The following is a 57671-nucleotide window of genomic DNA, read 5'->3' as shown; positions in this document are numbered from 1 at the left end:
TTTTATTGGAGGTTCTATGGGTAGTGTTGTGGGTGAAAAAATAGCGAGAGCTGCAGATTATGCTTTAAAGAACAATATCCCTTTTATGATTATCTCAAAATCGGGTGGAGCCAGAATGATGGAAGCTGCTTTATCGCTTATGCAATTAGCAAAAACCTCTGTTAAATTGGCTCAATTAGCCGATGCAGGAATACCATATATCTCATTATGTACGGATCCAACTACAGGTGGAACAACCGCTTCTTTCGCTATGTTGGGCGATATTAATATTGCCGAACCAGGTGCTTTAATTGGATTTGCTGGACCAAGAATTGTAAGAGATACCACAGGAAAGGAATTACCAGAAGGTTTCCAGACTTCGGAGTTTTTGTTGGAACATGGTTTCTTAGACTTTATAACACTTCGGAAAGAATTAAAAAACAAGGTAAATCAATATATAGATTTGATTTTAAATCAACCTTTAAGAGCATAAAAAAAAGAGCCATCTGGCTCTTTTTTTATTTAGATCATGTTATTTGTGAATCATTAAAAATTACTATATTTGCCGCTCGAAAGAAAGGCTTTCGTATACATAAAAATCATTTACAATAATATTAGCATGTATTTATCAAAAGAAGCAAAAGAAAAATTGTTCGCAAAACACGGTAAAGGAAAAAACGATACCGGTAGTCCAGAAGGACAAATTGCGTTATTTACACAACGAATTAACCACTTAACCGAACACTTAAAAAACAATCGTAAAGATTATAATACCGAGCGTTCGTTAGTGAAATTAGTAGGAAAGCGTCGTGCTTTACTAGATTACTTAACTAAGAAAGATATTTTAAGATATCGTGCCATAGTTAAAGAATTAGGATTAAGAAAATAAAAGACTAAAACCACGTTATGTAACGTGGTTTTTCTTTTTGCGTTAGGGATTGAGGTATTGTTGGAGCTCCTCACAGAGAGCGACTACCGAAAGCCCGACCCGACCTAAAGAAGGGTAACGCCCAAATATATATCTCTAGCGTAAGAGTTTAAAGCACGCATTGAAGAAGCTAGTTATAGTTTTTCATTGGTCACACAACAACTACACAACACAACGACCATTGTTTAACATGATTCAAGCAATTTTTGACTTGAACACAAGAAAAAATTTATGATTCCAAAAGTTTTTAAAGAGGTCATTGACCTAGGTGACGGTAGAGAAATTTCTATTGAAACCGGAAAATTAGCAAAACAAGCGCATGGAAGCGTTGTGGTGCAATCTGGAAAATGTATGTTATTATGTACAGTTGTTTCCAATTACAAACAAGCAGATGTTGACTTTTTACCGTTAACGGTAGACTACAGAGAGAAATTTGCTGCTGCAGGACGTTACCCGGGTGGTTTCTTTAAGAGAGAAGCTAGACCTAGTGACGGGGAGGTTTTAACGATGCGTTTAGTAGACCGCGTTTTACGTCCGTTGTTCCCAAAAGATTATCATTCTGAAACTCAGGTAATGATTCAATTAATGTCTCATGATGATGAAGTTATGCCAGATGCTATGGCAGGTTTAGCAGCTTCGGCAGCTATTCAATTATCTGATTTCCCATTTGAATGCCCAATCTCTGAAGCTAGAGTTGGACGTATTAATGGCGAATTTATAATCAACCCAACACGAGCACAGTTAGAAGAATCTGATATCGATATGATGATTGGTGCTTCTGCTGATTCTGTAATGATGGTTGAAGGTGAGATGGATGAGATTTCTGAAGAAGAAATGACTGAGGCTATTAAGTTTGCACACGAAGCTATTAAGGTACAATGTGCTGCACAAGTAGCTTTAGCTGAAGCTTTCGGTAAAAAAGAAGTACGTGAGTATGAGCCAGAACGCGAAGATGAAGATTTAGCAAAGAAAATCCATGATATGGCATACGACAAAGTGTATGCTGTGGCCAAAGCTGGTTCTGCTAAGCATGAACGCGGCGCTGCATTTGCTGAAATAAAAGAAGAAATTAAGGCCACATTTAGTGAAGAAGAATTAGAAGACTTTGGTGGTTTAGTGTCTAAATACTACTCTAAAGCTGAAAAAGCTGCCGTTAGAGACTTAACCTTAAACGAAGGTTTACGTTTAGACGGGCGACAAACAGATGAAATTAGACCAATTTGGTGTGAGGTAGATTATTTACCGTCTACACATGGTTCGGCAATCTTTACACGTGGGGAAACTCAAGCATTAGCTACAGTTACTTTAGGTACTAGTAGAGAAGCAAACCAAATTGATATGCCATCTTTTGAAGGTGAAGAGCGTTTCTATTTACACTATAACTTCCCTCCTTTTTCAACAGGTGAAGCGCGACCAATTCGTGGTACTTCACGTCGTGAAGTAGGACATGGTAATTTGGCGCAACGTGCTTTAAAAGGTATGGTTCCCGAAGATTGTCCTTATACTGTTCGTGTCGTATCTGAGGTATTAGAATCTAATGGTTCGTCGTCTATGGCAACGGTTTGTTCTGGTACAATGGCGCTTATGGATGCTGGTGTACAATTAAAGAAACCTGTTTCTGGTATTGCTATGGGATTAATCTCTGATACTGATTCTGGAAAGTACGCTGTATTATCTGATATTTTAGGTGATGAAGATCACTTAGGGGATATGGATTTTAAAGTTACAGGTACCGAAGACGGTATTACTGCTTGCCAAATGGACATTAAAGTAAAAGGATTAAGCTACGAGATTTTAGTGAATGCACTAAAACAGGCACGTGAAGGTCGTTTACACATTTTGGGCAAATTAACTGATACGATTGCTGCACCTAATGCAGAAGTAAAAGAGCACGCGCCTACTATGGTTACTAGACGCATTCCAAACGAATTTATTGGCGCTTTAATAGGTCCTGGTGGAAAAGTAATTCAAGAATTACAAAAAGAAACTGAGACGACTATTGTAATTAACGAAGATCCAGTTACCGAAGAAGGTATAGTAGAAGTTTTAGGTGTAGGTAGCAAAGGTATTGATGCTGTTATGGCAAAAATAGATTCACTTATGTTTAAACCTGAAGTTGGTAGTGTTTACGAAGTAAAGGTTATTAAAATGCTAGATTTTGGAGCGGTTGTAGAATACGCAGATGCTCCAGGAAACGAGGTATTATTACACGTTAGTGAATTGGCTTGGGAACGCACAGAAAATGTAAGTGATGTTGTAAACATGGGCGACGTTTTTGATGTGAAATACTTTGGTGTGGACCCAAGAACGCGTAAAGAGAAAGTGTCTCGAAAAGCAATTTTACCCAAACCAGAGGGTTATGTTGCGAGACCACCAAGAGATAATAACCGAGGTGGTGGACGCGATAACAGAGGTAGAGATAATCGCGGACGTGACAACAGAGGTAGAGATAATCGCAGAGACGATAGAAAACCTAGAGAAGATAAGAAAGAAGATTAATTCTTTCCAAGAATTCAATAGTTTTAAAAGCCTGTTTCAAATTATGAAACAGGCTTTTTACTTACAGAAATAAACAGTAAATTGTATAGCTAATTATCACCATATCTATGACTTAATTTACTTTAGTTCCTTCATTATAACCAACCGCTAACCAGTGATAAAATTCTTTAGAAAAGTTAGACAACAATTACTCTCTGAAAATAAATTCAGTAAGTATCTTCTTTATGCAATTGGTGAGATAATACTCGTTATTTTAGGTATATTGATTGCACTTCAAATTAATAATTGGAATGAAAATCGAAAGGATACGGCCAAAGAAATACAATTCTTAAATAATTTTAAAAATGATCTCATAACAAATAAAAAAGAATTAAATCGGATCATTAAAAAAACAGAAAAATTAGCTGCAGCTTCCGATTCAATTTTAAAACTTTATCACGGTGAATTGGAAGATTTTGGAATGGAAAAATTTATCAAACTTGTAATGAGAGGCGGCAGTTTTGTAACCTATAAAACACGAGAAGGAACCATACAAGACTTATTAAGTTCTGGAGCATTAAATAATATTAAAAATGATAATATTCGTTTAGCTATTGGGTCTTGGAAGGATAACCTAAAAGAAATTCGTGAATGGGAAGAGTATAGTATAAACTCAAAACAAGTTTATGATGAATATTTGAGTCACCATATAGATATTTACAATTTTAATAGCGAACAACCACCGATTAACAATAAAATTAAAAAAAATCTTTTTAATGATCGTCTTTTTCTAAATAATGTTTCCGATAGAGTTTTCTATAATAGAAGGCTCAATCATTATTACAAAAATGAATTTCCAAAATTAGATACTTTAATCGCACAAATTAATAAAGAATTGGAGATCAAAATCTAATAATATTTTAGAAAAGATAAAATAATGAAAGGCTAACAACGTATGTAATTCATTGCTTGATTCTTGCTTACTTACGAAAATCCTAGCGGATTTTCTATTCGGTTTGTATTTGCTAAATTAGGTGCTTAAACACGCAACGAGATCATACACAGATACGTTGTCTGCAACCTTAAAAAATATAGAAATGAAAAAATCAGTTATCGGGTTAATATTAGTTATTGCTTGCTCAAGCCTATCATTCTCGCAGGATTCTAAGGCCGAAGATGAAATTAAAACTCTTTCACAGAAGAAGTGGACATGGATGGCGGACAAAAATGTGGACGAACTAGACAGACTTTTTGATGACAGGTCAAAATTCGTTCATATGAGCGGGACTTGGAACAAAGACAGAGAACTCGAAATAATTGAATCTGGCAGCATTTGGTATAAGCAAGCCGATGTTCATGATGTCACAGTAGAAATTTTTGATAGTACTGCCGTGCTCTGGAATAGAATAACATTGGTTGCTCACGTAAGAGGGAACGACGTATCCAATGAATTTACAGTAACTGAAATCTATAAAAAGGCAGAAACTGGTTGGAAATTGTTGGATTTGACATTTAGCAAGGTTAGGGACACCCATGAAATTGAGCATTAGTTGGCCAATTAATGTAATGCTAAAAAAAGAAGCAGACAAAACCTAAACGTAATAAGGACTTTAGGGCTTAATCGAAAGGTCTGTGTATATTTAGGAAGTCGCTAAATCTTATGGATTTAGCTTTGGACAAGAAAAAATAAAACTAAACAATAAGCTTTAGCGGAAACGAAAAATTTCCTAGCTGCCGCACTAAGCTTAGCCTAACTGTTATGCCCAATAATAATGGACTTTAGTAGAAAAGAAAAAAACAAATTATTTCTAAGAATGGATAAACGTTTAAAAAGTGAAAATGATCTCTCAGGTAGTTCAGCAAAATCGATAATTCGACTATTAAATTTTATTATTGATACGTTTGTTTGGTTAATACTTTACTTATCATTCGCCTACATTTTTGATCTTTATTTTTTCAGATTTCGTTCATATTTAATAAATTATATATATAGTATATCTTTAGGTCTGATTCTCTATTTGGCGTATTATTGTATACTGGAATTTTCTTTTCAAAGAACCTTTGGGAAGTTTTTAACGAGAACTAAAGTAATTAGTAAATATGGAGGTGAGATTACGTTCCCAATAATCGTTATAAGAACAATTTCAAGATTAATCCCGATAGATATTCTTTGCTTTTTGTTTTCAAAAAATGGTCTTCATGACAAACTATCAAACACACTAGTAATAAAAACTAATGCCAACAATGTATAACCGCAATTACGGCGGATTCGACTACATCCTAATCCACTCCGAATTACGAGCGTCAGTGCTTAACCGAAAAATAATAACTTAAAACATGTAACTAATGGTTATGCGAAACCGTTGTAATCAATTTAAAAATACTTAATAATGAAACAAATTACATTTCTTATTGCACTGCTTGTGTTAAATTATACTTATTCGTTTGCGCAAGATATAGGATCTAAAACGCTAGAAGAGATTCGTTTAAAACAAGTTGAAAACATCAAAAATCCTGAATTATGGGATATGGAGCGAATGAAAGGCGATATTGAGCCAATAAGTGAACGTGAACCTATTAGGTTTGGCGCTTTCCCCGTCCCTCATTACAATAGTCTGTTTGGCTTTAACTACAGAGGAGGTGGGGAAATTAATAATCGAATGGCTCGATCTTTACCGGATTATAGGATTACCATGAAAGATAAGGAAATTGTGTTTTGCAGTTTTCATATAGGCAATAGTCCATTTTATAAAGAAGAACAACGAAATACCGCTTTTTTTACTGTTATTACAGTCATAGACACTGTTGATACTAATAATTTCGCTTTAGGTACATCCAGAATCATTTCAAGAAATCACCCAGATTATGGTGGTGAGGGATCGTTTATTACAAGAGATAACAAGGTTGAATTTGTTGCATTTACAACACCTGATAAAGGTAGCTTTGCAATCGTGAACATGAGGCTTTTTCATCTGGAATATGGAAATATTATTTTAATCACACCTCAAAAAGATGGTTCTTTTAGATCACTCCAGATAAAGGGTTCAGTACCTCTTGCAGATGGTAGTTTTGATTATATAAAAACAAATGTGTTACAAAGAGAAGAAGTAATTAAATTTCTTACTGTAGAAGGAGTAATTTAAAATTGATTACAACTTATATAAGACAGTGCTACATAAATGGTCGCACTGTGCATATACTAACCGTTGTGTGTAATTTGAGTAAAAGTTTTAGAAAATATATTTATGGAACTTATAGAAGTCAACAACACAAACTATGGGTTTGTAAAAGATTTTAAATACAAACCAGAAATTAGAGCGAGTTTCAATGATTTGACTCAGGCCATATTTGAATTCAACTTCGAAAATTGGTATTTAAATGGTTACTGGAATGACAATTACATTCCTTATTCATTATTGCATAAAAAAAAAGTGATATCAAATGTTTCGGTTAGTAAAATGGAGTTTATTATCGCAAATGAGAAAAAAGTAGGTGTACAAATTGGTACTGTTATGACCCACAAAGAATACCGACATCAAGGTCTTAGCCAGTTCATTATGGAGCACGTAATAAATGAATGGAAAGAACAGTCAGATTTTGTATATCTATTTGCCAACGACAGTGTTCTTGATTTTTATCCGAAGTTTGATTTCGAGATTATAGATGAATACCAATATTCGAAACAGCTAAATACTAGTAACACGCTAAATTCATCTTTAAAAAAACTCAATATAGATGTCAAATTTGACAGAGAGTTGTTTCTAAGTATCCTAAACGACACAAGTCCAATAGCCAAAGTATCAATGCAAAACAATACATCGTTAATTATGTTTTATTGTTCTTCCTATAAGAAAAATAGCATCTATTACCTCGAAAAACTCAATACTGCAATTATTATGGATATTAAAGATAATACACTTTACTTAAGTGATGTATTTTCAAAAGAACCAGTCCAACTAAACGACGTAATTCAAATAATAACGAATGACACCATAAAAAGAGTAATCCTGGGATTTACCCCATTAGATGAGGCTGGTTACGACAGAAGTTTGATAAAAACAGGAGATACATTATTTGTAATGAAAGGTATGGCTAACTATTTCAAAAATAATTATTGGAGGTTTCCAGTTTTATCTCACGCCTGAAAATTGACTCGATTAAAAACATTACAGAAATGAAAATAACAGCATTGACATCATTTTGTGTAGACTTATTTCCTGAATTAGATAAAGTCTATGTAGGAGGGAATTCATTAAACTTTGCGACTCAATGCAAACTTTCAGGATACAAAAACATCTCAGTGATTGGTGCCGTTGGTAAAGACAGTTTTGGAAAACAAATAGAAAATCAATTAGATAAATTAAACATCAATCGTTCTAGATTGTACCAAATTGACGAACCAACTGCGTCAAATAAAATTTTCATTAATGAAAAAGGAGATAGATACTTTAAAGAAGATAGTTGGAATGGTGGCGCGTTTGATAAATTTAGATTATCAGAAAATGATTGGAATTCACTAGCTAACAGTAGAATTGTTGCAATGCCAGCCGGAGACCCTAACTTGAAAGAATTGTTGAAAAGACGAAATGAAAAACAATTAGTAGTTATTGACTTTTTAGACTATTTTAATATTGATTTCATTAAAGAACATATAGATAAAATCGACATTGTTTTTCTGAGTGGTAAAGAAGAAATGCTAGATGAACTACAAGAACTTTCTTCCCAAAAGGGAAAACTAATAGTGCCGACTTTAGGTGCAAAAGGTAGTATAGCTCTTTCTGAAAATAAAAGATATTATCAAAAAGCGATTGAAGTTAATAAAATTGTTGACACAACAGGCTGTGGAGACGCTTTTCAAGCAGCTTTTAGTATTGAATGGCTGAATACTAAAGACATAGAAAAGTCATTAATAGAAGGTTCGATTGCTGCTAGTAAAATTTTGAATTTTATAGGTGGCGTTGAACAAGAATAGAAAACTACACAAAAAAACGTGTATAGCTCACTACTTCTGAATCACTGACTCCAAGATTACAATAATATTACTATCTTTCCTAAATTGAATCATAAGCGGCAACAGCTTCGCTCTTTTAACCACTTGGAATTTTAAGCAGGCTCACGCCCGCTTAATTCGACCGCAAAAAAGCTTCGCTGCCAGACGCAACATACCATACACGCAACTAAACATATATAAGACTGTTGTAAGCAAGCAGAAAATTAAGAACCAAAGAGAAAAGAGAATGAGTTTAAAAATTATAGAATTTAAAGTAATTCTAATTTTTGGAATTTTATCTATAATCCTTTCGTGCAGCGGCCAAACCAAAACAAAAAACTTTAACACACCTGAAAAGACTATTGCGCTGGGGAAAACTGTTTCGAAAATTGAAAAAAAAATATTAATCATCTTCCAAGACTCTAAAAATAATCTTTGGTTTGGTGGTAATGATAACGGAGTTTATAAATATGATGACAAAAGTTTAGTTCTTTATACTGAAAAAGATAAGCTTATTGAAAATAATGTTTGGGGAATACAAGAAGATAGATTTGGAAACATCTACTTCGACACAGCAGAAGGGGTAAGCAAATTTGATGGTCAACAATTTACAACCCTAAATGTAGTTGAAAATAGTTCTTTCAAGAATGAATGGAAATTAGAACCAAACGATTTATGGTTTAGAATGGGATGGAACAATAGCGGACCATATCGATTTGATGGAGAAAACTTATATCATTTACAATTTCCGAAGAATATAATTGAAGACAAGTTCTATTCAATAAATCCAAATGTTAGTTACAATCCTTATGGCGTTTATCATATCTATAAAGACTCTAAAGGTAATATGTGGTTTGGCACTTCCAATCTAGGTGTATATAAATATGACGGGAATAATATTCGTTGGATGTTTGAAAAACATTTAACAGAAACACCCGACGGAGGTTCCTTCGGAATTCGGTCGATTATTGAAGATAAAGATGGATTCATTTGGATTTGTAATCCGAAGTACAAATTCAAAATATTGCCCGATAACACAAAAACTAATGACCTCAAACAGATAAATTATCAACGAGAGTTTGGAATTGAAATTAAAAATTTAAAAAGTTTGTATTTTATGTCAATGACGATAGATAATAAGGGAGACTTGTGGATGGTAACTTACGATAATGGTGTTTGGAGAAAAAATGAAAATGAGCTAATTCATTATCCTATTAAAGACGGTGACACTGAAGTTTTACTCTTCTCAATTTATAACGACAACCAAGGCACTCTTTGGCTTGGAACGCATAATGCTGGAGTTTACAAATTTAATGGAGAGTCATTTGAAAAATTTGAACTGTAAAAAACCAGCTTACAACAACGCGTATAATCAATTGCTAATACTCGTCCAATTACGAAAATTCCCGCAGATTTTCTATTCGGTTTTTATTTGCTACATTAGTTGTTGTAATACGCCACTATTTATAAACAAACGCTTTAGCTCCAATCATATAAAACGCGCTTTATAAAAAGTATTAAAAAGGCTACTTCAATCCTCATAAAAATGAGGCGGGTTCCGAAAAACTTATAAGTAGGAAAAATTAAATAAATAAAAATGGAAAACTTAATAAATTTATCACAAATTACTGTTGCAATATCTGTCGTATATGTTTGGACTTTTAGGTTTCATAATGTCTTAAAAGAATTCGAACAGTTTGGCCTAAGTGATTTAACTCGAAACATTGTAGGAACAACTAAAATCTCTTTAGCTACATTGCTTGTTGTAGGTATTTGGCATCCCTCATTAGTTCTTATTCCATCTATTCTTATGAGTATATTAATGATAGGTGCTCAATATTTTCATTTCAAAATTAATAATCCATTTATCAAACATTTACCATCGCTAATTCTTTTTTTTCTGAGTATTTTTATAGCTTATTCATCAATTTAATAAATATGTATTTAGTTACAATATGTATTTTAGTATCAAGTTTATCTTTTTTGTTATATGCTTTTTCATATTTTAATGCACCTCATATGAAAAACGAATTTAAACGGTTTGGTTTAGAAAAAATAGGATTAACAATCGTTTTATTAGAAATCATTGGAGCTTTTGGCCTATTGGTAGGTCTTAAGTTTAATTTTATTCTAATGATTTCATCCCTCGGTCTAGCATTACTAATGTTCGTTGGGCTCATTGTAAGAATAAAGCTAAAAGATAGCATTTGGATTTCATTACCTGCTTTATTTTATATGACCTTGAATTCATATATTTTTTATACATCAACAAATTTAACGACCTGATTAATTGAAATATAGAACATCTACTCTGTAAATATTTAAAAAACAGAAGCTAAAAACGTCTATTTAATCGCTTATTCTAACCTAATTGGAAATTCCCAAGAAATTTCCTCTGGTTGGTTTTCTTTTATTAACTTAGAGCTAACCAACGCAAGTAACAATACACGAACACGTAACCTGCAAGCTGAGAAGTCATTGAACCAAAATTGTGATTTTTTGGACCAAAAGTATAATTGATTGATCATAAACTGCATTAGTTTTGAATTATTAATATTTAAAACTCTTACAATGAAAACAATGAAATTATTTTTAGTTCTAGTTGTGTTTACATTCAATTATTCACAAGCACAACAACAAATTCAAACAGCAATTAAAAACAGTGACACTATGAAAACTTATGTAATTGAACGTATTATTCCAGGAGCTGGAAACTTAACACCAGAACAACTAAAAGGAATATCTCAAACATCATGTACAGTTATAAAAGAAATGGGGCCAAAGATTGAATGGCAACATAGCTATGTTACAGGAGATAAAGTTTACTGCGTATACAAAGCAGAGAATAAAGAATTAATTGAGGAGCATGCAAAAAGAGGTGGATTTCCTGCAAATTCTGTAAACGAAGTTGCAACTTTAATTAGCCCTGAAACGGCTGAACTATAAAAAATCTTTTTTTTAAATTAGTATCTAACCTAAAAATATACTTATGCCAATTTATATGGATTTTCACGATTTGCCTGATGGAGTTACAGCAGCACATGTTGCAGAAATGCATCAGGCAGATTTAAAAATTGAACATAAATATAATTGTCGCGGATTAACTTATTGGTGTGATGAACGTCGACAAACTGCTTTTTGCTTAATAGAAGCCCCTAATGAACAAGCAATTGTAGATTTACATCAAAAAGCACATGGTGCTGTTCCACAACGAATTATTGAAGTAAACGACAAGATTGTAGAGTCATTTTTAGGCAGAATTGAAGACCCAGAAAAATCACAAAACACAAAACTTAATATTATAAACGATCCAGCTTTTAGGACTTTAATGGTCATTATTATAAAAAAGAAAAGCCTACGAAAAGAAAGTTTTAAAACTTTAAGTGCTGCAATTCGAGGATATCATAAATCAATTACAAATATTATTAGCAAACAAAAAGGGCGTGTTGTTAAAGAAAAAGCAAACATCTTTTTAACGTCTTTTGATTCTGTCACTAATGCTATCAAAAGCGCACATGAAATTAAAGAAATCTATAACTGTGTAATTACTCCTGATTTACAATTTCAAATTGGTATTAGTGCTGGTGTTCCAGTTACTAATAAAAAAAACATATTTGAAGACACTATAAAAAAAGCTAATTATTTGGCCTATTTAGCTAATGAAAAAGTTACTCTATCAAAGGAAGTTAAAGATTTATATGAAAGTGAAAATCGGCAAATTTCTATTGCTGATAATCATGAGTTTAATGTACTAAATTCAAAAGATGAAGACTTTATAGTGAACTTAATGGAGTATACCGAAAAAGTATGGTCATTTTCAAATATTAATGTTAGTGATTTTCATAAAAACCTTGGCTTTAGTAAATCGAAGTTATATAGAACCATGATATCAATAATTGGTATGTCTCCGAATAGTTTTTTAAAGAATTATAGATTAAATATGGCAATTGAATTGTTAGACAAACAAAAATCAAATATTTCTGAAATCGCCTATCTAACTGGATTTAGTAGTCCTACTTATTTTTCCAAATGCTTTAAGCAAGTTTATGGAATTTTACCTTCCAATTATATTAAGCTGCAATTGGCCTTAAAACAGAAATGGCCAGAAGGAAACAACGTGTATAATTAATACTACTTCTCTACTCCAATTTTAATTTATATCTTTAATCAACTGATTTGCTACATCTGAAAATCCTGCGGATTCTCAGCCTTACAAACCATAAACGAACACGTTGTAGTAAATTAAATAATGAAGAAGATGACGAATAATATAAAAGTAGCTGCGGCACAACTTTCACCTATATTCTTAAACAAAGAAAAAACAATTGAAAAGGCTTGTAATGCAATTTTAGAGGCAGGTAAAAACGGCGCTAACTTAATCGTTTTCCCAGAGGCTTATATTTCTGGTTACCCAGACTGGGTATGGCTTATTCCAAACAGTAAAGGAGCTGATTTAAACGAGCTTTACTTAAAACTTGTTGAAAATGCTGTTTCTGTTCCTGATTATTCCACGAAAAAGCTTTGTGTAGCAGCTAAGAAAGCTGGGGTTAATGTTGTTATTGGTATGCATGAACGTAATACTGAAACCAGTAGTGCAAGTTTGTTTAATAGCTTGCTTTTTATAGACGACAAAGGTTTAATTATTGGTAAACATAGAAAGTTAATACCAACAGGTGGAGAACGTCTGATATGGTCTCATGGAGATGGTACCACCTTATGTTCTTATGACACTTCAGCAGGAAAAATAGCCGGATTAATCTGCTGGGAGAATTTCATGCCTTTGGCTAGAAATGCTATCTATGAATTTGGAACTCAAATATTAGTATCGCCTACCTGGGATAAAAGTCCAAACTGGATTCAAACTATGCAGCATATTGCAAGAGAGGGCGGATTGTTTGTTATAAGTACATGTATGGCTTTAAAAATGGATGATATTCCTGATGAGTATGAATTTAAAAAACTTTACCCTGAAGGAAGAGAATGGATTAATGTTGGAAATAGTTCTATAATTGGGCCAAATGGGAAAGTTATCGCTGGACCTCTTGAAGCGAAAGAAGGTATATTATATGCAGATATTGATCTTCGAGAGATTATTAAAGCAAAACGAATGTTTGACGTTGTTGGACACTATTCAAGACCTGATGTTTTTAATTTCAATTTAAATCAATCAAATAAAAACTAGCTACAACAATGTATATAAGTCATTATCTCGATAGTTATCGGGACGGCTAATTTTCTGAACGTTGGCAGTAATTAAGCAGAATAATCTATATGTGATTTATTTACTAAATTAGTTGCTTAACTGCGCAACTAAACATACATAAACATTAGTCACAATTAATATCCAAAACATGAAAGTTTTAATAACAACATTGTTTTTCTTTATATCTATTACTTCATTTTCTCAATCTAATTACTACACAACTGATGGAAAAAACCGAATCACAGAAGCCGAATTGAATAAAATGCTAACAGACCAAGTCGCTAAAATGAGTGCCATAATGGGGAAACAATTATATGGAAGTTTGACTATTAACGATACAGAAACAAAAAAAGACTCTATAATTTCAAGAGTTACATTTGCAATAAGCGATACCAAGCCAGAAAACAAGGTGAATTCTGGTCCAATGTCTGATTATAAAAACAAGGAATTTCCAAAATTTGACCTGAATACTTTAGTTGAAAAAAAATTTAATTCAGAGCAATTAAAAGGTAGGCCAACTATGATAAATTTTTGGTTTACAAGATGTGCACCTTGTATAGACGAAATGCCTGTTTTAAATAAAATAAAAGAAAAATACAAAGATGATTTTAATTTTATTGCCATTACTTACAATAAAAAGAAAGATGTTGAAGAATTCCTTAAAAAACACCAGTTTGATTTTAAGCATTTAATTGGTGCCAAAGATTTTACAAACCAACTTGGAATTAAATCTTATCCAATGAATTTATTTTTAGATAAAAATGGTATTTTAAAATATGTGAAAGGCGGAATTCCTTACGAAAGCATAGAAGGGGAAGAATTGAAGATAGGAGATGGAAATGAAATCATTGAGATTATTGAAAAACTAAAATAACCGTTGCTAACCTAATTATTAAATCATGCAACTAATCTTAAACAAAATCGTTGAATTTATTAGAACATATATGAAAGACAAGACCTTAATATTGAATCTCTTATTTTTATTAATCTTCCATTTTGTTGCACAATCTCAGACAACCCCGCAAGTTGAATCTAAAATTGACAGTATATTGTCTTTATTAACTTTAGAAGAGAAAGTGGCAATGGTCCATGCCCAATCTAAATTTAGTTCTCCTGGAGTACCTAGATTGGGTATTCCAGAGTTGTGGATGTCGGATGGACCTCATGGTGTAAGAGGCGAAATCAATTGGGATAACTGGGGTTACGCAAACTGGACAAATGACTCCATCACAGCATTTCCAGCACTCACCTGTCTGGCTGCCACTTTCAATCCTGATTTATCATATCAGTATGGTGTAGCCTTGGGGGAAGAAGCAAGATATCGAAAAAAAGATGTCCTTCTTGGACCAGGAGTTAACATTTATCGAACACCAATGAATGGAAGAAATTTTGAGTACATGGGAGAAGATCCTTATTTAGCATCTGTGATGTCTGTACCTTATATTAAAGGTGTTCAGAAAAATGGTGTTGCAGCATGTATTAAACATTACGTGCTTAATAATCAAGAACTATGGCGAGACCATATTAATGTAGAAATAAGTGACAGGGCACTTAATGAAATCTACCTTCCTGCTTTCAAAGCAGCTGTAATTGAAGGCGGGTCATGGACATTAATGGGTGCATATAATAAATTTCGTGGTCAACATTGCTGCCATCATGAGATTCTTCTAAATTCTATTTTAAAAGAAGATTGGAATTTTGATGGTGTAGTAATTACAGATTGGGGAGGTGCTCATGACACCAAAGAATCGGCACTTTATGGTCTAGATTTAGAAATGGGCACAGGAACTGATGGACTGACCACAAACACCAAAAACGCCTATGATAATTATTACTTGGCAAATCCATTTTTGAAACTCCTTCAAGAAGGAGAAGTTGAAGAAGCTATAGTCGATGATAAAGTGAAAAGACTTTTACGGTTAATGTTCCGCACTTCACTTAACCCTAATAGAAGACTAGGAAGAATGAACAACCAAGAACATTTAGATGTAGCTCAGAAAGTTGGAGGAGAAGGAATAGTATTATTAAAAAATGAGGATAATTTCTTTCCCATTAGCCCAGAAACAACCCAAACAATTGCTGTTATTGGGGAGAATGCAACTAGAATGATGACTATTGGTGGAGGATCATCTGAATTAAAAGCAAAAAAAGAAGTATCTCCACTTGAAGGAATTCGCAAAAAATTTAAAAATGCCAAAATTTTGCATACTATGGGCTATGCCTCTGGACCTGCATTATACGCCAGAACTGAACCCTCTCCTTACAATGCTGATTCATTGAAAATAAAGGCCATTGAAATGGTCAAAAAGGCTGATCTAGTTCTGTTCATTGGAGGATTAAATAAAAACCATCATCAAGATTGTGAGGGAGGTGATCGCCTCTCGTATAATCTTCCTTTTGGTCAAGATGATTTATTGAAAGAAATTATTGCTTTTAATAAAAATGTTGGAATAGTACTCATAAGTGGTAATGCAGTTGCTATGCCGTGGATTGAAGATATAAAGGGGCTTATGCAAGCTTGGTATTTGGGAAGTCAAGCAGGAAATGCACTTGCAGATATAATTAGTGGTGATTTAAATCCTTCTGGTAAACTTCCATTTTCATTTCCGAAGAAGCTAACGGACAATTCTGCGCATTATTACGGTGAAATCTCATATCCAGGCGATAGCATTAACCAAGAATACAAGGAAGACATCTTGGTAGGCTATCGTTGGCATGATACCAAGGCAATTGAGCCAATGTTCCCTTTTGGTTTTGGGCTTTCTTATACAGATTTCTCTTTATCAAATATTGAAACTGATAAAAAATTCTATAACGCTTCAGATAAGTTGACTGTGAATATTACTGTAACAAATGAGGGTGACCTAGAAGGAGCTGATGTAGTGCAAGTATATGTCGGCAAACCCAATTCCATAGTAGGGCGTGCCATGAAAGAATTAAAGGGATTTCAGAAAGTATTTCTTAGAAAAGGAGAATCGCGACAGATTAGCATTGATATAAATATCAATACGTTAAAATATTATGACGAAATTTCTTCTGAATGGGTCCTTGAAAAGGGCGATTATTATGTATATGTTGGTAATTCTTCGGATAATATCAGTCGAAGAATTAAAATCAAAGTAGATTGAACTTAAAAAATCATAAAATAAATCGAATTCAAAAAGTTTTATAGAGCAAAGGAAGAAACTGAAATCAACATTGTATCTGAGTAATTGCTTTTTATGTTCCATCCGTAGACAATTTCAAGGCGTGGATAAAATAAAAAGCTAGGAAGTCATAAAATCCTTTGAACAAAATTTAGAAAGTAATTTTTTCATTATATCAAAAAAGAAATAACAATGATCTTTAATGCCGTTTAAGCCAAGTAAAATGTTTCTCGATTACGGCATCTTTATTTTCATTAACATGCTCTATTAAACTTTTGCCAATATTAGACATGTTTTTTGAACTCAACCATATTAAATTCCAATTTGTAATAATAGGAAGGCCTCTTACAGGAATTACTTGTAATTCTCCGATAGCTAACGCATTTTTAATCCCTATTAATGGCATAATTGAAAAGCCAAGTCCAGAAATCACAGCTTGTTTTAATGCTTCATTAGAAGTTAGCTCCATTTTTTTATAGGTTGAAATCTTTTTAGAGTCTATAAAATTTTCCATCGCAAGTCGTGTTGCAGAACCTTGCTCTCTATAAATTAAAGGTAGTTTTTGAAATTCGGATTTAGACAAGTACTTTCCTTTCATTTTATAATCCTTCCCTCCTACCATAAACAACTGATTCTTCATCAGTTCAATTTTATTAATTTTCAATTTCTTTGGAATTGTTGAAACCATGGCAAAGTCAACCTCATTATTCTCTAAAGCACGTATAACCTCAGCCTTGTTAGTTACATCCATTACTAAATCAATCCCTCTATTTTCATTTATAAAATCTGATATAAAATAAGGCATCACATACTTAGCTGTGGATACAATAGCTATTTTTAATTTCCCTGCAAGTTCTCCTTGATATGTAAGTGCTTTATAATTTATTGCTTTAACCTCGTCCAAGATTTTTTGAGCAGCCTGAGCTACTTCTTCCCCAAACTCGGTTATATAAATACGCCTTCCCACTACTTCAAATAGTGGGATTTTAAATTGTTCCTGAAAATTTTTTAATTGAATTGAAACAGCAGGTTGCGTCAGATATAAGGCTTCAGAGGCCTTAGTAACACTCTGTAATTCGACAATTTTTAAAAAGACCTCTAGTTGATGTAAAGTATAATTCATAAATATAATTTATGTTTTTCATAATAAATATAAATAAAAATATATCAACAAAAGTATTAAACTTTGCAAAAAAATAAATTCAATGAAAAAAGCATTTTACACCAGTTTAAGAAAGTTGCAAGAAAAGCCAAGGATTTTTAATGATGCCATTTTGATTTCTACTTACCTCATTTTTATAATTCTATCAATAAAAAGCAACAACCTTTTTTTAAAAGAATTGACTGTATGTGGATTAATAATAGGTTTCATAATCCTTAGCAACCAAACTAAACGGAAAAACTAAAGAATTTTAAATGGATTTACATTTACTTATAGACAACTTAACTAATCCTGCATTATTGTTCTTCTTTTTGGGCGTCATTGCAGTGCAGCTAAAAAGTGACTTACATATCCCAGAAAATTCTTCAAAATTCATATCACTTTACTTGTTACTTGCCATTGGTTTTAAAGGTGGACAAGAATTGGCGCATAGTGAATTTGACATGGAGATTCTTTGGTCTTTATTGTTTGGTATTTTCTTAGCAGTAGCTGTTCCGGTATATGGATATTTCATACTAAGACGCAAGTTTAGCATTGAAAATGCTGGTGCGATAGCTGCTGCCTACGGATCTGTAAGTGCTGTAACTTTTGTTACCGCTATTTCATTTTTAGAAATAGAGCAAATTGCCTTTAGTGGGCACATGGTAGCTGTAATGGCTTTAATGGAAGCTCCTTCAATTATGGTAGGCTTACTCTTAATTATGCTTTTTAAAGGTGGTAATGGTAAATCAGAAATTCCAATGAAAACAGTTATTCAACATGCTTTGTTTAATGGAAGTGTCTTATTGATTCTTGGGAGTTTGGCGATAGGTTTTCTAGCCAGTGAAGCTCAAGCAGAAGGTATTAAGCCATTTACTACAGATATTTTTAAAGGATTCCTAGCAGTATTCTTATTAGATATGGGAATTACAAGTGGTAAAAAACTTAATGAATTTATTAAAAAAGGACGATTTGCTTTAACATTTGCCATAATTATACCAATTATCAATGGTGTTATAGTTGCAGTTGCAAGTGGTCTTTTTATAAGCGAAGTAGGTAATCGTCTATTATTTGCTATACTAGGAGCAAGTGCGTCTTATATTGCGGTTCCCGCTGCCATGAAAATCGCAGTTCCAAAAGCCAGCCCTAGTTTGTACATACCAATGGCTTTAGCTATTACATTCCCGTTTAATATTACTCTGGGTATGCCACTTTACTTGTTTATCATTCAAAATACTTTATAAAATTTTTAACTTAAAAAAATCACATTATGGAAACACAATCGATTTCAACCAAAGAAATTAATTTAGATCAAGAAATTAAACTTATTGATGGTCACTTTACACCATCTGAAGCAGGAGATATAATCAACTCGGTTTTGGATGTAAAAATTAACTTTCACAAGTTACAGAGATTATCTCGCACTGAAGGTAACGCAAATGATACTTGCGAATATGACAACAGTAGAATCATTGAGCTCATCGATGCGAAGCATGATGCTAAAGATTACTTTAAAGATGCCCGTTTAAAAGGAAAGAAATTAAGAATAGAAAGTATCATTACAATTCAAGTAGAAGATTAAAATAGTTAGTTTGAGTTAGTCAAAAACCCGTTAACCTTGAGAGTCAAGATTGACGGGTTTTTATTTCTTAAACCAATTTATTGCATCTTCTATTCCCTTTTCTATAGGGTTAATAGTTAGTCTTAATTCCTCTAGAGCTTTTCTATTTGAATAATAGTTGTTTATTGAAACAGCCTTCATATTAACAGTCGACAAATTGGTTCTTACTCCAAAATACCTAAGTGTATCTCCTATTCTACCAAAAAATAATAGCACTATTCTTGGGAGTTTTACAATTATGAACGTTCTTTTACACAGCACTCGAAGTCTCTTAAAAAACTTAGTGTAACTTAAATTCTCGCTGCCTATGATATAAGACGCTCCGTTTACAGCATTATCTAAAACACTTATAATTCCATTAGCCACATCCTCTACACAAACAAAATTTTTACCTCCTGGAGGGCAAAAAACAATTCGATTCTTTAATCCCATTAAAACAATTCTTCCGCTACTTGGCTTTGTGTCATACGCTCCAATCATAAATGTTGGATTAACGGTCACCACTTCAATTTGACTTTCCTTAGTTTTCAAATAACGACTTGCTTCTAACTTACTTAAAGCATAGAAGGACTCTGAAAACGGATATCTCATTTTAGAGCTTTCATTTGCCGAAACCCCGCTTTTTCCATTACCAAAGACGTTAGAGGTGCTTACATAAATAAATTTTGAGACACTTTGTTCTATTGCTATATCTACAAGATGCTTAACACTTTTAATGTTTAAATCGTAATAATCTGAATATTGCAAAAGGTTTTGATTAGTTATAGCTGCACAATGAATTATAGTATCGACATCTCCAAGCACCTGGAATATACCATTAACATCAGGCAAATTACCTTCTAATAATGTAAGATTTGCATTAACTATCCCCTTGTAAGAAGACTTTTTTCTTAAATACCCATAAACTTTATAGCCTTTTCTCAAAAGCTCGTTTATAACGTTGGTCCCTAATAAGCCATTAGCTCCAGTAACTAAAACAGTCATTATTTTAAGCTCATTTGGATAAAACAATATTGAATTTTTGAAATGAGACCTTATTAAATAGCATTACTTGTAAGTTTATTTTTGATTCCTACCGGAAGTATTGAATCTAAAAACATAAAAACTTTATTCATAAAACCAGGGATAATGACCTCTTTACCTCGAAAAAAATCTTGTAGAGTTTCTTTAGCAGCGTCCTCTGGATTAAGAATTGATTTTCTAGATATCCATCCTAATCTTCTATTTTGTATGCATAACCTCGCTGTGGTATTCATCCCTCCAGGACAAACAATAGAAACAGAAATCCCATATTTCTTGAGTTCTTTTCTTAAGCTTTTTGAAAAAGACAACAAATAAGCCTTGGTACCACTGTATACTTGTTTTTTTGGCAAATGAAAAAAACTCGCCATACTGCTTACATTCAATATTCCTGATGGGGTATAGGCCTTAAAGTCATCGATGAATAGTTTTGTTAATAAAGTTGGAGTTGAGACATTAATATTTATCTGGGTTAAAAAATAATCCGCGTTCATATCTTCAAATAAACCATTACTTAACATACCTGCATTGTTTATTAGATATTTAATTGAGGCCCCTCTCCTTTTGACTTCCTGATATAAATGTATGCAATTTTCTTTTGAACTTAAATCCATTTCAAAAAACAACACATCAATTCCAAAATTGTTTGTTAAAAATTCACTCAACACTTCTAATCCAGAATTTGGAAGCGCTACTAAAACCAAATTCATGTTTTTTTTTGCGCATTCCAAAGCAAGTGCTCTTCCGAATCCTTTGCTTGCTCCAGTTATTAAAGTATAAGTTTTCATGCTGCAAATTTTAAGTAATTTATAGTTGTTAAAAGACCTCTATTTAAGGGTGTAACCTGATAATCTAAATCTTTAATCGCCTTTCGTGATGATGAAATTCTATTTACAAAGAGGGAGTCTAAAACTTTTGTGGTAATTCCTGATGGCATTCCAAAAAACCTCTTAGTTATGTTAATGATAGCAAAACCAGTTTTTATAATGCCGTAGTTAACCTTAACAATTTTTATCTTACTTTTTGTAATATTTTTAATGACTTCAAAAAGGGTCTCATAACTTATATTATCACCCCCAATAATATATTTCCCGTTACTTATCTCTTTTTTCATTGCTAGTATATGAGCATCGACAACATCATCAATAAAAACATAATTTGTTGTGACATTTAGTTTTGCTGGTACGATCAAAAAATCATTATTCGCAATTTTGGAAATTAGTGTGTTGACACCACTTGTAAAAGTCTTTAACCCTGGACCATATACTCGTGTAACATTTAAAATGGCACAAGGCAATCCTTTTTTGATATATGAGAAAACCAACTCTTCCGAAACCCCTTTTGTTAACTCATAATCATTTGAATAGGATATTAATCGCGGTTGATCTTCGGTAATTGCAATGCTTTTATATGAAGGCCCATGAACAGCAAGTGTACTAGTATAAATAACCTTTTTAATATGATGTTTTTGAGAAGCTTTCAAAATGTTCTCTGTTCCCTTAACATTGGCACTATAGAAGTTATTTATATTTTTACATTTTAAGTTGGTATAAGCTGCCGTATGAAATACATAATCACAGCCTACAATGCTCTTTTCTATAGAATCATAATTACATATATCACCTTTTACAGGAATAATATTTACATGTTTTGGAATATTCTCTGAATTCAAATTCCTTACTAGAGCAATCACTTTATAATTTTGATTTGCCAATTTTTTTGCTAATTGATGGCCAACATAACCTGTGGCTCCTGTTACAAATACTTTCATGATATAATTTTGTCTTTAAGTGTTAAATAATAAAACATCGAAATTTCATAAACAGATGATAGTGCGAGATGAATTAAAAAAGCATACCAAACACTGTTTGTATAATATGTGAATAAGCATAGAACAATTCCAAAAGGTATAGCTCCAATAATTTCTTTTTTTGAATCAAAAATGTGAATTAATACGTAAAAGGTTGTACTATAAAAAATAGCCAAAAAAAGGCTTGTTTCGTTAAGAAACTTGAATAAAAGAACACCTCTGAAAAAGAATTCATAACATAATAGAAATGTAAATCTTATAATGAAATACATCCAGGCGTTTGAAAAACTATAATGGCTTATATGGACTTTATGAATCTCTTCTCTTTTTTGGATACTTAAATAAGAGACGAAAGCAGAAAGAAACAATATCAAGAAGAATGCTATTAAAACAACTAATTTTGCTATTTCAATAGTTTCTATAAGAACCCTAAATTCTGGCATCATTATATAACTAAATACTCCAAAAAGGACGATACCTAAAAGATGTTTTAAATTTAATAGACGTAATCCATTGGCAGATATTAATGCCTTATGTAAATTTTGAATTCCCAACTTATTAAACACAAAACTCACTATAAAATAGGTGGAAAATATAATTCCTATAAGAGTCCATATAATCTCTGAATTATTCATATTACTACTGGAATTAGAGTTACATTAAATAGTTTGTTTACAGCATCAATTTTGACGCATTGCCCATTTTTATAATGAAACACATTATATGCTCCATTGGAAAATTCTACTTTATATCTGCTATCGCCTAATGGTGTTATTTTTGACATAGTCCCTAAGTTGTCACAAAAAACATAGCCAGCTCCATTAGGTTCTTCAAAATATAAGGTGATAAGATTCTGTTTGATACGGTTAAAACCTAAGGCTGTTGAATTACCTGTAGATTGAAGTTTGTATTGCCCATTATCTAAAACAATCTTATTATCTGTTTTTGTCTTTTTATTAAGAGTTCTGAATATGGAAGAATAGACCAATACGCCATCTTTATAGACTGACTTTTCTTTAGCAACTACATTAAATTTTAATAAAAACTTGACTTTTATATGACTTTCGGATAAATAAATAACAGAATCATTAATAACTCTTTTATTGATTTCAATTGTACCTATTAGTACATTATTTTTAATAACATGATAGGTAATAACTTTACTATTGACCTTAGCAAAGGAGAATGAAATTAATACTGCTAGAATGAATAAAAAAGTTTTTACCTTCAATACAGCCGTTTTTAACTCTTCCTTAATACTCAATATAACAGTATTACTTTTGATCTTTTTAAAGAGATATAAAATAAGGATAGGTAACATAACTAATAGTTTTATAATTAATTCTTTCAATCATAAAACTATTAGGTTTAAAATGTTTTAATGTCCAAGATATTCTTATTTATGAAAATCCGGATGTCCAACGATAATATTGGATTCTAATAATTCTAAATTTAAGAATTAATACTAAATTTAATTACATATCTATGAAGTCACAATGATATATATCAGAAGAATCTTAATTTCTGTAGGATGTTGGTGTCTCTGAAGTGAATTTTTTAAAGGCAGAATAAAAGGTAGATTTAGAATTGAAACCACATTCTAAACCAATAGCTACAATGGTATATTCATTAAATTCATTACTGGACAAAAACTTTTTAGCTTGTTCTACCCTAAGCGAATTAATAAAATCTGAAAAGTTATAGGTACTATAAGAATTTATCAGTTTTGAGAAATAACTTTTGCTCATCCCAAGGTCGCTGGCCAAAGTCTCCATGCTTAGCAAAGGATCCAAATAAAGTTTATTTCCAATAACATGATTTTTCACGTTTTCAAAGTCATTTTGATGTTTTTCATTAAAGAAATCATCAGATTTTGTGGATGGCTTCTCATAATTATTTGGCGTAATTAAAACACTATTCGTTTCAATAGAACTTCTTAAATAAATACGATCCCTTACCACATTATATTTATAGAATCCTTGATATCCTATCCAATAGAGCAGTATTGACGAACTAAATCGTAAAAATAAGTACACAAACTCATCACCTGTTAAACTTTTAACTATCACAGCAACTGCCCATAAAAGCATGACCAAACCACCAAAGCGAATAAACCATTTTATCCAATTTAAGTCATCATAAGCTAAAATATATTGCAATAAGTGGTGTTTTCGGAATATAAGAATACACGAATTCGCAAAAAACAAAATACCGTATACCAAGTTGAAGATATCTTCAAAAGTCGTGTAATTTTCTATTATTGATATGTCCCTATTAGGAACTTGATAATAAACATGAGAAATTAAACACAGCCTTATAATTATTTCAACAATAAAAAGCACAATTGTAAACCTAACAAAGTCATTTACACGATCCTGAACTTTAATAAAGTGAATTGTAAATGCATAAAACATTGGCGCAATAAACAAATACCAAGGAATCATCAAATTTTCCAACAGAAACAAATCAGACGAATAATCATTATCTATAAGCCACCTTTGAAGATTGTTTAATGAAATAAATAAGACAGTTAAGTTTAAAAAGATAATGGTTTTATCGAATCTCTTTTTAACAAAAATGGTTACAAGGTTAAATCCGAAACCTTGTAAAACCCCAGCCATTAATAAAAAGTCAATAATGGAAACGAAGTCCATAATTAAGTCAACTTAAAAAATTAAAATAAGTTTCTTACAATTTAAAAGAGCTATTCGAATTTGGGAAAGTTAATTATCCTTCATATCGTAAGATTTTTATGTCTAAAACGAAGATAACAAAAAAGGGTGGTATTTTTAATAGAATGTTATACACTGCTTTTAAGTTGCACTTAACATTGAAATAAGACAAAAAGAATGGACGAGTTTACTAAAGTTTAACAAAAGTATTCCGAATCACTTATGAGGCTACTCGAAAATTAAAATTCTGAGTTTCTGATGACAACATTTTTTGTTCCAATTGTTGCTTATAGGATTTTTTAATTACAACATAATATAGATAGTTATCAATAATGCTTAATACAAGATTTTTAAATGGATTACTTTTTATATTTCTAACAGTTCTCATTGCGATCAATTTAAAGTATTATTATTTCTTTAATCTTGTTAACATTCAGCAATAGTTTTTTAAGCTCTCCTTTGATATTTTCCATTCCAAAGAATTTTCCTGAATCGATTATAATATGTTCAAGCTTTATAAGCTTATTATCATAAGTTAAAATTTCAACAGATTTGAGATTAGCGATAGCCTTACTTAGTAATTCACATTTAGCCTTATATTCCCTTACCATAGAAATACTAGGAACAGACCAAAACAATATTAAGGGAGAATTTGTTGTAATATTAGCTTTCATGGCTAGATTATTAAAAGATTATAGTACAAACTTACTTTGTATTAATTGATAATCATTTGACTAAATTGTTTAAAAAACAATTTAATTTTCTTATTTTTCACAAAACCACCCACTTTCCTACTTGGAATTTTTGAAAAAATGCAAAATCAGTTCATTAAACTCTTAAAAGAGAAATCAAAAGACAATACGTCTTTTGTAGATGAAATGGCAGATGTATTAGATATTGGTTACGATGCCGCTTATAGACGTATAAATTTAAAAACGAATTTATCACTTGAAGAAAGTGTAAAACTTGCAAAACATTATAATATTTCACTAAATAAACTATTTGAAGTTGGTAACCAAAACTCTATTATAGCGGAATTGTCCCCAACTATTCATGATACGGATGGACTAGAATCATGGTTAAAACAATCTTACAACAACACCTACCCTTTAACGAAGCTTAAAGGTGCTTCAATTATTTACTCAGCTAAAGACGTCCCTGTTTTTCACACCCTAACAGATTCTTATTTAACAAGATATAAAATGTATGTCTGGTTGAAAGATTTGAATATTGACATGGCCAAAAGCAAAATTTCTTTTGATGATTGGATAAGTACTATTCCTGAATCCCTTTTAAAAAGCGCTTTTCAATTAGGTGAAATATATAAAAATATTGATATAACAGAGTTATGGAGCGATAACACAATTAATGGCACTTTGCAGCAAGTACTTTACTATTTTGAAGCTGGATTAGTATCTAAAGACTTGGCTTTACTTATTTGTGATGACATACATGAGGTAATAAAACACATTGAGGAACAAACAATTAACCAAAGCATTGAAAGTCATGGTAGTAGTAATAAATTTTTACTATACAAATGTGATTTACATATGTTGACTAACACACCTATGATTATAACCCCATTTGGCAAAGTATTTTTCACACCATTTACAGTATTAAATTATTTTAAAATTGAAAATCAGAATACATGCGAAATGATGTATGAATTTTTGCAAAAACAAATGTCTAACTCAAAACTGTTGGCAACCTCAGGTGAAAGAGATAGAACGTTATTTTTTAAAAAAGTACATCAAAAAATTTACATTGCCCAAGAGCGTATAAACATGGAAGATAAAATGTCTTTCCTATAGATAAAGAAATAGTTAGCCACTTCGCGCGGTCTAAATTGTGACAATTCAAATACTCTAGGGTCTAAAAAAAGAGTGTATAAAAAATTATTTCAAAGTTTTTGTAACATTTTTTGACATTTAAACGTATAACCATTGAATAAGAATTGCAATCCCTCTAAAATAACGATATAATACATGAGACAACTCAAAATTACGAAGCAGGTAACCAATAGAGAAACTGCTTCGTTAGATAAATACCTGCAAGAAATTGGAAAAGTTGACTTAATTACTGCAGACGAGGAAGTAGAATTAGCACAACGTATTAAAGCTGGAGATCAAATAGCTTTAGAAAAGTTAACCAAAGCTAATTTACGATTTGTTGTATCGGTAGCCAAGCAATACCAAAACCAAGGTTTAACGTTACCAGATTTAATAAACGAAGGAAACCTAGGGCTTATTAAAGCTGCTCAACGTTTTGATGAGACTCGTGGATTTAAGTTTATCTCTTATGCCGTTTGGTGGATTCGTCAATCGATTCTTCAAGCGTTAGCAGAACAATCGCGTATTGTACGTTTACCTTTAAACAAAATTGGTTCTATTAATAAAATCAATAAAACTTTTGCTTTTTTAGAGCAAAGTCACGAACGTCCGCCTTCTGCAGAAGAAATAGCTAAAGAGTTGGATATGACTATTAATGACGTTAAGGAATCCATGAAAAATTCTGGACGTCATGTTAGTATGGATGCGCCTTTAGTTGAAGGGGAAGACTCTAATTTATACGATGTACTAAATAGCGGTGAGTCACCAAATCCAGATAAAGAATTATTACACGAATCTTTACGTACTGAAATTGAACGTGCTCTAGAAACTTTAACACCCCGTGAGGCAGATGTTATTCGATTATACTTTGGCTTGGGGAACCAACACCCAATGACATTAGAAGAAATTGGTGAGACTTTCGATTTAACTCGTGAGCGTGTAAGACAAATAAAAGAAAAGGCTATTCGTAGATTAAAACATACGTCTAGAAGTAAAATATTGAAAACATATTTAGGATAGTAATATAATTACAACTAAATTACCGCAACAAACAGTTACACATAACTGTTCGTTTTTTGATTGATGAAAGAACCCCCGGCTGATTACCGGGGGTTTACTTTTTTATAGTATTTTTGCTCAAACCATAAAATAATATCCATCAAATGAGTTCAAAACTAATAGCACCTTCAATTTTAGCAGCAGACTTTGCTAACCTTCAGCGAGACGTTGAAATGGTTAATAACAGTGATGCAGATTGGTTTCACATTGATATCATGGATGGTGTTTTTGTTCCGAATATTTCATTTGGAATGCCTGTTTTACAAGCCATTACCAAACATGCAAAAAAGACCATTGATGTGCATTTAATGATTGTTGACCCCGACAGATACATTAAAACATTTTCTCAATTAGGTAGTGATATTTTAACAGTTCATTTTGAGGCTTGTACACATTTACATAGAACCCTTCAAGCTATAAAAGCTGAAGACATGAAAGCTGGCGTTGCTCTAAACCCACATACTAACATCAATGTTTTAGAAGATACTATTAACAATATTGATTTGGTTTGCTTAATGAGTGTAAATCCTGGATTTGGTGGACAAAGTTTTATTGAAAACACATACAATAAGGTAAGCCAACTAAAAGAATTAATAAATCGAAAAGGAGCATCAACAAAAATTGAAATTGATGGTGGGGTAACTAATAAAAATGCTCTTGAATTAGTCAATGCTGGCGCAGATGTTTTAGTCGCAGGAAGTTACGTTTTTAAAAGTAGCAACCAGCATAACACCATAAAAGATTTAAAGGCTTTAGCCAACTCTTAATATTGTTCAAGTAAATATTTTATTAAATCGGTTGTTGTTACTATTCCAACTAATATAGAATCATCTACAACTGGCAAGGCATGAAACTCTTTTTCTGCTAAAATCTCTGCTACCTCACTTATGGCTGTTTTACTTGTTACAGAAACTAAATCTTTAGTCATAACCTGTTCTATAGAATACATATTGTAGACTACAGATTCAATATCTAAGTCATCATCCGTGGCATCTGCGAAACTAATTTTAAGTAAATCTGTATAACTCAACATACCAATTATTTGTTCTTCTCGCACTACGGGTAGGTGTCTTATCTTATATCTTTTAAAGAGCTGTTCTGCTCTAATTAAATCATCAGACCTATCTAATGCAATAATGTTTTTTGTCATTATTTCTGAAACTGGAACTCTACTTTTCATAACCTTAAAATTTAAAATATATTAGTAAAACTAACTACTAAACAAGTGGAAAAAAATGATAAAAATCAGCGCTTAATTAATTATAACCGTCAAATCGAATATTGAAATATTTAAAATTGATTCAATAAATACTTAATAATATCGGTTGTAGTGACAATTCCAACTAACTTATTATTATCTACCACTGGTAACGCATGAAACTCTTTTGTTGCAAATATTTCGGCAACTTCTTTAATAGAATTGGAAGAGGAAACCGAAATAATCTTTTGAAGCATAACCTGTTCAATTGTAAACATATCATGAATAAAAACATCAGCATCATTGTTTACCTCGTCATTTAATTGCGCGAAATTAAGTCGTAATAAATCTGTATAGCTTAGCATTCCAACCACAACATTGCCACTTACAATTGGAATATGCCTAATGTGATGTTTTTGAAAAAGTTTTTCCGCAGTTTCTAAGTTATCTTCTTTATTCAACGTTATAACAGACTCTGTCATTATCATTGAAATTGGTGCTTTTCGTATCATGTCTTTCGTTTTATAAGTTTAGTTACCACTAAATTTATTAAACTAAATACTTATAAAGCATGACAAATGTCATTGAAGAAAAATTAGTATCCGGCAAAATTAAAATTAAGCATTTGCTTTACTTTAGAATAAACAGCGGGGAAATCTTTTTTAAAAGTATTTGGAGTTTCAATAAAGTTTTCAATAGCGACTGCTAAAAATTCAAACTGATTGGTATAAGCGTAGTCTCGAAAATATTTTGAAGTTATTATTTTGTTTCTTAAGCCATCATTCGCATTTAATAAAGCAGATAACTCCTTGAATGTGTCGCTAAATATAGTAGAACTAATATCGCGCTCTTTAATACTATTAATATGAATAGCATGAGTGAATTCATGTATTCCAAGGTTTAAATTGTCATCATTCACATTAAACCCTTTTTTAAAGTCTTCCCAAGAAAGGACTAATGCCTTTAACTTTGGATTAAACTCGCCTTTATGATATGAGTCGTTAGACTTAGAGTAAAATCTATTAGGATAAATTACAATTTTAGATATTAAACCTATATAAAAGTCCCTAAAACCAAATGTTAGCATGACAGCTGTAGCAGAAACTAGAATTTTCATTTCTTCTGTAATAACAGTACCACCCCTGCCTAGAAAGTCTTTGTCCTTTATAAAAGACGCCACCCGATGTTCGAAATAAGATTTATGCTTATCGTTTAGTTTATTGTAAAAAGGAAAACTACTTCTAAGTATGTTTTTTTGTTTATCGTTAAGCTTCCTTAGGAAATAATAGAAGTGTACATAAAACGGTTTTTTTCTTTTTAAAACATAGCCCATCTCGATCATTTTGACCGCAAAATGGAAAAACATATAAGCCAAAATAGCAAAGAAAATACCGAGTATTATTTTACTTCCTAAACTATACTTTTCTATAACAATTACTAATAACACCAATTAATAAAGAATTATCCTAATCCGAAATTACATTAATATAGTCTCAATTAATAATTAAATCTGCAAAAAGAATGAAATTTTGACAAAGTGATTAATTCAAAATAAAATTCGTAAAAGATGTTTAAACCATATTTATATACATTCAAAACAACTTTATTATCACTCAATACTTTAAAAAACCCTTATAGCCTTATTTAGACTATTTTTATAAAGCATTATAATTATTACCAACATTCCGTTAACCTTTTTTACTAAAATATTTATGCCAAATTTGTTAGAAACGAGATTTGAAATTGAAAAAAGCCAAATTAATTCAATCTCTTTAGACAATTAATTAGTATAACATATGCGAAACTAGAACTATTACTTTGTTACTATTTATATCATTATTTTCCGAAGCTTAGAAAACTGAATATCATGAATCCTAAAAAAGTTTTAGCCAAAAAATATTTTATTGCATTTCATAACGGCAACATAAATGAAGTACACTCATATTTAACTGAAGATTGTATGGTTCAATATGGTATTGAAAAGCCAATAAAAGCGAGAGAATTCTTTAAACAAACAGCAGTGATGATTAGCACATTAAAATTTGAAACAAGAAATTTTTATACCTCGCCAAACTCTAATAAAGTCCTAGTTGATTTTTCATATACAACTCCAAATACCGAAAAAGACACATCAAAAACCATTGATGCTATTGACATTATTAGTTTTGACCGTAATAATAAAATAAAAAACATAACTGTAATTCCTAATCAATAGTTCCAATCCTATGAAAAAAATAATACTCATGCTACTCATCAGTTGTCCAATAACTCAATTATTAGGACAACAAAGTAACGATAATAAAAAAATTGCCCTCGATATTCTTACAGAATCAATTCAGTTACTCGAAAGTAACCTTGGTGAACTTAAGACAGCAAGTCTTTCTTACAAACCAAAAGATAATGGATGGACTATTTTAAATTGCTTAGAACATTTAGCCATTGTTGAGAAAACTCTTAACGAAAAGTTGAAAGAAATAATTAATAGTGGCAAAATAGACTTAGACAAAAATCTAAGTTCCAACGATTGGCTGGTTATTGCTAAAATAACAGATAGAACTAATAAAGTAAATACACCTGCTCCTTTTAGACCCAAACCTGAATTTAAAGATAAATCAAAAGAGTTCTTTTTAAATGAAATTAAAACCTTAAGAAAAGATCTGATAGTCTTTTTATCTTCAACAAAAGTTGATTTAAGGCATGTCTTTGCACCCTATATATACGGTGAAGCCGATGCCATACAGCACGCTGTTATTATTGGAGCTCATATGCACAGGCATACCATGCAGATTCAAGAAATTTTAGAAGAAGAAAAGGCAAATAACTAGTTTACAATAAAGTTTAACCTAAAATTTATTATATAAATGCTGTCAATGCTGAAAATAAAATTATTATTACTTCTTTTTTCTCTAAGCTCATTAATTTCAAAAGGGCAAGAAAATCATTTAAAAAAGTTTGAGGCGTTAGTTGGTAAAGTCTGGTATGCCGAAGGCAATTGGGCGAATGGCTCAAAATTTAAACAAGAAATAACTTTTCAATTTTCATTAGATAGCACCATTGTATTAGTTAATTCTAATGGCTATACAGATATAAATCAAACAAAATACGGATTGCGAAATCACGGCATAAGGCAATATGACAAAACATCCAAAAAAATAAAATTTTGGGAGTTTGATATTTTCGGAGAACTAACAACTGGTAGCGTAGAAATACTTAAAGATGATATTTTCTATACCTATAAATATGGAAATGCCATTGTTACAGATGCTTGGATTAAAATTGACGATAAAACTTACAAATTTATTGTTGGCTCTAGAAGTGACGGAAAGTGGACACAAAAATATTTGGAAACTAAGTTTAGAGATAGTGAAAAATAAATTACACTAATACTTTTCTTTAACTATTATAAGAAATCTTAAACAAATAAAATCTAAAAAAAATTAAATTAAAATCTTTTACTTATGGAAAATCTAAACTTTTTAGCAATCCTAACATGTGCAATATTAAACCTAGTCCTTGGTGGCTTGTGGTATTCTCCACTGCTTTTTCAAAAATCATGGCTGTCGGAAATAAATATAAAAGCTAATGATTACATAGTAAATCCTATAAAAACCTATAGTTTTGCTTTTATTTTTGCTTTAATAATTTCTTTTGGCATGGCATCTTTCTTAGCTGGTGGCAAATCAAATTGGCAAGAAGGTATGTTTGCGGGTTTCATGTCAGGACTTACATTAGCTTCTATGATTTTTTCGATAATTGCATTATTTGAACTCCGGTCATGGAAGTATATTTTAATTCATTGCCTTTTTATAACTACCTATTTTACTTTAATTGGAGCCATTTTAGGAGGCTGGCGTTAAAATTTTAGAGAAACTTATTTATAAAGAAGCCCTTCATTTACTACAAAATAAAAATTAAACCAGAATATACTAGCCAAGATATTGTTAACTCATTTTTATCGTCCTAAAGAAAAAGACGAAAACGTTTAAGCATGAAATCTATTCTTAAAATTACAATATTTCTAACAATTACCTCATGTATTGCTCAAGATTTGGATAAGAATTCGTACGATTTTTGGATTGGAGAATGGGATCTTACTTGGACCAATGCCCAAGGTCAAACAATGAAAGGTACTAATAACGTTATAAAAATACTAGATGGAAAAGTAATACAAGAAAGCTTTGTAGATTTACAAAATAATTTCAAAGGAATAAGTCTTTCTGTTTACAATGCAAGAAAAAAAATATGGCGTCAAGCTTGGGCAGACAATGGAGGCGGTTATTTTAATTTTTATGGAACCATAGAAGAAAATGGGGATAAAGTTTTCATAACCAAAACAGAGGAGAAAAACGGAAAAAGAATAGTAAAAAGAATGGTATTTAAAAATATTACTAAGGATTCTCTAATATGGGATTGGGAAATTTCACAAGATGATGGTCTTACGTGGTCTTTAAGATGGCGAATTAATTATAATAGAAAAAAATAATCTCATTACGTTTACTATTTGAACCACAATATATTTACCATAAAAATGTGAGCTCACAATTTTAACAATCTTCTTTTGTTATTGATATTTTTGTTTCCCCCCCAACTTCATTTTGCGACCATTAAAATAAGAGCACTATTTTAATAATAACATTCTATAAATAGTCAATACAATAATCTGTCACTAGTACTTTCACAAAATATAAAAATTCTTAATAGCTCTAAACCTTCAAACTTATTTAAAGATATTGAATGTTAGAAACTATAATATATCTAGCAAAAAACATCTAATAAAGCTAACTGATTGCTTCAAAAGCTTGTTGTTTTTTTTAAAACTAGTATATCTCTAATACACACAAAAAACTATCCTTCAGTAAAGGATAGTTTTTTATCGTAATAGTATATTTTCGTTTTGATATTAACTTTTTGGGGTATAAATAGCCTCTTCAATAGTATCACCAAAACAATTCGACCATTGAATAGTTAATGTTCCGTCTTCATTCACAGTACCTGTTAAATTTATAGTACACCCAAAAGATTCAATCCAAGAACCAGTTAAAGTTCCACAAACATCTGTAAAGTTACCAGCAGTCTCAAAACAATATCCATATGGTGCACAATACCAATCCTGATATACACCAGCAACACCGTCAGAAATATCATAGTTTCCACCGCCGTTGTCCGTAAGTATAACATCATACGACAAATTTACTAACGGATTATTTTTTGGAGCTCCATCTGTTGAAAAACCGCTACTAACCACTGTATATTCTCCAGAAATGTCTGAGGGACATGAAACAGGATAACTGATAACTGTATTAAAAAGTGCAGAGTTCTTAGTATTGGCACTAAAATTATCTGTAGTATCATCATTCAATAAATCCAAAACCGTTCCATCTGATCTTGTGAATGACGCCGAAATAGTAAGAACATCTGCTAGTTGTAGATCATCAATACTAGCTAATTCTGTAAAAGCGGAAACAACATCATTTGCTGATAATGTAAAATCTCCTGGCAATGTAGCATTTTGAAATAAAGTAGCTTTATATATTAAACCTGATGCGGTTTTGTAAAATCCTACAATATCTGAGGCTATTGGATCGCCTTGAGCCACTTCGACACTAAAAGCTACACTAATATTTTCTCCACTAGAAATTTTTATCAAATCAAAAAAAGCATCTTTACTCGCATCTTTTTGAATATTAGGAACTATCCCTTCTTCTAAAAATCGAAAAGAAGTTCCACCATCATCGTCACAAGAAAAACAAATCATTGTAACGGCTACCATTATAACTAGAAATTTTATTTTTTTCATAATACTTATTTTTTAATTGTCCCAAAATATTTTATACACAGTTGGGTCTTTCTGTGAAGGTGAATTACTATTGTTATTAATCTCATCTGAAGACCAGAAAAACGATGTCTGAAAGCTATTACCTAGAGTCGTAAGACTATCATCCAGAGGCCAGTCATCTCCATTATCTAGTTGATATTCCGGTGAAGGTCCATTAGGGTTCGCTAATACAGGATATCCCGTTCTGCGATAATCTGTATAAATATCCATTGGATCACCAAATGAGGCTATCCATTTTTGCGTCATTATTATTTCCAATTTTTTATCGGCATTGGCAGCGTCAAATTCAGATAATACATTAGTGATATAATCCATTACGGCACTTGCACCTTCTAACTTTGGAACTGTTTGCGAAGTTCCACTAGCCAATACAACCTCATCAACTTTCTGAAACGCTGCCTGCATAGCCTCTTCAAGTTTTGCACTAGTATCACCTGTCATTAAACCTACATGTATTAATTCTGCTTGGATAAACAAAAACTCATAATAAGTTAATATTCTCTTAGGGGCAACACCGGTACCATTAGTCGTAGCGCTTCTTGAAAAGCCTAACCCGTCATCAAATCTTCCTCCGGAGGGATATATTCCAGGGAATGTTGCATCATTTTGAACCGCCCCATCTCGATCTGTACTTATACTGCCAAAGCGAATAGTTAAGAAGCCTGTAGACTCATCCCAATAGTCGGCATTGGGATCACCACTTACCGTATCTCCTTGATCCCTTGGAAAAGTGCCAGGTGGCAACTGATTAACCCAGTAGTAAGGAATTCTTGGATCTGGATTTCCAGTATGAATGTTAGGATTCATTCCTTTTAAAACTTCATAGAACCAAGGACTAATGTAGTGATCTACCTGAGCTTGAACGTAAGACGCCTTAAACAATTCGTTACGTTCATCTGTTGGCGTTATATTAGAATAATTCGTCCATTGAAAATCATCTTCAGAAGAAGCTAAGAAATTACCTTCGCTTGCTAAAGCATTTAAATCAGAGGCATTAAACATTGATGATAGTCTAATTTGGTTATACAATTTTAATTTTAAAGTGTTTATAAACTTAACCCACTTATCTGTATCTCCTCCATAGAAAAAATCATCTGACCCTGGAAAAACATTTCCTTCTCCGCTGCTAATATTTACTTTAGCCATATCAAGCAGCTCAAAAACTGCCTTGTACACTTCCTGCTGATCATCAAATTTAGGCCCAACTATACCACTCTCTAATTGAGTAGCCTCAGAAAAAGGAATATCACCCCACAAATCGACAGCTACAGACCCTAGATAGGCCTTTAAAGCCTGTGCCACTCCTAAATAAACCTTATCATTACTTTCTGTAGCTTGTTTAATAAGTGTTTCTATATCTGTTAAAACGAGATAAATATCATCCCATTCATTTCGTATGCTTACATTGTCTGCCTGCGCTCCATATTGATCTTGTTCACTCCTAGAAACTAATTGATGTACATATACAGAAAGTATCTCAGCCGAATTAAAATTTGCAGATCCAATTTCACCTATCGTTGCTTGAATACTAGGCAAAATCAAATTTAGAGCCACCGTAGTTGGATTATCAACATCTGTATCAACATCCAAAAAGGTATCGCATCCAGATACTGTAAAGGCAGTGGCAAATATTAACAAATAATACTTTAGGCATTTATTATATATTAAATTTTTCATATTTAGTTTTATTAAAATGTTAGGTTAATCTTAAATCCATATCTCGTGGAAGTTGGTGGAGAAGCAATTTCGACACCTTGCAATCTTGATGTACCATGTGAAGTCACTTCTGGATCAAAATTTGTGTATTTTGGAACGTTTGGAGCGAAATACCATAAATTATTACCCATAGCACTAAACGACATTTTTCCAAATGGCGTTTTCTCAAGCCATTTAGAAGGCACATTATAAGTTAAACTAAGCTCTCTAAGTCTATATACTGTTCCGTCATACACACTTGCCTCAGCAACAGCATTTTGTCCAAACGTACTGGTAGCTCCGCCTCCATTAAAATATAAATCGTTAATATCTAATTGTGTCGTATTTGGTATTGGATTACCACTAGAATCAAGTTTAAGATTTCCTTGTGAATCACTATAGAACCCTGGAATGATTACTGTTCTTTCTCTGTCTTCAGTATCTTTTGTTACACCTCTCCCTAAAAGCGCTTGAATACTTGTAGATTGTATATCACCCCCTTCTCTCCAATCTATTTGAGCACTAAGCGTGAAATTTTTATAAGTAATATTATTAATAAAACTCATTCTAAAATCGGGATTTGGATCACCAATAATGCCATTCGCAGTAGTTCCTAATGCTTCATTATCTGCAGAGTTCCAAATATAGCCAGTAGCAGGATCTATAAGAAAGTTACCATTAGCATCTCTACCCCATTTTTGCCCATAAAAGACCCCAAAAGGTTGTCCTGGAATAGCATGTGGCACTTGATTACCATTACTTTCAAACTGAATTCTATCCAATCCTTCTACCAGTTCAGTTACTTCATTAACATTTCTCGTAAAAGTTGTAAATAAACTCCATCTTAAATTTTCATTTTGAATTGGCACCAATGTTAATCCCACTTCAACTCCAGTATTTTGCATCTCTCCAATATTAGTATTAAAGGACGTAAACCCGCTAGAAGATGGTACAGTTACAGCTGATATTAAGTTAGTTGTAGTTTTTTTGTACCAACTAAAATCAACCACTACGCGTCTGTTAAAAAATTCTAAATCTGTTCCTATTTCAAATTCTTTTGTAAATTCTGGTTCAATTTCTTGATCACCAAGTGCAATGCTATTACCTACAATTGGCACATTGTTTATAGGATTTCCTGTTGCAAAAGTTGTATTTAAGAATTCGCTAGGAGCAGCTCTACCTGCTTCAGCATAACTAGCTCTTAATTTAGCAAATGTTAAAACATCACTATCTATATTAAAAGCATCCGTCATTATTAACGATGAACTTAAAGAAGGATAAAAATAAGAACGATTATCTTTTGGTAATGTAGAATTCCAGTCGTTTCTGGCAGTTCCATTTAAAAACAAAAAGTCTTTATAGGAGAATCCAACCTCCGCAAATGCGCCAAAGGTTCTTTGCCTCGAACTTCTGTCAAAATTAATAGCCTGGGTTACCGTATTTCTTATTGATCTAACCCCTGGAGATATAAACGTACTACCTGTCAAAGCAAAATTCACAGCCGTGTTTTGCAGAATATTTGAACCTAAAATTCCCGTAAACCCGATATCATCATTTAATTTATAGTCAAAATTCACTAAGAAAGTAGATTCAATATCTTCATTGGTAAAATCAATTTTAACTACTGACCCGCCATCAGCTAATGATGCTCTAGATTGAGCATCCCTAATCTGTCTTCTTTCCAGAATATATTTATTCATTCCAACCCGCAATGACGTTGAAATGTTATCATTTATTGGGAAACTTATGTTTATATTCCCTACTGTTCTATTAGTTTGAGTTACAATTTGATCATGTTCCCAAGACCACAAAGGATGATCCCATCCGTCATTTGGAGTAACCGAAGCACCATTTGCATCTTCATAAGGTAAACTAGTATCCCAGGTTCTACCCAACCATAATGCTCTCGCAAAAGAAGAAGATGAGCCACCAAATTGGTTTTCACCGTAGAAACCTCCCACTTGATCTGTATTTGAAAAGCTAAGAGATCCTCCAAATGTTATTCCATTTTTCAGTTTAAAATTACCCCCAGCTGAAATAGATGTTCTATCATAAGAGTTAAAAGGGATATAACCTTCTTGAGCCAAATCTGAAACAGTCATGCTAAAGCTTCCATCTTCGCCACCGTAGGCAAGATTTACAGAATTCTCTAAAACCACTCCTGTTTTAAACAAATTCTTTACGTTATTTGGCTGAGCTACATAAGGTACAGTAGGTCCGAATTGGTCCGGAAAGGCATTTAATAGATTAGGCCATGTTGGAATAGTTTCTCTAGAATCAAAACGTGGCCCCCATGAACCATTGGCATTCTGATAGTCAAACTGTGTTCCATTTCCATAAGTGTTTTGATAATCTGGTAAATTTGCAATAGTCTCAAAATATGCACCAGAATTTACATTTACGCTAAGTTTTTTATTCCCCCCAGCATTTGGTGAGCCCGATTTTGTAGTTATAACAATAACTCCATTTGCAGCTCTAGACCCATACAAAGCTGAAGCCGCGACGCTCTTGAGAACATTTACAGAAGCTATATCATTTGGATCCAAACTAGACAATCCAGTTTCATAACTACCACCACCCAGAGTTTGGTTTGAGAAGTTTAAATTAGTATTATCACCCGCCTGGGTATTATCGTAGGCTATACCATCGACGATTATTAATGGTTGTGTTGAGCCTCCTAAAGTAGTTTGTCCTCTAATATTAATAAGGTTTGCCGCACCTGCAACACCAGTAGAAAAATTAACATTAACCCCAGCAACTTTCCCAGATAATGAGCGGATTAAATCTGGTTCGGAATTTTCAGTTATTTCTTGAGATGTTACTTTGCTAACTGCATATCCTAAATTTTTTGGATTTCTTTTAATACCGAAGGCAGTCACAACTACTTCTTCAAGAGCTTGTGTATCCTCTTGTAAAGAAACATTTATTGTGTTTAATGTATTTACTAAAATTTCTTGTTCAGCATAACCAACAAAGCTAAACACAAGCACATCTCCCAGATTTGCTTGAATTGAATATTTACCATCAAAATCTGTTGAAACACCAGAAGAAGTTCCTTTAATTAGCACGGTAGCTCCTGGAAGAGCTAATCCTAAATTGTCCGAAACCGTTCCCGAAATTGTTTTTTCTTGCGCTAATATCGAAGCAGTACTAAACATTAGTAAAAAGAAGATTAAGTAATTTTTAATTCTCATACGTTTCATATTAAATTAGTTAATTGAGTTAGTTAACAAAAAGCATAGGGTTATCTGTGATTTTAAGGAAGACTAATTCAAAAAAAATCAAAATGATAGAATACAAAGTTTAATGGAACTCTATAAGGTATTTTCACAACCAGAATAACCCTTTTGCTTATGTTATTTAAGCTAAATTATGACGAATAACATATGCTAATGGGTTGTTTTTTCTGAACTACTATGATATTGTTTTAAGAGATATCTATTGTTTTCTGAATGTAATAACGTATCAGCATGTAACGCTTGAAATTTTTATATGATTTATTAGTTCAATAAAACATGAAGTGTGTTTTAAATGTTTTAAATAATACATTTATTGTTTTAAAAAATACTTTTATTGTTTTAAATGAAATTAATCAAAAAAATAAGTGAAAAATAAATCAATATTTTTGTATTCGTACACTCTAATTAATCACAGCAAATCATGTTTAAATCCATCATAATAGATGACGAATTATTGGCAAGAAAACGTATTCTTAACTTAATTAAGAATATTGATAATATAGATGTAATTGGTGAGTGTGCCAATGGGGAAGATGCTATTAACAAAATAAATTCATTAAATCCTGATCTTATATTTTTAGATATAGAAATGAAAGATATGAATGGTTTTGATGTACTAGCTAAAATTGACAAACACAGAAGACCTCTAATAATATTCGTCACTGCATATGATGAGTTTGCTTTAAAAGCATTCGATTTCTTTGCTTTTGATTATTTGCTCAAGCCATTTGAAAATGAACGTTTCCTGCAATCTGTTCAAAAAGCAATCGAAAACCTACAAAATAACATTGAACATCAATATTTTGAAAAAGTAAATGAATTATTAAAATTTATTGGTCAGAATTCTAACCAAAAGAGTAACGTTTTTATGGAAAAATTCCCTATAAGGGTAGGCAATAAGATTAATTTCATAGAACAATCAGATATAAAATACATCTTGGCATCTGGTAGTTATCCAGAAATACAAACACTAAACAAGACAATTACAGTAAGAGATTCTTTAAACAATCTTATAAAGCAATTAAACGCCGATAAATTTATAAGAATTCATCGTTCGGTTATAATAAATATTTCCTACGTTTTAGAGGTTATACATTCCAGCTACTACGAACTTGATGTTAAAATGACGGATGGCAAGTTATTTAGAGTTAGTAAGTCTTACAGAAAAGCCATTAACAAAAAATTAGGCCTATAATATATGCTAAATCATTTCTTGAAAAATAAAAAAAATAATTTTGCTTCAATTAAAATTGACAAATCTCTTTTTTCAATTCTCCTTGCTTTTTATACAATTTATGAACTAATATCCATTATTACCAGGTTTTCAATATTCAAAATAAACCACATAAAAGACCCAAGTTTGGATTTAAACTTATCGTTTCTCTTTCTTCATATTATAGACTGGCTTGTTGTTTTAGCTTTTATGTATTTAATAATAAAAATAATACAACTCCCTTGGGTTGCAAACTTAAAATTGATTCCACTAGTAACCATACATATTTTGTTCTCATTGCTTATGGGTGTAACAATAATGCTTATTTCTTGTTTTATTTTTTACATATTAGATTTATTACCCGCAATTCCAGAAAACTCAACTTTTTTTTTGGAACTATTAGTTAGGATTGTTTCTGTATCCGATGATAACTTTTTAGTCTATTTTGCCATGCTCGGGGTAATATATTCTTATAGCTATTTTAAAAATATGGGAGAATTTAAAGAACAAGAATCTAGTTTAAAATCTCAATTGGTTGAAACTAAAATGTCTTTGCTTAAATCTCAACTAGACCCTCATTTTATCTTTAATACCTTAAACGGAATTTCGGCCCTTATAGAAATTGATCCAGATAAAGCGCAAAAAAACATATCTAATTTAAGTGATTTGCTAAGGGAAATTATTGATAGCAAAAGAGACAATTTAATACCTCTTAAAAAAGAGCTTTATATACATGAAAAATATACCAGTTTAATTCTTACTAGGTTTTCGGAAGATTTATCAATTGAAAAAGATGTTGAAGACAACCTTGATGAGATTTTAGTACCTAACCTTATAATTCAATCCTTAATTGAAAATTCTATAAAACATGGGTTTTCATATAAACACAAAACATTATTAATAAAAATTGTTATTCGCAAAACCTTCAATAATATGTTAACAATTATAGTATCAAATAATGGTAAACCTCTTGTTAATGATTTTAATACTCTGTTAAAAAAAGGAAGTGGATTAAAAAATATTCTGGATAGGTTAGAAACTATTTATGGTATAGGTAATTTTAATTTTGGTATCCATAATTCCTCAACATCTCATGAAGTCGTTACAAAAATTGTTATTCCAATTTAAAAAAACCAAACTTAATTAAGTTTGGTTTTTTCATTCGTGACCGCGAAGGGATTCGAACCCCCAACCCTCAGAGCCGAAATCTGATATTCTATCCAATTGAACTACGCAGCCATTATTTTACTATGCTAAATTAAGACAATTTTGCTTTTACAATATTTGAAATGGTTTTTCCATCTGCTTGTCCTGCCAATTCTTTACTTACAATACCCATTACCTTACCCATATCTTTCATACCTTCTGCTCCAACCCTATCTATAGTCATTACAACCACCTTTTCAATTTCTTCTTCGGTTAACGCTTCTGGTAAAAATTGATTAATAATTTCTGCTTCAGCAAGTTCTGGAGCTGCCAAATCTTCTCTTCCTTGTTCTAAATAAACTGCCGCACTATCCTTACGCTGCTTTACTTGTTTTTGGAGTATTTTAAGCTCTTGTTCTTCAGTTAATTCTTCCTTTGCTCCACTTTCAGTTTGTGCTAATAAAATTGCAGATTTAACCGCTCTTAAAGCTGTAAGTGCTGTTTGATCTTTAGCCTTCATTGCTCCCTTTAAAGCAGTCATAACTTCTTGTTGTAAACTCATAGGATAAATTATTAGACTGCGAAGATACTAAGAAAAATAGATTCTCTTCTTTAGAGCTTAACAAATTTTGAAGCAATAAAAAACCCGAAACGCTGAGGGAAACTTTTCGGGTTCATAACTAAGTTAGGCTAGTAATGTGTTTTTAACTAATCTACATTGTCGTGCAAAAATGAATTGTTACTTCTTAACTGAATATCGTCATTATCATCTAATCCAATACTCGTTCTAGACATATCTGTTTCTGACGAATGTTTTACTTCATCTAAATTCACACCTTGTCTTTTATATGCCGGCACTTTTTCAATGTCGTCTATCTTAGCGTTATTAAATTTATAATTGAAGTCTTTCATTTTACGTCTGCGCTCTTCTGCTCGCTCTTTTAGCATTTGAGATATTGGCGTATTCATAGGATCAATCTCATCAACTGGAATATCCTCTTCTGACACTTCTTCAATTACCTTCTTTTCAAAAACAATTTCCTCTTCTATTTCTTCTATAACCTCGGTCTTACTTACTTTTTTAGTATTCATAGCAGACTCCAATTCTATGTAATCATCTAAAGCATAGCGCACTTCACCATCCTCATTGGCCTCGGTAACAGTGATGAGTTCGATATAATCCTTAACAGGAATCTTCTTAATATTATCACTCATTATTGGTTCCTGCTCTTGTATGGATTCTTCTTCCTTTGCAGAGGATAATGGTAAATCGAATGTTAAAGTAATCTGCTGTTCTTCTTCAACTATAACTTCTTCCTTTTCTGAAACTACTGTAACCGGTTTAATAATAAAATCTTCCTCCTCTTGAATACCTAATGAAACTTCTTCATAAACCACATCCATATCTTTCAATAATTCTGATGTTGGAATTAAATTTATATCGGTATCGTTTGAAATCGTAAATTTCTTAGGTTCTACTTCTTCCTTTTTTTCAAATTGAATTGACTGCTCTTCGTCTTCTAACTCCAAAGTGTGACGTACAATTGGTGGTTCTTCCTTTTTCTCTAACTCTATAATAGGTGTAATAATTACAGGATCACGATCGTTAGCAGATAAATCTTGTTCTTCTTCAAGAGAATGTACCACTTTTTTAGTTTCGGTATTAGAAATTTCGTCTTGTTGCTCAACATTAAAACCAGTAGCAATAATGGTTACAGCAATAGATTCCTCAAGAGATTCGTCCTCACCAACACCCATAATAATATTTGCTCCATGACCTGCTTCATTTTGGATGTGATCATTTATTTCGCCAATTTCATCAATTGTAATTTCTTGAGATCCAGAAACAATAAGCAGTAACACATTCTTTGCTCCAGTAATTTTATTATCATTTAGTAAAGGAGAATCTAAGGCCTTTCTAATAGCATCTTGAGCTCGATTTTGACCAGATGCCAAAGACGATCCCATTATTGCTGTTCCACTATTACTTAATACCGTTTTAGCATCACGTAAATCGATATTTTGTGTGTAATGATGAGTAATAACTTCAGCTATACCACGAGCAGCGGTAGATAGCACTTCATCTGCTTTAGAAAAACCAGCTTTAAAACCAAGGTTTCCATAAACCTCACGAAGTTTATTATTATTAATTACTATTAAAGAGTCAACAACATCTCTTAGTTTTTCAATCCCTTTTTGAGATTGCTCTAAACGCATTTTACCTTCAAACTGGAATGGCATCGTTACAATACCAACGGTTAAGATATTCAGATCTTTTGCCATTTTAGCAATTATAGGAGCTGCACCAGTCCCAGTGCCACCGCCCATTCCCGCAGTTATAAATACCATTTTAGTATTGGAATCTAACATGCGTGAAATTTCCTCGAAACTCTCAACGGCTGATTGTTCACCAATTTCTGGGTTAGCGCCTGCACCAAGTCCTTCGGTTAAATTAAGACCTAATTGAATTTTGTTAGGCACACCACTATTTTGAAGGGCTTGTGCATCGGTATTGCAGATATAGAAATCTACCCCTTTAATGCCTTGTTGGAACATGTGATTAATGGCATTGCTACCACCGCCTCCAACACCAATAACTTTAATGACATTTGATTGATTTTTGGGTAAATCAAATGCGATGCTTTCGAATTCTTTTTTGCTGCTCATAAATTCTAGTTTGCTGGTTTTAATACTTAAATTTTACTTTTATTCTATGGATTAATTATATGTCTATTCGGCGTTATCTAAAAAATCTTTAACGCGTTCTGTTAATTTATCTAAAAACGATCGTCTTTCTTTTACTGGAGCTTCATTAACCTCGCTTTCCGAGTTCTCATGTATCTCAACTTCTTTTTCTTCAATACTTTTTCTATCTAAACGTTTCAGCCCATCTAATACTAGACCAACTGCCGTTGCATATAGCGGACTTGTTACATCTTCATCACTATCTCCGGCTAAGTGCTCATTTGGATAACCTATTCTAGTATCCATGCCTGTTATATATTCAACTAATTGCTTTAAATGTTTTAGTTGACTTCCACCTCCTGTAAGCACAATACCTGCAATGAGCTTCTTTTTTTGCTCCTCGTGTCCGTAATTTTTTATCTCAACATAAACTTGCTCAACAATTTCTACAACACGTGCATGTATTATTTTAGATAAATTCTTTAACGTTATTTCTTTTGGTTCTCTTCCTCTAAGCCCTGGAATAGAAACAATTTCGTTATCCTTATTTTCTCCAGGCCATGCAGAACCAAATTTGATTTTTAATAATTCTGCTTGTTTTTCAATAATAGAACAACCCTCTTTTATGTCTTCAGTAATCACATTTCCTCCAAAAGGAATTACCGCTGTATGACGAATAATACCATCTCTAAATATGGCTAAATCTGTGGTTCCACCTCCTATGTCAATCAATGCAACTCCAGCCTCCTTTTCTTCTTGACTTAAAACTGCATTAGCAGATGCTAAGGGTTCCAAAGTAATTCCTTCTAAATCTAAACCTGCACTTTGCACACAGCGTCCAATATTTCGAATGGATGATACTTGACCAACAACAACATGGAAGTTCGCTTCCAATCTTCCCCCATACATCCCTATAGGTTCCTTTATTTCTGCTTGCCCATCTACTTTATATTCTTGTGGTAAGACATGAATAATTTCCTCACCAGGCAACATAACCAATTTATGCACTTGATTAATTAACCTATCAATGTCATCTTCATCAATTACAGTTTCAGAATTTGGTCTGGTTATATAATCGCTATGTTGTAAACTTCTAATATGCTGTCCTGCAATACCCACAGTAACATCTTCAATTTTCATATCTGCAGAAACCTCTGCCTCTTGAACAGCCTGCTGAATTGATTGGATGGTTTGTGTTATATTATTTACGACACCTCGGTGCACACCAAGACTTTTAGATTTACCAATACCCAAAATCTCAACTTTATCGTATTCATTTTTACGACCAATCATGGCCACAATTTTTGTGGTTCCTATGTCTAACCCTACTGCTAAATTATGTTCCATTTTTTATCTTTTGGTACACACGACTTGATTGTCAAATTGTAAATTAACTTTACTATAATTATTAAGTGTATTCTCTTTTAGGTTCTTTTTATAAAAAACTTTTAGGTTATTAATTTTTTTATCCAAACTTTCTATTTTTCCTAGCTGGACAATGAAATTACAGTTCCTTAATTTGAGATTTAAAGCTTTATTTTGATCTTGATGAATTCCAATAACATTCTTTCTTAAAAAATCATCATTTTTTATTTTACTTGCAATCTCAAACAGGTTTTTTAAATTGTTCTTTTCAACATGTCCGGTAACCAATGGAACTCTAGCCGAATAATTGCTTGACAATGGCATAAACGAACCTTCGTCATCAATATAATAAGACGAATTTGTACTTACTCTTGCTAAAGGTGTTTTTTGCTCTATCTCGGCATTAAGCCCTCCATTTACAGAAACATACACTTCCGCCGACTTAATCATCGGATTAGAAGTTAGGGCTTCTTCTAATTGATTCAAATCTAAAGTTTCTTTAAGCACATTTTTAACGTCCCTTTGATTTTGTATTAACAATTTACTAACAGTCTCATTAGTTATAAAAAGATTATTCTCACCTAAGAATTTTATCTCAGGCTGAGAAACTATTCTTTCAGCATTTCGTGATGTTGCAAAAGCAAAAAGAAACACTACTAGCCCTAGTAGACAAATCATTTTTAAAAAGTTCCAATTAACTCGCAAGGCTCAATTCTTTTTTAATATGTTTTACTTCTTCCCCAATGTCTCCAGCTCCAATAGTTAAAATAACCTGAGCTGTACTTTCATGAATTCTATCGATTAATTCTTGTTTCGAGACAAGGCGCTTTTTCTCGTTATTTATTTTATCCAACAACCAAGAAGAGGTAACTCCTTCAATTGGCAGCTCTCGTGCTGGATAAATATCCAACAGCAATATTTCATCAAACTTGGATAAGCTAAGCGCAAAATCATCAATAAAATCTCGTGTTCTACTAAACAAATGTGGCTGAAAAATAGCTAGTACTTTTTTGGTTGGATACATTTCTCTTACCGCTTGATGCACAGCACTAATTTCTTCTGGATGATGTGCATAATCGTCTATAAAGACTAACTTTTCTGTTTTAATATGATAGGTAAAACGACGCTTGACACCTTTATAAGATGCTAAAGCATTGGCGAGCTGCCGGTGAGGGCAACCATATTCTACAGCCATCGCCAAGGCTATTAATGCATTCGACAAATTATGTCTACCAGGTAGGTTAAATTCCAACTTTTCTAGAACTGTTTTTGGCGTTTTAACATCAAAAACATATGTTCCGTTTTCTATTCTTATATTTTGAATGGTATAATCAGAATCATCTTCAATGCCATAAGTGATGCCTTCTAATGGCAACCCATTTTTAACGAATAATTTCCCTTTTGATTTTAGTCGCTTTGAAAACTCAACAAATGATTTTTTTAGTGATTCTTCTTCTCCATAAATATCTAAATGATCTGCATCCATTGAGGTTATACAAGCCATATCTGGCGACAAAGCCAAAAACGAACGATCGAATTCATCTGCTTCAACTACAGTAACCTTGTTTCCATTTAAAATCAAATTAGAATTATAGTTTTCACTAATTCCGCCTAAAAATGCAGTTAGTTCAATCTCACATTCATACATTAAATGCCCAAGAATACTTGTTGTAGTTGTTTTTCCGTGCGTACCTGCTATAGCTAAACAAAATGAGTTTTCCGTAATCAAACCAAGTACTTTAGAACGTTTTAAAACCTCGTATCCATTATTTCTAAAATATGTTAACTCACTATGAGACTTAGGGACCGCTGGGGTGTAAATAACTAATGTGCTTACAGGTTTCAAAAATTCAATAGGAATATTTTCTGTTGTATCTTCATAGTGCACATTAATACCAAAATCTACAAGACCATTAGTAATATCGGTCGGAGTCTTATCATATCCAACGACATTTTTTTTATGAGCCTTAAAATATCTAGCTAAAGCACTCATACCAATACCACCTATACCGATAAAATAAATATTATTTACATTTTTTAAGTTCATCTATTAACTAAAAGGTTTTCAACTTCATCTGCTATCTCCTTGGTAGCATTCACTAATGCCAGTTTCTTTATGTTTTGACCCAATTCTTTTTGCTTTACGGGAGAAGCAATTAACTGAGAAAATTTATTCTTGAAATCCACTTCTAAATCAGCCTCCTTTATAATTATTGCCGCGTCACTTTCTACAATTGTCATAGCGTTTTTTGTTTGATGATCCTCCGCGACATTAGGCGAAGGAATAAACATAACTGGCTTACCAACAATACACAACTCGGACACTGAACTTGCTCCTGCTCTGGATATCACAATATCAGCCGCAGCATAAGCAAAATCCATGTTATTTAAGAACTGATAAACTTGAACGTTCTTAGTGTTATTATATATCTTATATTGCTGAAAATATAACTTACCACATTGCCAGATAATTTGAACATTCTGCGTGTCAAAAAAATCTAACTCGTTTTCAATTAATTCATTAATTCTTCTAGCACCTAAACTTCCCCCTAAAACCAAAAGCGTATACTTACCGTGCTTTAAATTGAAAAAGTTTTTGGCTTCAACTGTTTTCTCATCTATATCTAATAAATCTTGCCTTACTGGATTACCTGTTTTTATTATTTTATCCTCGGGAAAGAAACGTTCTAAACCATTATAAGCAACACATATTTTTTTAACTTTTTTGGCTAACAATTTATTGGTAATTCCAGGATAAGAGTTTTGTTCTTGTATTAAACATGGAATTCCTGAAGAAGCTGCAACATGCAACAATGGACCACTTGCGAACCCACCAGTACCAATTACCACATTAGGCTTAAATGCTTTTACTATTTTTCGAGCTCGCCACAAACTACTAAGTAATTTAAAAGGAAACATCAGATTTTTCAAAGTCAACTTACGTTGTATCCCAGAAATCCATAACCCTTTTATGTCATAACCCGCTTGAGGCACTTTTTCCATTTCCATTCTGTCCTTTGCTCCCACAAACAGAAAGTCGGCTTCAGGGAAACGAGACTTTAGCTCGTTGGCAATAGCAATAGCCGGGTAAATATGCCCTCCTGTGCCACCTCCAGATAATATGATTTTATACTTGTTCATCAAATTGTTTCTGATAATATCTCTAAAGGATTTTCTTCCCTACTTTCTTGCTCTTTTACTTCTTCTCTTCTTGAACTTACACTCAATATAACACCAATAGCTAAACACGTCATCCATATAGAAGTTCCTCCACTACTAATTAATGGTAAAGTTTGACCAGTTACTGGGAACAACTCTACAGCAACCGCCATATTAATTAAAGCCTGAAAAACAATAGGCAAGCCAACTCCTAAAACTAAAAGCTTTCCAAACACTGTATCGGCCTTTTGTGCAACTATTACGATTCTAAATAAAAACCACATGTATAAAATCATTATTAAAAAACCTCCTATCAAACCATATTCTTCTATAATTATTGCAAAAATGAAATCTGATGAGGACTGTGGCAAAAAGTTCTTTTGAATACTCTTTCCTGGACCAACGCCTTTTATACCGCCAGAGGCAATGGCTATTTTAGCTTTTTCTATTTGATAATCGGCTTCAGTATCTTCTCCATTGGAATAATTTTTAATTCGATTTTCCCAAGTGGTAACCTTAACATTTAATGGTCCTGAAGTTAATTTAGCGGCCATAACAAACATCACAAGGGCTATAACTCCTAACCCGAAAATAATTCCTAAATATCGAACCGGATAACCTCCTAAAAAAACTAATATAATCACCATTAAAAATATAATGGCTGCAGTTGAAAAATTTGATGGTAGAATCAAAGCTAATATCAAAAATACTGGAACCCAAAGCGGTAAAATCGAAGCCTTAAAAGAAATTTCTCTATCCTTTATTTTAGACATGTATCTTGCTACATAAACCATTAGAACGACCGATGCGAATGTTGATGTTTGAAAAGACATACCAACAATTGGAATCTGAATCCATCGACTCGCGCTTGCACCTTCAACCACAGTTCCTTGCAACATGGTAATTCCCAAAAGCACCAAAACAATTGGAATCATTATTAATGACAACCCCTTGAAATATCTATAAGGAATCTTATGAACACCATACATAATAGCAAATCCAAGAAACAGATGCATAAAATGCTTCACAAAAAAGGTAAATGTATTTCCGTTACCTCCTTTATAAGCTAAATTACTGGCAGCACTATATACAGGCAAAAAAGATAGAATCGCTAAAAGGGCAACTATTGCCCAAATTAATCGATCTCCTTTTATGTTATTAAATAACTGCTGCACTTATTAAAGCTTCTTTCTAAATGTTTATAAATTTCTAACGGCATTTTTAAATTGACGCCCTCTATCTTCGTAATTTTGAAACAAATCAAAACTTGCACATGCAGGCGATAACAATACGTTATCCCCGGCCTCTGCTACTTTATAAGCTATTTTTACCGCTTCGCTCATAAATTGTGTTTCGATAATAATATCTACCATGCCACCAAAAGTTTTTAAAAGCTTTTCGTTGTCCACACCTAAGCAAATAATAGCCTTAACTTTTTCGTTTACAAACTGAAAAAGCTCTTGATAATCGTTTCCTTTATCCTCACCACCGACTATCCATACCGTAGGCGCATCCATACTTTCTAAGGCATAATAGGTAGCATTTACATTTGTTGCTTTAGAATCATTGATATATTGAACTTTATTAATTTTTAAAACCTCTTCTAGTCGATGTTCAACACCTTGAAAATTTTCTAAGCTCTCCCTAATAGTCTGCTTTCTAATCCTTAATAAATGAGCAACGGTTGAGGCAGCCATTGCGTTTTTAATATTGTGTTTTCCCTCAAGAGATAATGTTGTTGTTGGCATAATTATTTGATCGTTATCTATCGTTATTTTTATATTTTCTTTGTCTAAATACGCTCCATTTTCAATTGTTTTTTCAAGTGAAAATGGAAGTAGGGTCGATTGAACTGGATTATTATTCAAATGATTAACTATTACTTCATCATCTCCATCATAAATCAAATAATCATCTTTTGTTTGATTCATTGCTATTCTAAATTTCGATGAGATATAGTTATCAAACTTGTAATCATATCTATCTAAATGATCTGGAGTAATATTGGTTATTATGGCAATATGTGGTTTAAAACTATAGCAATCATCCAACTGAAAACTACTTATCTCAAGCACATAATTTTTATATCCTCTTTCCAATACTTGCTTTGCGAAACTATCACCAATATTACCTGCTAAACCAACATTTAAATCACCTTTTAAAAGATGATGCGTTAATGTAGCTGTGGTTGTTTTACCGTTACTCCCGGTGATTCCCACTATAGTTGCATCTGTGAACTTAGAAGCAAATTCTATTTCGGAAATCACGGGAATATTGGCAGCTACTAATCTCTGTACTAAACCTATCTTACTAGGTATCCCAGGACTTTTCATTATAATATTAGCATTCAGAATTTTTGCTTCTGTATGCGTTTCTTCCTCCCACTCAATCTCATTATGTATAAGAACTTCTTTATATTTTTCTTTTATTTTTCCCTTATCGGAAACAAATACATGATAGCCTTTTTCCTTTCCTAAAAGAGCAGTTCCCACACCGCTTTCTCCACCACCTAGAACCACTAACCTTTTCATCTATCTAATCTTCAGAGTTACAATAGAAATTATGGCTAACAGTATTCCTATAATCCAAAATCTTGTAACTATTTTACTTTCATGATATCCTGATTTTTGATAGTGATGATGTAACGGAGACATTTTAAAAATGCGCCTTCCTTCTCCATATTTTTTCTTGGTATATTTAAACCAACTCACCTGCATCATCACGGATAAATTTTCCGCTAAAAAAATTCCACATAGCACTGGTATTAACCATTCCTTACGAACAGCAATTGCTATTACTGCAATAATTCCACCAATAGTTAAACTTCCTGTATCACCCATAAAAACCTGGGCAGGGAATGTATTATACCACAGAAACCCAATTAAGGCCCCTACAAAAGCGGCTATATAAATGGTAATTTCTTCCACTCTTGGGATGTACATGATATTGAGGTAATCAGAGAAAATTATGTTACCAGAAACCCATGCAAATATGCCAAGAGTAAGGACTATTATAGCAGAGGTTCCTGCTGCAAGACCATCAATTCCATCGGTTAAATTGGCTCCATTTGAAACAGCTGTTACGATAAAAATAGAAACCAAAATAAAAATTACAAACGCATATTTTTCTAAACTAGGATTTATCCAAGTGATTAGTTTAGCGTAATCAAATTCATTACCCTTTACAAATGGAATGGTTGTTTTTGTTGATTTAGCCTCTTCCTTAAAAAGTTTTGACGGCGCTATATTGGCATCCTTTAAAATTAACTCTTGCTGCTGCTCTATTGATAATTTTTCTTTGATGGTAACATCGTCATGAAAATATAATGTCGCCCCAATTATGAGACCTAATCCAACCTGACCTAACACTTTGAATCGCCCTTTTAAGCCCTCTTTATCATTTTTGAACTTTTTAATATAATCATCTAAAAATCCTATAATTCCCATCCAGATTGTAGTAACAATCAACAAAATGATATATATATTGTCTAATCTTGCTAATAATAACACTGGCAATAGCGTAGCAAGAATTATTATAATGCCACCCATTGTTGGTGTTCCTGCTTTCTCTGCTTGTCCTGCCAAACCTAAGTCTCTAATGGTCTCACCCATTTGCTTTTTCTGAAGAAATCGTATTATTCGCTTACCAAAAATGGTAGAAATAAGCAAGGAAAAAATAATTGCCGCTGCAGCCCTAAAGGTGATAAAGCCAAAAAGTGAAGCCCCAGGAAATTGAAATTCTTTTTCTAAATATTCAAATAGGTAATACAGCATATTATTTTTGCAACTGTTTTAAAAATTCTTGTACTATCTTAAAATCATCAAAATCAAAGCGTTCTCCTTTAATTTCTTGATATGTCTCGTGTCCCTTTCCTGCAATTAGAATTATGTCATTTGGATTAGCCATTTGACATGCTGTTTTAATTGCTTGTTTTCTATCGGTTATTGAGAGAACCTTTTTAAAATTTTGAGGCTCAACACCTTTTTCAATCTCTTCAATGATAGTTTCTGGAACTTCGCTTCTAGGATTATCACTAGTTAAAACTACTTTTGTACTTAATGCCGAAGCTATATGACCCATTTTCGGGCGTTTGGTTTTATCTCTGTCTCCACCACATCCAAAAACAGTTATCAATTCTTCGTTTTTTGTTCGAATACTATTTATAGTCCGTAACACATTTTTTAATGCGTCTGGTGTATGTGCATAATCAACTATAGCAGTGATTTTTTCATCTGAAACTAGATATTGAAATCGTCCAGTTACACTTTGCAACTCACTTATAATTCGTAAAATTTCAACCTTTTCTAAACCCAATAATTCGGCAGTAGCATAAATCGCTAAAACATTATAAGCGTTGAAATTGCCAATTAATCTTGACCAAACCTCGCTATCATTCAACTTAAGAAGAAGCCCACTAAATTGATTTTCTAATATTTGAGCTTTATAATCGGCATAACCTTTTATAGCATAAGTGAATTTTCTAGCCGATGTGTTTTGAAGCATCACTAAACCATTCTTGTCATCTGTATTTACTAAGGCAAAAGCCTTAGATGAAAGCTGATCGAAGAATCGCTTTTTAACATCTCTGTATTCCGCAAAGGATTTGTGATAATCTAAGTGATCATGAGATAAATTCGTAAAAATACCACCTTCAAAATGAAGTCCTTCGGTTCTATTTTGATGGATTCCATGAGAACTAACCTCCATAAAACAAAACTCAACTCCAGCTTTATTCATTTCCACCAAGTACTTATTAATTGTTAGAGAATCTGGTGTAGTATGAGTTGCCTTATATTCATTATCATCAACTAAAATTTTTACTGTCGATAATAAACCCACTTTATATCCAGCCTTCTTAAATAACTGATATAAAAGACTTGCAACGGTTGTTTTACCGTTAGTACCTGTAACACCTATTAGTTTTAAATTTTCGGATGGAACATTGTAAAAATTAGAAGCCATTATTGCCATGGCCTTGCTAGAACTATCAACTTCAACATAGGTAACACCCTCTTGCAGATTTTGTGGCATCTCCTCACATATAATTGCAATAGCACCACTATCAATTGCTTTATCTATGTACTCATGACCATCTACTGCACTTCCTCTCACAGCCACAAACACATTTTCAGAATTTACATTTCTTGAGTCGAATTCAATTGCTTTTATTGCAAGACTTGTGCTGCCAACCACCGCATTTAATGTAACCTTATATAATATGTCTTTTAATTCTATCACGAAGCGTTTAAAACAATAGTTTGATTACTATTTAACTTTACTTTTTCTCTTACAGATTGCTTTTTCACAATACCAGCTCCCAAAAGTTCAATCTTAACATCAACTTGCATATTTTCTAATAATGCGATAGCATCCATAGCAGGCAAACCAACCACATTAGGCATAATTGTTTTGTGGTTTTGGGCTAATTTGTAGTACGCTTCAAATTGCGATTCAGCTTTAGCGTTTTTCACCTCTAAAGTTTCTACTTCATCAATAATTGGTGTATCTGTAAATATTTTTTGAGCTATTCTTTTAAATACGGGACCTGAAACATCAGCTCCATAATAACCTACGCTTTTATCAGGTTCGTGAATAACTACAATACAAGAGTATTTTGGATTATCAGCAGGAAAATATCCTGCAAACGAAGAGATATAGTTGAGCTTATCTTTATCACGATAATCTTTCTGACAAGTTCCTGTTTTACCTGCCATTGAAAAATTTTCTGAATACAATCCGTTTCCTGTTCCATGCTTCTTTTCAACAACATTCTTTAAAAGCTTTTGAAGTTTTCCAATGGTTTCTTTAGAACAGACTTGTCTATTAATAACTTCTTTTTCAAATGGCACGATAACTTTATCGAATTCTTTAACCTCCTTCAAAAATTGAGGCTTTACCATTTCACCGTTATTAGCGATAGCATTATAGAATGTTAATGTTTGTAATGGTGTGAATGAAACACCATAACCATAAGCCATCCATTGTAAAGCAATACCACTCCATCTTCCATTCTTAACTCTTGGATCTGGCACTATAGACTTTGCTTCACCTATAATTGGAATCCCCAAAGAATCGCCATGCTTAATATTCATGGCACTAAGGCGATCAATAAACTTGCTTGGTTTTTCTTTATAAGCCTGATCTATGGCTTTTACAACCCCAGTATTCGATGACACCTCAAAAGCTTTAGAAACAGTTATTTTTCCGTAGCCACCATGCTTTGAATCTCTCACTTTTTTTCCATAGAAAGACAAAATCCCTTTTTCTGTATCAACAACATCGCTGGTATCAACTAACTTATCTTCAAAGGCTGCTGCTAAGGCCATAAGCTTAAAGGTCGATCCCGGTTCATGACTTTCTCCAACAGCATAATTCAATCGTTCATAATACACTCCTTTAGAACTTCTTCCTAAATTGGAAATCGCTTTTACTTCGCCTGTTTTGGTTTCCATAACGATCACGCATCCGTGATCTGCTTTATATTTATCCAACTGCTCCAAAAGAGCATGATGAGCTATGTCCTGAATATTAACGTCAATGGTTGTGTAAACATCATAACCATCTTTTGGCTCAACCTGATTATAATCGGTAAGAGGTTTCCATTTGTTTTTGCCTATTTTTTGCTTCCAACGTTTTCCATCTGTACCTCTTAAATATTTTACCCCAAAAGCACCATCAATACCAGGTCGGGTTACATTGCCTTTCTCATCAATACGCTCGTAACCAATCGTTCGTCGTGCAATACTTCCCATTGGAAATTCTCGTTTTGTATTTTGCTCAACTATCAAACCTCCAGGAATAGCTCCTTTATTTAAAAGCGGAAAACTTCTTAATCTCACATAATCAGAATACCCAATGTTTTTTGCCAATAAATAATATTGATTTTTGTTTGCACGTGCTCTTCTGATGGCCCGCTGATAATAACTTGATGATTTACCTGAATATCTGGAAAGTGAATCAGACAATGCCTTTATGTTTTCTTCGAATAATTTTGAAGAAGAAACAACCGCATCAATAGCAATATTATATTTAGGAATTGAGGTCGCTAATAAGCTACCATCATCTGCATAAACATTACCTCTATTTGCGGGTATTGTTACATTCTTTATTGATCGCTTTCCAACCAGACTTTTATATTTATCTCCTTGCAAAAACTGAATACTCACAAGCTTAAACACCACAGCAATTCCGAAGACGAACATACATCCTGAAATAAAATACAAACGGTTTAATATGCTTTTCTCCTTTACTGCCAAGCTTCTATTTTAATTTTGAGATTTAACTTTAATTTTTTTTGGCGGAATTACAGAAGGTGCCAATCCTTTCTCTTTCATTTTTGTATTAACTGCCGATTCCATTTTAAGTCGCATTAACCTGGATCGTCCATCTAAAAAATTAGATCGCAACTCCTTAACCTCATTATTTAATCGTGCTATTTCATAAACTTTTTTATCAGCACTATGAGAGCTAGCAATCATCACGATAGCTAAACCTGAAATAAAAATGATGAACCTCCAATTCTTAAAAGAGTCATCGCTAACTAGAAATGTTCCTTTTAATATTTTCTGAATTCTTTTTTTCAATTTATGCTTTAGATTTTTTCAGCAATGCGCAGCTTAGCACTTCTAGCTCTGTTGTTTATTTTTATCTCTTCCATAGTAGGAACTATAAGTCCGTTTACTTTTTTAAGTGGCACTTCAAAATTTCCAAATACATCGCGCTCTGGCTCTCCTTCAAACATTCCGTTACGAATAAATCGCTTAACTAGCCTATCCTCTAATGAGTGGTAAGAGATAAAACTTAATCTTCCCCCTTCAGTCAAAATTTCTGGTGTCTGCAATAAAAATTCTTTTAAAGCCTCAATTTCTTGATTCACTTCTATTCTTATTGCTTGATAAATTTGAGCCAAAACTTTATTCTCATGCCTTGGAGGTAAAAACTTTTTTAGAACCTCTTTTAGCTGTTTACTCGTAACTATTGGCTCATTTTCTCTGTACTCAACAATTAATCTTGCCATGGCAGGAGCTGCACGTAATTCTCCATATTGATAAAGAACATTTTTCAATTGCTCTTCACTATACTCATTAACCACTTTCAATGCCGACAACTCATTTTGTTGATTCATTCGCATATCTAAATTCGCATCAAAACGGGTTGAAAATCCACGTTCAGCAACATCAAATTGATGTGACGAAACTCCGAAATCTGCCAATACGCCATCAACTTGTTTCACTCCATGAAACCTTAAAAACCGTTTTA

Annotated in this window: 56 protein-coding genes and 1 tRNA gene (2 of these 57 only partly in view); 29 read left to right on the top strand and 28 right to left on the bottom strand. The window is 32.5% G+C overall.

Going from position 1 to position 57671, the window contains the following annotated elements; translation table 11 throughout:
* The 17 genes from accD to FEF17_RS08005 form a co-directional block, all read left to right on the top strand.
* Window positions 1-472: the 3' portion of an acetyl-CoA carboxylase, carboxyltransferase subunit beta gene (gene accD, locus FEF17_RS08085; RefSeq protein ID WP_139001831.1), read on the top strand. It extends 386 nt beyond the left edge of the window; the window shows 472 of its 858 coding nt (coding positions 387-858); its start codon lies off the left edge, out of view; the stop codon is at window positions 470-472.
* A 126-nt stretch (window positions 473-598) separates the two neighbouring features.
* Window positions 599-868, top strand: a complete 270-nt coding sequence (rpsO, locus tag FEF17_RS08080) for a 30S ribosomal protein S15 (RefSeq protein WP_139001830.1) — start codon at window positions 599-601, stop codon at window positions 866-868.
* A 270-nt stretch (window positions 869-1138) separates the two neighbouring features.
* Window positions 1139-3406 (top strand): polyribonucleotide nucleotidyltransferase, encoded by a 2268-nt coding sequence (locus FEF17_RS08075; RefSeq protein ID WP_139001829.1) that lies wholly within the window; start codon window positions 1139-1141, stop codon window positions 3404-3406.
* Between the two features lie 154 nt (window positions 3407-3560).
* Window positions 3561-4298 carry a DUF6090 family protein gene (locus FEF17_RS08070; RefSeq protein ID WP_139001828.1) on the top strand — a complete coding sequence of 246 codons (738 nt, stop codon included), beginning with the start codon at window positions 3561-3563 and terminating at the stop codon, window positions 4296-4298.
* A gap of 121 nt (window positions 4299-4419) precedes the next feature.
* Entirely contained in the window at window positions 4420-4935 is a 516-nt protein-coding gene (locus FEF17_RS08065) for a nuclear transport factor 2 family protein (protein ID WP_246046808.1), read from the top strand.
* A gap of 222 nt (window positions 4936-5157) precedes the next feature.
* Entirely contained in the window at window positions 5158-5637 is a 480-nt protein-coding gene (locus tag FEF17_RS14520; protein WP_139001827.1) for an RDD family protein, read from the top strand.
* A gap of 171 nt (window positions 5638-5808) precedes the next feature.
* The gene (locus tag FEF17_RS08055; protein WP_139001826.1) at window positions 5809-6528 is read left to right on the top strand and encodes a hypothetical protein; all 720 of its coding nucleotides are present in this window, start codon (window positions 5809-5811) and stop codon (window positions 6526-6528) included.
* A gap of 102 nt (window positions 6529-6630) precedes the next feature.
* A complete protein-coding gene (locus FEF17_RS08050) occupies window positions 6631-7530 on the top strand; it encodes a GNAT family N-acetyltransferase (RefSeq protein ID WP_139001825.1) in 900 nt (299 codons plus the stop codon).
* Window positions 7531-7559: 29 nt separating this feature from the next.
* Entirely contained in the window at window positions 7560-8357 is a 798-nt protein-coding gene (locus tag FEF17_RS08045; RefSeq protein ID WP_139001824.1) for a carbohydrate kinase family protein, read from the top strand.
* Between the two features lie 265 nt (window positions 8358-8622).
* Window positions 8623-9720, top strand: a complete 1098-nt coding sequence (locus FEF17_RS08040; RefSeq protein ID WP_139002162.1) for a ligand-binding sensor domain-containing protein — start codon at window positions 8623-8625, stop codon at window positions 9718-9720.
* A 252-nt stretch (window positions 9721-9972) separates the two neighbouring features.
* The gene (locus tag FEF17_RS08035; protein WP_139001823.1) at window positions 9973-10308 is read left to right on the top strand and encodes a DoxX family protein; all 336 of its coding nucleotides are present in this window, start codon (window positions 9973-9975) and stop codon (window positions 10306-10308) included.
* An 86-nt stretch (window positions 10309-10394) separates the two neighbouring features.
* On the top strand, window positions 10395-10661 hold the full coding sequence (locus tag FEF17_RS08030) for a hypothetical protein (RefSeq protein ID WP_246046807.1): 267 nt from the start codon (window positions 10395-10397) through the stop codon (window positions 10659-10661).
* 285 nt (window positions 10662-10946) lie between these two features.
* Window positions 10947-11321, top strand: a complete 375-nt coding sequence (locus FEF17_RS08025) for a DUF4242 domain-containing protein (RefSeq protein WP_246046806.1) — start codon at window positions 10947-10949, stop codon at window positions 11319-11321.
* Window positions 11322-11364: 43 nt separating this feature from the next.
* Window positions 11365-12504, top strand: a complete 1140-nt coding sequence (locus FEF17_RS08020; RefSeq protein WP_139001821.1) for a nickel-binding protein — start codon at window positions 11365-11367, stop codon at window positions 12502-12504.
* A 129-nt stretch (window positions 12505-12633) separates the two neighbouring features.
* Entirely contained in the window at window positions 12634-13557 is a 924-nt protein-coding gene (locus tag FEF17_RS08015; protein ID WP_139001820.1) for a carbon-nitrogen hydrolase family protein, read from the top strand.
* A gap of 169 nt (window positions 13558-13726) precedes the next feature.
* Entirely contained in the window at window positions 13727-14452 is a 726-nt protein-coding gene (locus FEF17_RS08010) for a TlpA family protein disulfide reductase (RefSeq protein ID WP_139001819.1), read from the top strand.
* A 70-nt stretch (window positions 14453-14522) separates the two neighbouring features.
* Window positions 14523-16706 carry a beta-glucosidase gene (locus FEF17_RS08005; RefSeq protein ID WP_139002160.1) on the top strand — a complete coding sequence of 728 codons (2184 nt, stop codon included), beginning with the start codon at window positions 14523-14525 and terminating at the stop codon, window positions 16704-16706.
* A 217-nt stretch (window positions 16707-16923) separates the two neighbouring features.
* Here FEF17_RS08005 and FEF17_RS08000 read toward each other — a convergent pair whose 3' ends face one another.
* On the bottom strand, window positions 16924-17847 hold the full coding sequence (locus FEF17_RS08000) for a LysR family transcriptional regulator (RefSeq protein WP_139001818.1): 924 nt from the start codon (window positions 17845-17847) through the stop codon (window positions 16924-16926).
* 293 nt (window positions 17848-18140) lie between these two features.
* Here FEF17_RS08000 and FEF17_RS07995 point away from each other — a divergent pair, with 293 nt between their 5' ends.
* The gene (locus tag FEF17_RS07995; protein ID WP_139001817.1) at window positions 18141-19109 is read left to right on the top strand and encodes a sodium-dependent bicarbonate transport family permease; all 969 of its coding nucleotides are present in this window, start codon (window positions 18141-18143) and stop codon (window positions 19107-19109) included.
* 26 nt (window positions 19110-19135) lie between these two features.
* Window positions 19136-19447, top strand: a complete 312-nt coding sequence (locus FEF17_RS07990; protein WP_139001816.1) for a hypothetical protein — start codon at window positions 19136-19138, stop codon at window positions 19445-19447.
* Between the two features lie 60 nt (window positions 19448-19507).
* Here FEF17_RS07990 and FEF17_RS07985 read toward each other — a convergent pair whose 3' ends face one another.
* From FEF17_RS07985 to FEF17_RS07955, 7 genes are all read right to left on the bottom strand, one after another.
* Window positions 19508-20470, bottom strand: a complete 963-nt coding sequence (locus FEF17_RS07985) for an NAD-dependent epimerase/dehydratase family protein (protein WP_139001815.1) — start codon at window positions 20468-20470, stop codon at window positions 19508-19510.
* A 53-nt stretch (window positions 20471-20523) separates the two neighbouring features.
* Window positions 20524-21294, bottom strand: a complete 771-nt coding sequence (locus FEF17_RS07980) for an SDR family NAD(P)-dependent oxidoreductase (protein ID WP_139001814.1) — start codon at window positions 21292-21294, stop codon at window positions 20524-20526.
* Window positions 21291-22277 (bottom strand): NAD-dependent epimerase/dehydratase family protein, encoded by a 987-nt coding sequence (locus tag FEF17_RS07975; RefSeq protein ID WP_139001813.1) that lies wholly within the window; start codon window positions 22275-22277, stop codon window positions 21291-21293. The genes FEF17_RS07980 and FEF17_RS07975 overlap by 4 nt, the downstream gene beginning before the upstream one ends.
* Window positions 22274-22951 (bottom strand): CPBP family intramembrane glutamic endopeptidase, encoded by a 678-nt coding sequence (locus FEF17_RS07970; protein WP_139001812.1) that lies wholly within the window; start codon window positions 22949-22951, stop codon window positions 22274-22276. Before FEF17_RS07970 ends, FEF17_RS07975 begins: the two co-directional genes overlap by 4 nt.
* Entirely contained in the window at window positions 22948-23580 is a 633-nt protein-coding gene (locus FEF17_RS07965) for a DUF6134 family protein (protein WP_139001811.1), read from the bottom strand. Before FEF17_RS07965 ends, FEF17_RS07970 begins: the two co-directional genes overlap by 4 nt.
* Window positions 23581-23833: 253 nt before the next feature.
* A complete protein-coding gene (locus FEF17_RS07960) occupies window positions 23834-24970 on the bottom strand; it encodes a helix-turn-helix domain-containing protein (RefSeq protein ID WP_139001810.1) in 1137 nt (378 codons plus the stop codon).
* Between the two features lie 416 nt (window positions 24971-25386).
* Window positions 25387-25662, bottom strand: coding sequence for a hypothetical protein (locus tag FEF17_RS07955; protein ID WP_139001809.1), 276 nt, complete (start codon window positions 25660-25662; stop codon window positions 25387-25389).
* Window positions 25663-25800: 138 nt separating this feature from the next.
* On the opposite strand from FEF17_RS07955, the gene FEF17_RS07950 reads away from it, so the two are divergent.
* From FEF17_RS07950 to rpe, 3 genes are all read left to right on the top strand, one after another.
* On the top strand, window positions 25801-26799 hold the full coding sequence (locus tag FEF17_RS07950) for a hypothetical protein (protein ID WP_139001808.1): 999 nt from the start codon (window positions 25801-25803) through the stop codon (window positions 26797-26799).
* 174 nt (window positions 26800-26973) lie between these two features.
* Window positions 26974-27837, top strand: coding sequence for a sigma-70 family RNA polymerase sigma factor (locus FEF17_RS07945; protein ID WP_019387909.1), 864 nt, complete (start codon window positions 26974-26976; stop codon window positions 27835-27837).
* A 143-nt stretch (window positions 27838-27980) separates the two neighbouring features.
* Window positions 27981-28643 carry a ribulose-phosphate 3-epimerase gene (gene rpe, locus FEF17_RS07940; protein ID WP_139001807.1) on the top strand — a complete coding sequence of 221 codons (663 nt, stop codon included), beginning with the start codon at window positions 27981-27983 and terminating at the stop codon, window positions 28641-28643.
* Here the strand turns inward: rpe and FEF17_RS07935 are convergent.
* From FEF17_RS07935 to FEF17_RS07925, 3 genes are all read right to left on the bottom strand, one after another.
* Complete coding sequence (locus FEF17_RS07935; RefSeq protein ID WP_139001806.1) at window positions 28640-29056, bottom strand: CBS domain-containing protein; 417 nt, start codon at window positions 29054-29056, stop codon at window positions 28640-28642. The genes rpe and FEF17_RS07935 overlap by 4 nt on opposite strands.
* Before the next feature lie 110 nt (window positions 29057-29166).
* Window positions 29167-29586: a CBS domain-containing protein gene (locus FEF17_RS07930; protein WP_139001805.1), complete on the bottom strand. Its 420-nt coding sequence runs from the start codon at window positions 29584-29586 to the stop codon at window positions 29167-29169.
* Window positions 29587-29669: 83 nt separating this feature from the next.
* Window positions 29670-30521, bottom strand: coding sequence for a zinc-dependent peptidase (locus FEF17_RS07925; protein WP_246046829.1), 852 nt, complete (start codon window positions 30519-30521; stop codon window positions 29670-29672).
* A 420-nt stretch (window positions 30522-30941) separates the two neighbouring features.
* Here FEF17_RS07925 and FEF17_RS07920 point away from each other — a divergent pair, with 420 nt between their 5' ends.
* The 5 genes from FEF17_RS07920 (at window position 30942) to FEF17_RS07900 (ending at window position 33557) form a co-directional block, all read left to right on the top strand.
* On the top strand, window positions 30942-31289 hold the full coding sequence (locus FEF17_RS07920) for a nuclear transport factor 2 family protein (protein ID WP_139001804.1): 348 nt from the start codon (window positions 30942-30944) through the stop codon (window positions 31287-31289).
* Between the two features lie 28 nt (window positions 31290-31317).
* Window positions 31318-31899, top strand: a complete 582-nt coding sequence (locus FEF17_RS07915; protein ID WP_170180980.1) for a DinB family protein — start codon at window positions 31318-31320, stop codon at window positions 31897-31899.
* 45 nt (window positions 31900-31944) lie between these two features.
* Window positions 31945-32448, top strand: coding sequence for a hypothetical protein (locus tag FEF17_RS07910; protein WP_139001802.1), 504 nt, complete (start codon window positions 31945-31947; stop codon window positions 32446-32448).
* Window positions 32449-32532: 84 nt separating this feature from the next.
* On the top strand, window positions 32533-32931 hold the full coding sequence (locus FEF17_RS07905) for a DUF1761 domain-containing protein (protein ID WP_139001801.1): 399 nt from the start codon (window positions 32533-32535) through the stop codon (window positions 32929-32931).
* Window positions 32932-33062: 131 nt separating this feature from the next.
* Complete coding sequence (locus FEF17_RS07900) at window positions 33063-33557, top strand: DUF1579 family protein (protein WP_139001800.1); 495 nt, start codon at window positions 33063-33065, stop codon at window positions 33555-33557.
* Window positions 33558-33974: 417 nt separating this feature from the next.
* Here FEF17_RS07900 and FEF17_RS07895 read toward each other — a convergent pair whose 3' ends face one another.
* Genes FEF17_RS07895 through FEF17_RS07885 form a run of 3 tightly spaced genes read right to left on the bottom strand, consistent with a single transcriptional unit; the run spans window position 33975 to window position 39808 of the window.
* Window positions 33975-34871, bottom strand: coding sequence for a BT_2262 family domain-containing protein (locus FEF17_RS07895; protein ID WP_139001799.1), 897 nt, complete (start codon window positions 34869-34871; stop codon window positions 33975-33977).
* 12 nt (window positions 34872-34883) lie between these two features.
* On the bottom strand, window positions 34884-36587 hold the full coding sequence (locus FEF17_RS07890; protein ID WP_139001798.1) for a SusD/RagB family nutrient-binding outer membrane lipoprotein: 1704 nt from the start codon (window positions 36585-36587) through the stop codon (window positions 34884-34886).
* Window positions 36588-36598: 11 nt separating this feature from the next.
* Entirely contained in the window at window positions 36599-39808 is a 3210-nt protein-coding gene (locus FEF17_RS07885) for a SusC/RagA family TonB-linked outer membrane protein (RefSeq protein ID WP_139001797.1), read from the bottom strand.
* A gap of 457 nt (window positions 39809-40265) precedes the next feature.
* Here FEF17_RS07885 and FEF17_RS07880 point away from each other — a divergent pair, with 457 nt between their 5' ends.
* Both FEF17_RS07880 and FEF17_RS07875 read left to right on the top strand, forming a co-directional pair.
* Window positions 40266-41039, top strand: coding sequence for a LytR/AlgR family response regulator transcription factor (locus tag FEF17_RS07880; RefSeq protein ID WP_139001796.1), 774 nt, complete (start codon window positions 40266-40268; stop codon window positions 41037-41039).
* Between the two features lie 279 nt (window positions 41040-41318).
* Window positions 41319-42185, top strand: coding sequence for a sensor histidine kinase (locus FEF17_RS07875; RefSeq protein ID WP_170180979.1), 867 nt, complete (start codon window positions 41319-41321; stop codon window positions 42183-42185).
* A 37-nt stretch (window positions 42186-42222) separates the two neighbouring features.
* Here FEF17_RS07875 and FEF17_RS07870 read toward each other — a convergent pair.
* The 14 genes from FEF17_RS07870 to rsmH form a co-directional block, all read right to left on the bottom strand.
* Window positions 42223-42296: transfer RNA gene (locus tag FEF17_RS07870), tRNA-Arg, on the bottom strand.
* A 19-nt stretch (window positions 42297-42315) separates the two neighbouring features.
* Window positions 42316-42765, bottom strand: a complete 450-nt coding sequence (locus FEF17_RS07865; protein WP_139001794.1) for a GatB/YqeY domain-containing protein — start codon at window positions 42763-42765, stop codon at window positions 42316-42318.
* Between the two features lie 146 nt (window positions 42766-42911).
* The gene (gene ftsZ / locus FEF17_RS07860; protein WP_139001793.1) at window positions 42912-44870 is read right to left on the bottom strand and encodes a cell division protein FtsZ; all 1959 of its coding nucleotides are present in this window, start codon (window positions 44868-44870) and stop codon (window positions 42912-42914) included.
* A gap of 63 nt (window positions 44871-44933) precedes the next feature.
* Window positions 44934-46235 (bottom strand): cell division protein FtsA, encoded by a 1302-nt coding sequence (ftsA, locus tag FEF17_RS07855; RefSeq protein WP_139001792.1) that lies wholly within the window; start codon window positions 46233-46235, stop codon window positions 44934-44936.
* A gap of 3 nt (window positions 46236-46238) precedes the next feature.
* Window positions 46239-46931 (bottom strand): cell division protein FtsQ/DivIB, encoded by a 693-nt coding sequence (locus FEF17_RS07850; protein ID WP_344735782.1) that lies wholly within the window; start codon window positions 46929-46931, stop codon window positions 46239-46241.
* Between the two features lie 16 nt (window positions 46932-46947).
* Window positions 46948-48300: a UDP-N-acetylmuramate--L-alanine ligase gene (gene murC, locus FEF17_RS07845; RefSeq protein WP_139001790.1), complete on the bottom strand. Its 1353-nt coding sequence runs from the start codon at window positions 48298-48300 to the stop codon at window positions 46948-46950.
* Window positions 48297-49394 carry an undecaprenyldiphospho-muramoylpentapeptide beta-N-acetylglucosaminyltransferase gene (gene murG, locus FEF17_RS07840; protein ID WP_139001789.1) on the bottom strand — a complete coding sequence of 366 codons (1098 nt, stop codon included), beginning with the start codon at window positions 49392-49394 and terminating at the stop codon, window positions 48297-48299. Before murG ends, murC begins: the two co-directional genes overlap by 4 nt.
* Window positions 49394-50587 carry an FtsW/RodA/SpoVE family cell cycle protein gene (locus FEF17_RS07835; protein WP_139001788.1) on the bottom strand — a complete coding sequence of 398 codons (1194 nt, stop codon included), beginning with the start codon at window positions 50585-50587 and terminating at the stop codon, window positions 49394-49396. Before FEF17_RS07835 ends, murG begins: the two co-directional genes overlap by 1 nt.
* Before the next feature lie 24 nt (window positions 50588-50611).
* Window positions 50612-51943: a UDP-N-acetylmuramoyl-L-alanine--D-glutamate ligase gene (gene murD / locus FEF17_RS07830; protein ID WP_139001787.1), complete on the bottom strand. Its 1332-nt coding sequence runs from the start codon at window positions 51941-51943 to the stop codon at window positions 50612-50614.
* Entirely contained in the window at window positions 51944-53185 is a 1242-nt protein-coding gene (gene mraY / locus FEF17_RS07825; RefSeq protein ID WP_139001786.1) for a phospho-N-acetylmuramoyl-pentapeptide-transferase, read from the bottom strand. It lies immediately after the preceding gene.
* Between the two features lies 1 nt (window position 53186).
* Window positions 53187-54650, bottom strand: a complete 1464-nt coding sequence (locus FEF17_RS07820) for a UDP-N-acetylmuramoyl-L-alanyl-D-glutamate--2,6-diaminopimelate ligase (RefSeq protein WP_139001785.1) — start codon at window positions 54648-54650, stop codon at window positions 53187-53189.
* Window positions 54647-56614 (bottom strand): penicillin-binding protein, encoded by a 1968-nt coding sequence (locus FEF17_RS07815; protein WP_139002158.1) that lies wholly within the window; start codon window positions 56612-56614, stop codon window positions 54647-54649. The genes FEF17_RS07820 and FEF17_RS07815 overlap by 4 nt, the downstream gene beginning before the upstream one ends.
* A 63-nt stretch (window positions 56615-56677) precedes the next feature.
* Window positions 56678-56995 carry an FtsL-like putative cell division protein gene (locus FEF17_RS07810; protein ID WP_139001784.1) on the bottom strand — a complete coding sequence of 106 codons (318 nt, stop codon included), beginning with the start codon at window positions 56993-56995 and terminating at the stop codon, window positions 56678-56680.
* 8 nt (window positions 56996-57003) lie between these two features.
* Window positions 57004-57671, bottom strand: partial view of a 16S rRNA (cytosine(1402)-N(4))-methyltransferase RsmH gene (gene rsmH / locus FEF17_RS07805; protein ID WP_139001783.1) — the 3' portion only. 229 nt of this gene lie beyond the right edge of the window; 668 of the gene's 897 nt are visible here — the last part of the coding sequence; its start codon lies off the right edge, out of view; the stop codon is at window positions 57004-57006.

Origin of the sequence: Hyunsoonleella aestuarii (assembly GCF_006148925.1) — a bacterium.
GTDB lineage: Bacteria > Bacteroidota > Bacteroidia > Flavobacteriales > Flavobacteriaceae > Algibacter_D > Algibacter_D aestuarii.
The sequence above is the reverse complement of the archived record's forward strand: the minus strand, read 5'-3'. Positions and strand labels throughout refer to the sequence as shown.

Excerpts from the sequence above, each read along its gene's own strand:
- FEF17_RS07815 (WP_139002158.1), bottom strand. The coding sequence starts at position 56,614 with ATGTTCGTCTTCGGAATTGCTGTGGTGTTTAAGCTTGTGAGTATTCAG.
- murG (WP_139001789.1), bottom strand. The coding sequence starts at position 49,394 with ATGAACAAGTATAAAATCATATTATCTGGAGGTGGCACAGGAGGGCAT.
- FEF17_RS07885 (WP_139001797.1), bottom strand. The coding sequence starts at position 39,808 with ATGAAACGTATGAGAATTAAAAATTACTTAATCTTCTTTTTACTAATG.
- FEF17_RS08005 (WP_139002160.1), top strand. The coding sequence starts at position 14,523 with ATGAAAGACAAGACCTTAATATTGAATCTCTTATTTTTATTAATCTTC.
- FEF17_RS07910 (WP_139001802.1), top strand. The coding sequence starts at position 31,945 with ATGCTGAAAATAAAATTATTATTACTTCTTTTTTCTCTAAGCTCATTA.
- FEF17_RS07935 (WP_139001806.1), bottom strand. The coding sequence starts at position 29,056 with ATGAAAAGTAGAGTTCCAGTTTCAGAAATAATGACAAAAAACATTATT.
- FEF17_RS07890 (WP_139001798.1), bottom strand. The coding sequence starts at position 36,587 with ATGAAAAATTTAATATATAATAAATGCCTAAAGTATTATTTGTTAATA.
- rpsO (WP_139001830.1), top strand. The coding sequence starts at position 599 with ATGTATTTATCAAAAGAAGCAAAAGAAAAATTGTTCGCAAAACACGGT.
- FEF17_RS08075 (WP_139001829.1), top strand. The coding sequence starts at position 1,139 with ATGATTCCAAAAGTTTTTAAAGAGGTCATTGACCTAGGTGACGGTAGA.
- FEF17_RS08020 (WP_139001821.1), top strand. The coding sequence starts at position 11,365 with ATGCCAATTTATATGGATTTTCACGATTTGCCTGATGGAGTTACAGCA.
- FEF17_RS07975 (WP_139001813.1), bottom strand. The coding sequence starts at position 22,277 with ATGAAAGTATTTGTAACAGGAGCCACAGGTTATGTTGGCCATCAATTA.
- FEF17_RS08000 (WP_139001818.1), bottom strand. The coding sequence starts at position 17,847 with ATGAATTATACTTTACATCAACTAGAGGTCTTTTTAAAAATTGTCGAA.
- FEF17_RS07970 (WP_139001812.1), bottom strand. The coding sequence starts at position 22,951 with ATGAATAATTCAGAGATTATATGGACTCTTATAGGAATTATATTTTCC.
- mraY (WP_139001786.1), bottom strand. The coding sequence starts at position 53,185 with ATGCTGTATTACCTATTTGAATATTTAGAAAAAGAATTTCAATTTCCT.
- FEF17_RS07985 (WP_139001815.1), bottom strand. The coding sequence starts at position 20,470 with ATGACTGTTTTAGTTACTGGAGCTAATGGCTTATTAGGGACCAACGTT.
- FEF17_RS07990 (WP_139001816.1), top strand. The coding sequence starts at position 19,136 with ATGGAAACACAATCGATTTCAACCAAAGAAATTAATTTAGATCAAGAA.
- FEF17_RS07980 (WP_139001814.1), bottom strand. The coding sequence starts at position 21,294 with ATGAAAACTTATACTTTAATAACTGGAGCAAGCAAAGGATTCGGAAGA.
- FEF17_RS07945 (WP_019387909.1), top strand. The coding sequence starts at position 26,974 with ATGAGACAACTCAAAATTACGAAGCAGGTAACCAATAGAGAAACTGCT.
- FEF17_RS08030 (WP_246046807.1), top strand. The coding sequence starts at position 10,395 with ATGAAAAACGAATTTAAACGGTTTGGTTTAGAAAAAATAGGATTAACA.
- FEF17_RS07865 (WP_139001794.1), bottom strand. The coding sequence starts at position 42,765 with ATGAGTTTACAACAAGAAGTTATGACTGCTTTAAAGGGAGCAATGAAG.
- FEF17_RS08035 (WP_139001823.1), top strand. The coding sequence starts at position 9,973 with ATGGAAAACTTAATAAATTTATCACAAATTACTGTTGCAATATCTGTC.
- ftsA (WP_139001792.1), bottom strand. The coding sequence starts at position 46,235 with ATGGAACATAATTTAGCAGTAGGGTTAGACATAGGAACCACAAAAATT.
- FEF17_RS08050 (WP_139001825.1), top strand. The coding sequence starts at position 6,631 with ATGGAACTTATAGAAGTCAACAACACAAACTATGGGTTTGTAAAAGAT.
- FEF17_RS07950 (WP_139001808.1), top strand. The coding sequence starts at position 25,801 with ATGCAAAATCAGTTCATTAAACTCTTAAAAGAGAAATCAAAAGACAAT.
- FEF17_RS07900 (WP_139001800.1), top strand. The coding sequence starts at position 33,063 with ATGAAATCTATTCTTAAAATTACAATATTTCTAACAATTACCTCATGT.
- FEF17_RS07905 (WP_139001801.1), top strand. The coding sequence starts at position 32,533 with ATGGAAAATCTAAACTTTTTAGCAATCCTAACATGTGCAATATTAAAC.
- FEF17_RS08025 (WP_246046806.1), top strand. The coding sequence starts at position 10,947 with ATGAAAACAATGAAATTATTTTTAGTTCTAGTTGTGTTTACATTCAAT.
- FEF17_RS07880 (WP_139001796.1), top strand. The coding sequence starts at position 40,266 with ATGTTTAAATCCATCATAATAGATGACGAATTATTGGCAAGAAAACGT.
- FEF17_RS07895 (WP_139001799.1), bottom strand. The coding sequence starts at position 34,871 with ATGAAAAAAATAAAATTTCTAGTTATAATGGTAGCCGTTACAATGATT.
- FEF17_RS08045 (WP_139001824.1), top strand. The coding sequence starts at position 7,560 with ATGAAAATAACAGCATTGACATCATTTTGTGTAGACTTATTTCCTGAA.
- FEF17_RS07850 (WP_344735782.1), bottom strand. The coding sequence starts at position 46,931 with ATGATTTGTCTACTAGGGCTAGTAGTGTTTCTTTTTGCTTTTGCAACA.
- ftsZ (WP_139001793.1), bottom strand. The coding sequence starts at position 44,870 with ATGAGCAGCAAAAAAGAATTCGAAAGCATCGCATTTGATTTACCCAAA.
- FEF17_RS07920 (WP_139001804.1), top strand. The coding sequence starts at position 30,942 with ATGAATCCTAAAAAAGTTTTAGCCAAAAAATATTTTATTGCATTTCAT.
- murC (WP_139001790.1), bottom strand. The coding sequence starts at position 48,300 with ATGAACTTAAAAAATGTAAATAATATTTATTTTATCGGTATAGGTGGT.
- FEF17_RS07995 (WP_139001817.1), top strand. The coding sequence starts at position 18,141 with ATGGATTTACATTTACTTATAGACAACTTAACTAATCCTGCATTATTG.
- FEF17_RS08015 (WP_139001820.1), top strand. The coding sequence starts at position 12,634 with ATGACGAATAATATAAAAGTAGCTGCGGCACAACTTTCACCTATATTC.
- FEF17_RS07930 (WP_139001805.1), bottom strand. The coding sequence starts at position 29,586 with ATGATACGAAAAGCACCAATTTCAATGATAATGACAGAGTCTGTTATA.
- rpe (WP_139001807.1), top strand. The coding sequence starts at position 27,981 with ATGAGTTCAAAACTAATAGCACCTTCAATTTTAGCAGCAGACTTTGCT.
- FEF17_RS08010 (WP_139001819.1), top strand. The coding sequence starts at position 13,727 with ATGAAAGTTTTAATAACAACATTGTTTTTCTTTATATCTATTACTTCA.
- FEF17_RS07960 (WP_139001810.1), bottom strand. The coding sequence starts at position 24,970 with ATGGACTTCGTTTCCATTATTGACTTTTTATTAATGGCTGGGGTTTTA.
- FEF17_RS07915 (WP_170180980.1), top strand. The coding sequence starts at position 31,318 with ATGCTACTCATCAGTTGTCCAATAACTCAATTATTAGGACAACAAAGT.
- FEF17_RS08040 (WP_139002162.1), top strand. The coding sequence starts at position 8,623 with ATGAGTTTAAAAATTATAGAATTTAAAGTAATTCTAATTTTTGGAATT.
- FEF17_RS14520 (WP_139001827.1), top strand. The coding sequence starts at position 5,158 with ATGGACTTTAGTAGAAAAGAAAAAAACAAATTATTTCTAAGAATGGAT.
- murD (WP_139001787.1), bottom strand. The coding sequence starts at position 51,943 with ATGAAAAGGTTAGTGGTTCTAGGTGGTGGAGAAAGCGGTGTGGGAACT.
- FEF17_RS07955 (WP_139001809.1), bottom strand. The coding sequence starts at position 25,662 with ATGAAAGCTAATATTACAACAAATTCTCCCTTAATATTGTTTTGGTCT.